This is a genomic window from Bacillus sp. P14.5 (assembly GCF_003316765.1).
Lineage (GTDB): Bacteria > Bacillota > Bacilli > Bacillales > Bacillaceae_B > Rossellomorea.
Genome location: NZ_NIJF01000095.1, coordinates 173,014 through 230,684, shown reverse-complemented (window position 1 = coordinate 230,684; position 57,671 = coordinate 173,014). Strand labels below are relative to the sequence as shown.

General features: G+C 41.8%; 44 protein-coding genes, 5 pseudogenes and 1 other annotated feature (2 of these 50 only partly in view). Of the genes and pseudogenes, 4 read left to right on the top strand and 45 right to left on the bottom strand.

Going from position 1 to position 57,671, the window contains the following annotated elements; all coding sequences use genetic code 11:
- From B9Z54_RS19150 to B9Z54_RS19130, 5 genes are all read right to left on the bottom strand, one after another.
- Positions 1 to 904 carry the 5' portion of a GNAT family N-acetyltransferase gene (locus tag B9Z54_RS19150; RefSeq protein ID WP_113929980.1) on the bottom strand. 11 nt of this gene lie to the left of the window's left edge, so only the first 904 of its 915 coding nucleotides appear in the window; it begins with the start codon at positions 902 to 904; its stop codon lies off the left edge, out of view.
- 307 nt (positions 905 to 1,211) lie between these two features.
- The gene (gene hfq / locus B9Z54_RS19145; RefSeq protein WP_113929979.1) at positions 1,212 to 1,445 is read right to left on the bottom strand and encodes an RNA chaperone Hfq; all 234 of its coding nucleotides are present in this window, start codon (positions 1,443 to 1,445) and stop codon (positions 1,212 to 1,214) included.
- Positions 1,446 to 1,484: 39 nt separating this feature from the next.
- Positions 1,485 to 2,426: a tRNA (adenosine(37)-N6)-dimethylallyltransferase MiaA gene (miaA, locus tag B9Z54_RS19140; protein ID WP_113929978.1), complete on the bottom strand. Its 942-nt coding sequence runs from the start codon at positions 2,424 to 2,426 to the stop codon at positions 1,485 to 1,487.
- 984 nt (positions 2,427 to 3,410) lie between these two features.
- On the bottom strand, positions 3,411 to 3,977 hold the full coding sequence (locus B9Z54_RS19135; RefSeq protein WP_113929977.1) for an MFS transporter: 567 nt from the start codon (positions 3,975 to 3,977) through the stop codon (positions 3,411 to 3,413).
- Positions 3,974 to 5,422: an FAD-binding oxidoreductase gene (locus B9Z54_RS19130; protein ID WP_240190022.1), complete on the bottom strand. Its 1,449-nt coding sequence runs from the start codon at positions 5,420 to 5,422 to the stop codon at positions 3,974 to 3,976. The genes B9Z54_RS19135 and B9Z54_RS19130 overlap by 4 nt, the downstream gene beginning before the upstream one ends.
- A 162-nt stretch (positions 5,423 to 5,584) precedes the next feature.
- Here B9Z54_RS19130 and B9Z54_RS19125 point away from each other — a divergent pair, with 162 nt between their 5' ends.
- A complete protein-coding gene (locus tag B9Z54_RS19125; RefSeq protein WP_113929976.1) occupies positions 5,585 to 5,839 on the top strand; it encodes an alpha/beta-type small acid-soluble spore protein in 255 nt (84 codons plus the stop codon).
- 15 nt (positions 5,840 to 5,854) lie between these two features.
- On the opposite strand, the gene B9Z54_RS25875 is transcribed toward B9Z54_RS19125, so the two are convergent.
- The 3 genes and pseudogenes from B9Z54_RS25875 to B9Z54_RS19115 form a co-directional block, all read right to left on the bottom strand.
- Positions 5,855 to 6,046 (bottom strand): hypothetical protein, encoded by a 192-nt coding sequence (locus B9Z54_RS25875; protein ID WP_345840750.1) that lies wholly within the window; start codon positions 6,044 to 6,046, stop codon positions 5,855 to 5,857.
- Between the two features lie 89 nt (positions 6,047 to 6,135).
- The gene (locus B9Z54_RS25870; protein ID WP_240190006.1) at positions 6,136 to 6,327 is read right to left on the bottom strand and encodes a hypothetical protein; all 192 of its coding nucleotides are present in this window, start codon (positions 6,325 to 6,327) and stop codon (positions 6,136 to 6,138) included.
- Positions 6,328 to 6,345: 18 nt separating this feature from the next.
- A pseudogene (locus B9Z54_RS19115) lies at positions 6,346 to 7,340 on the bottom strand (tryptophan--tRNA ligase).
- A 232-nt stretch (positions 7,341 to 7,572) separates the two neighbouring features.
- Positions 7,573 to 7,805, bottom strand: a binding site (T-box leader).
- Positions 7,806 to 7,971: 166 nt separating this feature from the next.
- Here B9Z54_RS19115 and B9Z54_RS19110 point away from each other — a divergent pair.
- On the top strand, positions 7,972 to 8,307 hold the full coding sequence (locus B9Z54_RS19110; protein WP_113929975.1) for a DUF948 domain-containing protein: 336 nt from the start codon (positions 7,972 to 7,974) through the stop codon (positions 8,305 to 8,307).
- Positions 8,308 to 8,791: 484 nt separating this feature from the next.
- Here the strand turns inward: B9Z54_RS19110 and B9Z54_RS19100 are convergent, their stop codons facing one another.
- From B9Z54_RS19100 to cotE, 9 genes and pseudogenes are all read right to left on the bottom strand, one after another.
- Positions 8,792 to 9,589 carry a class I SAM-dependent methyltransferase gene (locus tag B9Z54_RS19100; protein WP_113929973.1) on the bottom strand — a complete coding sequence of 266 codons (798 nt, stop codon included), beginning with the start codon at positions 9,587 to 9,589 and terminating at the stop codon, positions 8,792 to 8,794.
- 52 nt (positions 9,590 to 9,641) lie between these two features.
- Positions 9,642 to 10,076 (bottom strand): GNAT family N-acetyltransferase, encoded by a 435-nt coding sequence (locus B9Z54_RS19095; RefSeq protein ID WP_113929972.1) that lies wholly within the window; start codon positions 10,074 to 10,076, stop codon positions 9,642 to 9,644.
- A gap of 310 nt (positions 10,077 to 10,386) precedes the next feature.
- On the bottom strand, positions 10,387 to 12,048 hold the full coding sequence (locus B9Z54_RS19090) for a glycerol-3-phosphate dehydrogenase/oxidase (RefSeq protein ID WP_113929971.1): 1,662 nt from the start codon (positions 12,046 to 12,048) through the stop codon (positions 10,387 to 10,389).
- A gap of 326 nt (positions 12,049 to 12,374) precedes the next feature.
- Positions 12,375 to 13,865 (bottom strand): glycerol kinase GlpK, encoded by a 1,491-nt coding sequence (gene glpK / locus B9Z54_RS19085; RefSeq protein ID WP_113930130.1) that lies wholly within the window; start codon positions 13,863 to 13,865, stop codon positions 12,375 to 12,377.
- 155 nt (positions 13,866 to 14,020) lie between these two features.
- A complete protein-coding gene (locus tag B9Z54_RS19080) occupies positions 14,021 to 14,590 on the bottom strand; it encodes a glycerol-3-phosphate responsive antiterminator (RefSeq protein WP_113929970.1) in 570 nt (189 codons plus the stop codon).
- A gap of 644 nt (positions 14,591 to 15,234) precedes the next feature.
- Positions 15,235 to 17,090, bottom strand: a pseudogene (mutL, locus tag B9Z54_RS19075) (DNA mismatch repair endonuclease MutL).
- Positions 17,068 to 19,725, bottom strand: coding sequence for a DNA mismatch repair protein MutS (gene mutS, locus B9Z54_RS19070; RefSeq protein WP_113929969.1), 2,658 nt, complete (start codon positions 19,723 to 19,725; stop codon positions 17,068 to 17,070). The pseudogene mutL and the gene mutS overlap by 23 nt, the downstream one beginning before the upstream one ends.
- Before the next feature lie 621 nt (positions 19,726 to 20,346).
- A complete protein-coding gene (locus B9Z54_RS19065; protein WP_113929968.1) occupies positions 20,347 to 20,715 on the bottom strand; it encodes a VOC family protein in 369 nt (122 codons plus the stop codon).
- Between the two features lie 462 nt (positions 20,716 to 21,177).
- Positions 21,178 to 21,714: an outer spore coat protein CotE gene (gene cotE, locus B9Z54_RS19060; RefSeq protein WP_113929967.1), complete on the bottom strand. Its 537-nt coding sequence runs from the start codon at positions 21,712 to 21,714 to the stop codon at positions 21,178 to 21,180.
- A gap of 261 nt (positions 21,715 to 21,975) precedes the next feature.
- Here cotE and B9Z54_RS19055 point away from each other — a divergent pair, with 261 nt between their 5' ends.
- Together B9Z54_RS19055 and B9Z54_RS19050 are read left to right on the top strand one after the other, a co-directional pair.
- Positions 21,976 to 22,707, top strand: a complete 732-nt coding sequence (locus tag B9Z54_RS19055; RefSeq protein ID WP_240190005.1) for a class I SAM-dependent DNA methyltransferase — start codon at positions 21,976 to 21,978, stop codon at positions 22,705 to 22,707.
- A 136-nt stretch (positions 22,708 to 22,843) separates the two neighbouring features.
- On the top strand, positions 22,844 to 23,053 hold the full coding sequence (locus B9Z54_RS19050; RefSeq protein WP_113929966.1) for a hypothetical protein: 210 nt from the start codon (positions 22,844 to 22,846) through the stop codon (positions 23,051 to 23,053).
- Here the strand turns inward: B9Z54_RS19050 and B9Z54_RS19045 are convergent, their stop codons facing one another.
- The 28 genes and pseudogenes from B9Z54_RS19045 to dpaB all read right to left on the bottom strand — a co-directional run.
- Entirely contained in the window at positions 23,054 to 23,485 is a 432-nt protein-coding gene (locus tag B9Z54_RS19045) for a YlbF/YmcA family competence regulator (protein WP_113929965.1), read from the bottom strand.
- A 1-nt stretch (position 23,486) separates the two neighbouring features.
- Positions 23,487 to 25,048: pseudogene (gene miaB, locus B9Z54_RS19040) on the bottom strand (tRNA (N6-isopentenyl adenosine(37)-C2)-methylthiotransferase MiaB).
- A 685-nt stretch (positions 25,049 to 25,733) separates the two neighbouring features.
- A complete protein-coding gene (locus B9Z54_RS19035) occupies positions 25,734 to 26,654 on the bottom strand; it encodes a dipeptidase (RefSeq protein WP_113929964.1) in 921 nt (306 codons plus the stop codon).
- Positions 26,655 to 26,941: 287 nt separating this feature from the next.
- Complete coding sequence (spoVS, locus tag B9Z54_RS19030) at positions 26,942 to 27,202, bottom strand: stage V sporulation protein SpoVS (RefSeq protein WP_113929963.1); 261 nt, start codon at positions 27,200 to 27,202, stop codon at positions 26,942 to 26,944.
- A 373-nt stretch (positions 27,203 to 27,575) separates the two neighbouring features.
- Entirely contained in the window at positions 27,576 to 28,376 is an 801-nt protein-coding gene (locus tag B9Z54_RS19025; RefSeq protein WP_113929962.1) for a TIGR00282 family metallophosphoesterase, read from the bottom strand.
- 163 nt (positions 28,377 to 28,539) lie between these two features.
- Complete coding sequence (gene rny / locus B9Z54_RS19020) at positions 28,540 to 30,099, bottom strand: ribonuclease Y (protein ID WP_113929961.1); 1,560 nt, start codon at positions 30,097 to 30,099, stop codon at positions 28,540 to 28,542.
- A 489-nt stretch (positions 30,100 to 30,588) separates the two neighbouring features.
- Positions 30,589 to 31,626, bottom strand: a complete 1,038-nt coding sequence (gene recA / locus B9Z54_RS19015; RefSeq protein WP_113929960.1) for a recombinase RecA — start codon at positions 31,624 to 31,626, stop codon at positions 30,589 to 30,591.
- Positions 31,627 to 32,039: 413 nt separating this feature from the next.
- A pseudogene (locus tag B9Z54_RS19010) lies at positions 32,040 to 33,289 on the bottom strand (competence/damage-inducible protein A).
- Between the two features lie 124 nt (positions 33,290 to 33,413).
- A complete protein-coding gene (pgsA, locus tag B9Z54_RS19005; RefSeq protein ID WP_113929959.1) occupies positions 33,414 to 33,992 on the bottom strand; it encodes a CDP-diacylglycerol--glycerol-3-phosphate 3-phosphatidyltransferase in 579 nt (192 codons plus the stop codon).
- 49 nt (positions 33,993 to 34,041) lie between these two features.
- Complete coding sequence (locus B9Z54_RS19000; RefSeq protein WP_240190004.1) at positions 34,042 to 34,959, bottom strand: helix-turn-helix domain-containing protein; 918 nt, start codon at positions 34,957 to 34,959, stop codon at positions 34,042 to 34,044.
- A gap of 9 nt (positions 34,960 to 34,968) precedes the next feature.
- Positions 34,969 to 35,759: pseudogene (locus B9Z54_RS18995) on the bottom strand (DUF3388 domain-containing protein).
- A gap of 729 nt (positions 35,760 to 36,488) precedes the next feature.
- On the bottom strand, positions 36,489 to 36,746 hold the full coding sequence (locus tag B9Z54_RS18990) for a DUF3243 domain-containing protein (RefSeq protein WP_113929957.1): 258 nt from the start codon (positions 36,744 to 36,746) through the stop codon (positions 36,489 to 36,491).
- A gap of 150 nt (positions 36,747 to 36,896) precedes the next feature.
- Entirely contained in the window at positions 36,897 to 37,619 is a 723-nt protein-coding gene (gene ymfI / locus B9Z54_RS18985) for an elongation factor P 5-aminopentanone reductase (RefSeq protein ID WP_113929956.1), read from the bottom strand.
- A gap of 150 nt (positions 37,620 to 37,769) precedes the next feature.
- On the bottom strand, positions 37,770 to 39,062 hold the full coding sequence (gene yfmH, locus B9Z54_RS18980) for an EF-P 5-aminopentanol modification-associated protein YfmH (protein ID WP_113929955.1): 1,293 nt from the start codon (positions 39,060 to 39,062) through the stop codon (positions 37,770 to 37,772).
- 4 nt (positions 39,063 to 39,066) lie between these two features.
- Complete coding sequence (gene yfmF / locus B9Z54_RS18975) at positions 39,067 to 40,341, bottom strand: EF-P 5-aminopentanol modification-associated protein YfmF (protein ID WP_113929954.1); 1,275 nt, start codon at positions 40,339 to 40,341, stop codon at positions 39,067 to 39,069.
- Positions 40,342 to 40,787: 446 nt separating this feature from the next.
- Positions 40,788 to 41,753, bottom strand: coding sequence for an ABC transporter permease (locus B9Z54_RS18970; RefSeq protein ID WP_113929953.1), 966 nt, complete (start codon positions 41,751 to 41,753; stop codon positions 40,788 to 40,790).
- Positions 41,754 to 42,797: an ABC transporter permease gene (locus B9Z54_RS18965; protein WP_113929952.1), complete on the bottom strand. Its 1,044-nt coding sequence runs from the start codon at positions 42,795 to 42,797 to the stop codon at positions 41,754 to 41,756.
- On the bottom strand, positions 42,790 to 44,325 hold the full coding sequence (locus tag B9Z54_RS18960; RefSeq protein ID WP_113929951.1) for an ABC transporter ATP-binding protein: 1,536 nt from the start codon (positions 44,323 to 44,325) through the stop codon (positions 42,790 to 42,792). The genes B9Z54_RS18965 and B9Z54_RS18960 overlap by 8 nt, the downstream gene beginning before the upstream one ends.
- A 200-nt stretch (positions 44,326 to 44,525) precedes the next feature.
- Positions 44,526 to 45,608, bottom strand: coding sequence for a BMP family lipoprotein (locus B9Z54_RS18955; protein WP_113929950.1), 1,083 nt, complete (start codon positions 45,606 to 45,608; stop codon positions 44,526 to 44,528).
- 79 nt (positions 45,609 to 45,687) lie between these two features.
- The gene (locus B9Z54_RS18950) at positions 45,688 to 46,413 is read right to left on the bottom strand and encodes a GntR family transcriptional regulator (RefSeq protein WP_113929949.1); all 726 of its coding nucleotides are present in this window, start codon (positions 46,411 to 46,413) and stop codon (positions 45,688 to 45,690) included.
- A gap of 634 nt (positions 46,414 to 47,047) precedes the next feature.
- Positions 47,048 to 49,396, bottom strand: a complete 2,349-nt coding sequence (locus B9Z54_RS18945; protein ID WP_113929948.1) for an FtsK/SpoIIIE family DNA translocase — start codon at positions 49,394 to 49,396, stop codon at positions 47,048 to 47,050.
- 235 nt (positions 49,397 to 49,631) lie between these two features.
- Positions 49,632 to 49,838: a YlzJ-like family protein gene (locus tag B9Z54_RS18940; protein WP_113929947.1), complete on the bottom strand. Its 207-nt coding sequence runs from the start codon at positions 49,836 to 49,838 to the stop codon at positions 49,632 to 49,634.
- A complete protein-coding gene (locus tag B9Z54_RS18935; RefSeq protein WP_397541223.1) occupies positions 49,835 to 50,584 on the bottom strand; it encodes a ClpP family protease in 750 nt (249 codons plus the stop codon). The genes B9Z54_RS18940 and B9Z54_RS18935 overlap by 4 nt, the downstream gene beginning before the upstream one ends.
- A 246-nt stretch (positions 50,585 to 50,830) precedes the next feature.
- Positions 50,831 to 52,498: a ribonuclease J gene (locus B9Z54_RS18930; RefSeq protein ID WP_113929946.1), complete on the bottom strand. Its 1,668-nt coding sequence runs from the start codon at positions 52,496 to 52,498 to the stop codon at positions 50,831 to 50,833.
- Between the two features lie 1,085 nt (positions 52,499 to 53,583).
- Positions 53,584 to 54,453: a 4-hydroxy-tetrahydrodipicolinate synthase gene (gene dapA, locus B9Z54_RS18925; RefSeq protein WP_262370853.1), complete on the bottom strand. Its 870-nt coding sequence runs from the start codon at positions 54,451 to 54,453 to the stop codon at positions 53,584 to 53,586.
- 16 nt (positions 54,454 to 54,469) lie between these two features.
- Positions 54,470 to 55,708 carry an aspartate kinase gene (gene dapG, locus B9Z54_RS18920; RefSeq protein ID WP_113929945.1) on the bottom strand — a complete coding sequence of 413 codons (1,239 nt, stop codon included), beginning with the start codon at positions 55,706 to 55,708 and terminating at the stop codon, positions 54,470 to 54,472.
- A gap of 102 nt (positions 55,709 to 55,810) precedes the next feature.
- The gene (asd, locus tag B9Z54_RS18915; protein ID WP_113929944.1) at positions 55,811 to 56,863 is read right to left on the bottom strand and encodes an aspartate-semialdehyde dehydrogenase; all 1,053 of its coding nucleotides are present in this window, start codon (positions 56,861 to 56,863) and stop codon (positions 55,811 to 55,813) included.
- Between the two features lie 492 nt (positions 56,864 to 57,355).
- Positions 57,356 to 57,671 carry the 3' portion of a dipicolinate synthase subunit B gene (gene dpaB, locus B9Z54_RS18910; RefSeq protein ID WP_113929943.1) on the bottom strand. Its footprint extends 281 nt past the window's final position, so 316 of the gene's 597 nt are visible here — the last part of the coding sequence; the start codon falls outside the window, past its right edge; it ends in the stop codon at positions 57,356 to 57,358.

The following is a 57,671-nucleotide window of genomic DNA, read 5'->3' as shown; positions in this document are numbered from 1 at the left end:
ACATTTCCGCTATAAATTTATTTCTAATGAATCCCAGGTCTTCATATAGCTTAATCGCTGCATTATCTTTAATAACAGCTAAACGGGCAGCCTCATACTCTTTACTGGATATGTTTATAGAATGGGTCAGCAAAAACCGTCCAATACCTCTGTGTTGATGTTCAGGATCTACAGCTAAACTCATGATGAGAGGGTACTCTTCAAATTCCATATTCAGACAGACACCAGCAATTTTGTTAGTGTTCTGCTTAACAATAACTCTTGAGCACTCATCCATGATGTTATTCTTCTTATATTTTTCAATAAATTCATTTATATGTTGAATATAATCGTCTTTCGTTCCGATTTGTTTATAAGCCGGATTCTCTTTATAAGCTTTCATAATTAAATCTGCTATCTCATGCGTATCTTCGGATGTGACGGGTTTTGATATGTATCCTTCAGGAAGCCTTGCCTTTATCGATTCTGTCGGACGAATCATCCAATAATTAATTTCTTGTACCCGGCAGCCATTTTGCTCATAAGTTGGAACATGTTCTTCTACAATGTCTCTTAAAATGATTTTATCTTCAGTATTTGATATTTTTTTCAAATAAAGTAACAGCATCCGTGCCAATTTTTCATAGTCTTCAAAGGGGGGAACAACAAATAAATCTGCCATGAAATTAGGCTTTAGAAATACCCCTCCTATAATGCTTTCATCTTTCTTTATTAAATATCCACAGTCGTAAATGGCTGCGATTTCTTGTAACACAGCAGAAGATTTTCTGAAAAAGTAGTCTGCATATTTCTGTCCGTAATAAATCGAATAGTATCGTAAAAAATCTCCGGGTTCTTGGTAAACTAATTTTATATTATCTTCTAAATCTATAAGTTCTTTCAATGCCTGACCTTGCTCACTCATATTTTTTCTCCTTTTCTTTGCTAAATGTCCGTTTGTTAAGGGTCACTACCCTATGTTCATGACTATATTTTACCATAAATGGTTGGAATTTCTTGAAAAAATGGCAAGCAAATCAAAATAGCACCCCCAGCAACATGATGACTATACTAGTCAAAATGTGTTTGAGGGTGCAGCTTTGGATTGTTTTGTTATTAATCGTTGATATCTCAACGATTAACAGCTCTGAGATTCATCTTACGAAAAGGATGCGAAAACCCTTACTATTGAAAACGGAACTACTCAGAAATTCCGTTGTTTTTGATAAATATTATTGAGCTTCGTCGAAATTAATTTGTACATTGCGCTGAGGCGAGAAGGTAGAAATAGCATGCTTATAAACCAATTGCTGCTTACCTTCTGACTCGAAAAGAACGGTAAAGTTATCAAACCCTTTTACTTGTCCGCGGATTTGGAATCCGTTCAATAAAAATACAGTTACTTGAGTGCTGTCTTTACGTAATTGGTTAAGAAATTGATCTTGAATATTAATTGCTTGTTTCATGATAAGTCCTCCTCTTCTATCTCTACCTTAACTATTCGACTATAACCTTAGCTTTCCTGCAACAAAATCCGATATCTCTTCAATTTTTTTGTTATTTTCCCTGGGGTTGCTCACATCAAACCATTCTACATCCATTTTATTGCGAAACCATGTTAATTGGCGCTTGGCATATCTTCTGGAGTTTTGCTTCAGGTTTTCAACAGCATCCTCCAAGGAGACTTTTCCTTCCAGAAATTCATAGATTTCCTTGTAGCCGATTGCCTGGATGGATTGAGCATTTTTCAACCCTTCATCAAATAAAGACTTCACTTCCTGGATGAGCCCCTGCTCAATCATGCTATCAACCCTGCGGTCAATCCGGCTGTATAATAATTCACGGTCCATCGTCAAGCCAATTAAAGATACATCATAAAGGAGTTCTTTTTGCTGATTTTCCTGGTATTCAGACATCGTTTTTCCTGTACAGTGATATATCTCCAAGGCTCTTATCACCCTTCTGATGTTGTTGGGGTGAATATTGGCAGCCGCTCTTGGATCAACCAGTTCCAACCTGCGGTGTACTTCCTGATTGCCAAGCTCATTGGCTTCTCTTTCCAAGTTCACGCGGTACTCTTCATCACCAGGTGTATCCGTGAATTGGTAGTCATAGATAACAGACTGAATATACAAGCCTGTTCCCCCAACAATTAATGGCAGCTTTCCCCGGCTGTGAATCTCAGAAATCTTTTCTCTTACCAGCTCCTGAAATTCTGCTGCCGAGAAGCTCTCTTGAGGTTCTTTAATATCTATAAGATGGTGCGGAATTCCTTCCATTTCTTCTTCCGTTATCTTGGCAGTACCGATATCCATCGATTTGTAGATCTGCATGGAATCTCCACTGATGATTTCTCCATTAAACCTCTTAGCCAGATGTATACTGGAAGCTGTCTTTCCAACAGCAGTCGGCCCTATAAGTACAACAAGTTTTTCTTTCTTCTCCAAAACGATTCACTGCTTTCTATGTAAAAGGATAAGTTTACATATTATCGTACCATAAGGAATCCAGAGTTACATATCAGAAGAGTATATCCGTTTAAAATCTTTTTATACATTTTACTTTTTATTCTACTCTGCTTTCGCAAAGATTTTGTCTTGGTTAAGATATTTGGTTTTTCGCTGCAGTCACTCGCCTGCAGCGAAAATCCTTCTGCGTGAAATGAAGAGTATGGTAAGAAAACACCCAAACCAATTACTCTTTTAGAAAATTAATAGACTCTTTTTGTTCAGGTTTAAGCTAAAAAGAGCGGTTTTCCGCCAAGGTGCACGGCTTTTTGCGGCGGGCGGCAGACTAGACGACCGTTAGTTCCCCGGGAAAATGGATTTCACGGAACACACTTCTAATTGTACCTTTACCTTTCCCAGTTCCTGATTTAATGGTAGGTTTCCTGTCTAATCGTACCATTATCCTTTCCATCATCTGCTTTAATGGTACGTTTCCCGTCTAATCGTACCATTATCTTTTCCATCTCTCTTTTTAGTGGTACGTTTTACGTCTAATCGTACCATTATCTTTTCTAATCCTCTGCTTTAATGGTACGTTTTCTGTCTAATCGTACCATTATCTTTTCCATCTCTCTTTATAATGGTACGTTTTCTGTCTAATCGTACCATTATCTTTTCCATCTCTCTTTGCAATGGTACGTTTTCTGTCTAATCGTACCATTATCTTTTCCAATACCCTGCTTTAATGGTACGTTTCCCGTCTAATCGTACCATTATCTTTTCCAATACCCTGCTTTAATGGTACGTTTTACGTCTAATCGTACCATTATGTTTTCTAATCCTCTGCTTTAATGGTACGTTTCCCGTCTAATCGTACCATTATCTTTTCCAATACCCTGCTTTAATGGTACATTTCCCGTCTAATCGTACCATTATCTTTTTCAATCACCCGTTTAAACGGTACGTTTCCGCTTAATACCTCATCTACCCAGCTCGCTCTTCCATTTCTAAAGACTCTTCCCGCTTCTTATCATAAAACAGCAGCGCCAGCCCGCTTCCGGCAAACAAAAAAGAAGCTAAATAGAAAATAAAATCGATAGTGAAGAAGTCAATCAGGACACCGCTGGCAAATACAGCAAAGGATGCAAACAGTGAGGTCCAGAAATGATAGCCTCCAATTTTTTTCCCCGCTCCTTTACCATGAAAAACTTCTCCTGCCATAGTCTTTTCACATGTTTTTTGAACCGCTCCTAATAAACCCAATATGACCTGCAGTCCATAAACATCTGCAAGAGAATCTGCTTCAGGTATAAATAAAAAGATGAATGCCATCCCCCATGCATAACCAATCAGTAAGGTACGGCTGCCTACTTTATCTGCAACAGAGCCTATCCAGCGGTGAAACACTGCAGAGCTGAGCATGAACAAACCATATGCAAAGCCAAAGCTGGAAAAGTTGGAACCGATGTTTCTGATGAAGAGAAGGTAGAAAGGAAAGGATACTGAGCCGGCCATCATGGCAAAGCTTTGTGACAACACAAAATACTTCATTGGCCGTACTCCTCATAGAAATGATTCATGAATACTTCATCGGGGTCAAGCTTTCTTTTACTGTCAAAAAATTCTGCTGTCCTTGGATAAGCTTCTTTCATCTGCTCCTTTGAGGGATATTCGTAATAAGGCAGATAATAGCTTCCACCGTGTTTCAGTGTCACGTCCACCATCTTTCTGACAATCCTTTCTGTATCTTCTTTGCCTTCAGCCGATTTTTCCTGATTGATGAGCAGGACCAGCGCAAACATCTCCTCCTTGGAATACGACAAGACTGCATCCTCATTTTTATCAACATAACGAATGGTGATGTTCACCAGATTCAAGTCTTCCTCATCAAGCACCTCTCTTAAATCATCAATGTAGCTGGAGAATTGATCTACAGGCACAAAGTATTCCTGCAGAACATCTGTATTACTCTTGCTTTCATATTCCATGAATTTGGACTCTGACCTCATTGCATTATTCCTGGTGATGAAATCACCATCTTTGCCCTGAAAATAGGTTTTCTGGATATCCCAAAAGAGGCTCTTTCCCCAATCAAATTTCCTGGAGAGACCAAGCATGAATTTAGAAATGAAGGTTCCTTCTTCATCTTTTAATGACTTATGCTCCTTCAGCAGATTCTGGCTGTCTGAATGGATATAGTCCGTTATATACATGTCCTCCAAAAAAGTATCCGGAGCAGTCGAGATTCGGGCAAGATGCATCTTAACATCTTCTTCGCCTTTTACTTCTTCAAGAAAAAAATCACTGTATTCATCATATGGTAGTTCCGTTGTTTTCATTTCATACAGTTCATCATCGGTCAGTTGCAATTCTGCATCAAGAATAACTCCAAACAGCCCATACCCTCCGATAACCAATGGAAAGAATTCTTTATTTTCAGTCCGGGATACGTTGATATTCTCTCCATCATGCTTCAATAAACGAAAAGAATTGACCGTCTCAATTAATGCCCCATGCCTTATATCCCTGCCATGTACATTGACAGACAGCGACCCTCCGATAGTAAATATATTTTGGGACTGCATTACTTTCACTGATAACCCATGTGGATTGGCTGCCTCTTGTATGTCTGCCCAGGTCGCACCGCTCTGAACGCGAATAGTTTTTTCGGTCGTATCGAGATCAAGTATCTTATCAAAGCCCGTCATATCCAATACGACGCTTCCAGGATAATAAGTGTGCCCGCCTTGGCTGTGCATCTTTCCGGCAATTGACACTTTAAGATTTTCATCGGCTGCCTTCTTAACTGTTTTCACTATCTCCCGTTCTTCCTCACCCTTGGTCACCTGCTCTATTCTAGTCGGCATCAAGCCGCCTATATCACTGACGATTTCAGAACTAACAGGGTCATTATCCACAGTGAAAAAAACACACCCGTAAATTATGAAAAAAATCATTACTATTGCCGCTCTTTGTGATACTTTCTTTCTTCTTATCTCTTTTTTCAATTATCTCACCTCATATTTACCAAATTTAACTATTATTTCTTAGTGTAATTTTACACTATTTAAGTTAAATTACAATATTATTCTGATATATTTCTCTCTTTGCATCATAATAAAGATGTACATGAACCATAAGAAGAAAGGATGATCGCCGTGAGCAAAAGAAAGCCTCTCATCCCCGAATCTCAAAGGGCACTAAATATAATGAAAGCCGACTTATTTCACCAAGAGGATCCTTCTGCAGTGAAATATGAGGCAGCAAAAGAGCAGGGTATTTCCTTAACCAAAGGTTATAATGGTGAGCTAAGCGCTCGGGAAGCTGGAAAAGTCGGCGGGAAGATTGGCGGGAGTATGGTAAGAGAAATGATAAAGATGGCTGAAGCATCATTAAACGCAAAAAAGAGGTAGAAGCAAAATAAGCTTCTACCTTTTTTGATCTAATTTGTATGTCAATATGGACTGCAAGCCTTTCCTTCCCATAAGTTTCTTTCCATTATCTTTAAAGCCTGACTTCATGTATAGTGTTCTCGCTGCTGAATTTCTTTCATTCACAGCCAGGACGATTTCACTTGTTTCAGGAAAATGTTCCAGGACGAACGAAGGCAGCAATTTCATGGCAGCTTTGGCATATCCTTTTCCCTGCTGTATCTCATTAATGGAAAAAGCCCGTAATAATAAGGCATTGGTATCAAGTGAATAGTCTTTTACAACTGTTCCTTTATGAAGAACAAAAAACCAACTGCCCTGTCCCCATCCATTATGACGACTGGATGTCTATTTCGGTCTTCAATTTCTAATGCTTCTGAAGGCAAAGCCGTAAATTGATGCTGTTCTTCTGCAAGTGAGAACTTATATAGCTCGGCTTTCACTTTTTCACTGTAAAACTGCAGCTGCATATCGATTCCCCCCTATCATTAGCAGCCGATCATTTCTTTGATTTTTTTGAGTTGAACAGACGCAATGCTTCTTGCCCTTTCTGCCCCTCGTTCAAGAAACTTATCAATTTCCTGCTTATTGTCGAGATATTCATAATACTTCTGGCGAGGTTCGCTCAGTTCCCTGTTCATGACTTCGAACACTTCTTTTTTACTTGGCCCCAGCCGATTCCTTGTTTGTACTTCTCTTTCATGGAATCAGCTTCAGCAGCAGCCGCAAACTCTTTATAAAGAGTGAACAGCGAGGAACCCTTCACTTCCTTTGGCTCTTCCGGGGGAGTAGAATCCGTTACAATTTTATTAACGAGCTTTTTCAGAGCTTTTTCTTCTGCAAAAAGCGGGATGGTGTTTCCATAACTTTTACTCATCTTTCTTCCATCAAGCCCGGGTATGACAGCAGTCTCTTCTTCAATCACATATTGAGGCAGCTTAACGGCTTCTCCGAAAGTACGATTGAAGTTTTCCGCGATATCTCTTGCGATTTCCACATGCTGAACCTGATCTTTTCCAACAGGAACCTTATCTGAGTTAAAAAGCAAGATATCCGCAGCCATTAGAATTGGATAAGTAAACAGTCCCATGTTGACACCAGCATCAGAGTCGTTTCCTTCTGCCATGTTTTCTTCGACTTTGGCTTTATAAGCGTGTGCCCGGTTCATTAATCCTTTAGGTGTCATACAGGAGAGAATCCAGTGGAGTTCAAGAATTTCAGGAACATCTGATTGTCTGTAAAAAATCACCTTTTCCGGATCCAACCCTAATGAAAGCCAAGCCGCCGCGATTTCGTAGGTGTACTCTTTAAATTTTTTGCGGTCCTGCACAGAGTTTAAGGCATGGTAGTCCGCAATGAAGTAAATCCCTTGTGATGTGTTGTCTTTTGCCATTTCAAGTGCTGGCTTGATCGCGCCGATATAATTCCCCAGATGAGGGTGCCCTGTGGGTTTTATCCCTGTTAGTGCTGTTGGTCTTTCCATATAAATTCCTCCTAAATATAAAAGGCTGTTTTCGCATACATTGTTGCTCGGAAAAATCCTAAGAGCCGGATTTTTCCCTGGATACTAAGGGTTCTCTCTCAAAACGGCGAGAGTAGCTCTTTTCTTTTCATGATTACCAGGTTATTCCGGTCAATCATGGTTATTTTTTCAGAATTAGTATCGGATAGCAACAAATTTTACGAAAAGAGCCAAATAAAAAAGCCCCCATCCAAAAAAGGACGAGAAACCCGCGGTGCCACCTTCGTTTACCCAAATAAAAAAGGTAATCTTTAAAAGAGCTGATTATATGCTCTCTGTTCCTTTTAACGGTAGAACTCTCCGCCTGCCTATTTGTTCGGCATGGATGCTCCGAAGCCCATTCAACATGGTCCGACACTGATTCCCACCAGCCATCAGCTCTCTAAAGTCTTATCCATGCATACTCTTCTTCATCATTGCATAATATTAAAAAAATTTTGATTTTATTATAGCTTATTGTTTTAAGAAAGGCAATGTATATTTCCACTGTTTTCCTACTCGCAAAAGACCGTTTTATTCACAACATAAAGGGTAAACAAAAATACAAAGAATAACTTACCCTTGAAATCAGCAGAAATTTAGGAGGTATTCCATGATTATTGTTTACGCAAGCATAGCCCTATTTGTTCTCTCGATTGCATACCTGGGATATAAAGGCTTTAAGTTCATGAAGGAAACCAAACCGACCATCAACCACTTGAATAAAACGGTAGAGAGCCTGCAGCAAAGAGCGCAGACCCTGCAGGAGGAGACCAATGAACTTTCTACACACAGCCAGGAAATCAAAGAGGATATTGATACAAAGAAAGATAACATTCAATATACAGTTGGTGCCGTTAAACAGCTGCCAAAGCCTGTAAAGAGAATTTGGGAAAACAACTTCAAGAAGCCTGATGAAGGAAAAAATTATCGTACTTCCAATGGGTAATTTGAAGACTCGTCTATGGACGGGTCTTTTTTAGATTTATTAAGGCTTTTTCGTGAGCTTTGTTGCTATTTAATACTAAGCTCAAAAAAATAACCATATTAAGAGGGGTAAAAACTGGTAACACCGAAAAGAAAAAACTCTCCCTCGATAAAGATAAAACTCTTAGTATCCGGGGATATCCGAAAGCCATAATATTTGCGAAAACAGCCTTTATTAAAGCCTTTTGGAATAAAAAAAGAACTTTTCTTAGGTACCTACGAAACGTGTGATTCATTCAACCTGTTTTCCTCCCAGACTATGGAGTGTGGATTACCCCAGAGGCCTTAGATAAACAATGCATAACTTCAACATAAAAGCCGATAAAAACTTTGAAAGTAATAAGAAGAGTTAGTATAAATTTTCACCCTGCTTTTTTAACATACTGAAAGCACAATATTCATTATCATAGCCTTCCTGCGTTTGAGTTGTTCCTCTTTAAAGGCAACTATTTTGACGCTAGAATTGTAAAAAGACCCGGAATTCTATTCTCTATCCCTTCAGGAGAATTTTCAGGAAATGCCCACCGGATACCCTCTTCTTCTTCTAAGCATTCAATTGTCAAACCAGTTCCGGCCAGCTTCGTGACAATTTCGCCTAAAGACCATCTCCGTATTATATTTTTTACTAGTGATTCACGTTCCTTCTCTGATAACAGCTTGCTAAAAGCTGCTTCTACTTCTTGAAGCTCTTCATCAAAATAATTTCCGTTTGCAACTAAATTATTATTCTCTAGACGCATTAATTTAGTAACCAGAGGATGATAGTCTCTTAAAATTAATTTACCGCCTGGTTTTAACATACTTGATATCAATTCAAAAAGCGGGTCAAGTTCAACGAAATAATGCAAAACACCGACTTCCATAAGGACAATATCAAAATTCTGCAGCTTTTCTTGAGGTGGTATTTCTAAAACATCACATACTAAATAGTGAATGTGTATTCCGGCTGCTTCAGCCAATTCAGTTGCATACCGCTTATTTCCTTCAGAAATATCCACTACAGTTAATTCCGCTCCCAATAATGCAAGTGAAACAGCTTTGTTTCCTTTAGAACCTAAAAGGTTGGCAATTCTCTTCCCCTTTATATTACCCATATATTTAAGATAGTGGCTAACCTTCTTTTCCGGGTTTGCTTTTAACACTTGGGCATACTCCTGAGGCATACCGTGACGATTAACCCAAGCCTGATAAGTTGACTGGTTCCAGCCCAACTGGTTTTTTTCACTAAAGCTCTTTTGGTTCATTTACGCCCCTCCTTCAATGAATATGAATAATTTTAAAAGCTATACAATTTGTTTACTTAAGATTGCTGCCTTTTTTCAGTCTATAATAAATAATCTCCGGGTCTCCATCGTCCAGGTTTTCCACTAAACCACTCTTTACAAAGCCATTAGATTCAAACACCTGATGCATACTGTGGTTAGATTGATTGGCAGAGGAGAATATTTTTTGAGTAGGAGAATGATCTGCCATGTAATTCAGTAATTCACTGGCATATCCCTTTCGTCTTTTGCTTTTAGACACAATTATCAAAGCTATAAAAGCACAGTCAAAAAAATTACAATCGTAAACTAAAAATCCGGCAATCTCGTTATCTTCTTTTACAATAATACAGTTTTCAAGATTAATAGCTTTCTCAATGAAATCCCTTCTGCTCTTGTTACCGATAACTTCCCTGTCTATCTGTGCTAGTGCATCTAAGTCCGCTGTTCGTGCAGCCATTATATTCATATCTGTTTCTCCTTAGTAAAATCTATTAATATAGAAATTGATCTGTTCCAATTTGCCAAATATTAAACACTCTTTTCTATAACTCACTTGTAACCAGTTTATATTTACTAATTTTACCACAAAAAAAATCTTTACTTAGTATTCCATAGCATTCAGATTATTGATTCATCATTAAGAGAGTAAAGCTCCAGCCCTTCACTCTTTCCTTAAACACAAATAAACCGTCCTGTGCATGACACAGAACGGTTTTTATTAAGAAAAAGATCAGGCAGCTTCTCATTGGACTACTGGTTTTTATGTTAGTTCCTGGTTACATCACCGGCACTTGTGCATCTCTAATTGCATTGTCCAGGTCAATGAGATATTGCCTCTTTAATTCCGGTTTCCAGTCAAGCAGGATAGCCATCATGTCGACAACCTCTTTTTTCCACTGCTTCACCCATTCTATATTGAAAAACAGTTTACCTGTCCTTCTCATGAAGAAATCGATTGGCGTGACGGTCATTTCTTCATTGATGGAATAAAGGAGCATGGCATATATTTCGGCAGGCAGTTCATTATTAGCATACTTTGTTGTCTTTTTGTAAGAATGAGCCATTTTGAAAAGTTCGTCTGCGTTCGATCCATACTGTTCAACAAGTTTTCGTCCTTCATCAATGCTTAACCCGAATTGTTCCGCTTCCATTGCTTTCTTATCAATAAAGTTTTGGAATCCTGATGATCCCCCGAAATCTCCGCCGGATAACGGAAGATGTTTAGTGCTGGAGCCTGGAAAATCTCTCTTAGTTTGCTGCTTTAATCTCTTGGCAATGAGGTCAACCACATGCTCCGCCATTTTCCGGTACCCCGTCAACTTCCCGCCTGCTATAGTAACCAAGCCGCTGTCCCCTTCCCAGACTTCATCTTTGCGGGAAATTTCAGAAGGGTCTTTTCCTTCCTCATAAATTAACGGCCGTATGCCTGCCCAGCTCGACTCTACATCTTCTTTTGTGACTTTTACATAAGGAAACATATAGTGAATAGCATTGAGCAGGTATTCCCTGTCCCCCTCTGTCATTTTCGGGGAAGTGACATCTCCTTCAAAAAATGTATCGGTTGTGCCGACATATGCTTTTCCTTCTCTGGGTATAGCGAATACCATCCTGCCGTCCTGTGTATCAAAGTAAACGGCTTGCTTCAAAGGGAATTTTTCCTGGTCTATCACAATGTGTACCCCTTTTGTATGACGAAGCTTTTTATTATTGGTTGAGTAATCTTTTTTCCTTACTTCATCCACCCAGGGTCCAGAGGCATTGACAACTGTTTCAGAGTGAATCTCAAATGTTTCTCCTGAGAGCACATCCTTGGCTTGAATTCCCTTTACCTTTTTATCCTCGTAAATGAAATGCTCAGCTTTCACATAATTCAAAGCAGCTGCTCCATGCTCAACCGCCTTCTTCATCGTTTCGATTGTCAGCCTGGCATCATCCGTCCGGTATTCAACATAATAGCCTCCACCTTTAAGTCCTTCCCGCTTGACAAGAGGCTCCTTTTCCAGCGTTTCAGATGAAGAAAGCATTTTTCTTCGTTCAAGCTTCTTTACACCGGCAAGATAATCATATACCCGTAATCCTATGGAGGTGCTGAATCTTCCGAAGGTCCCGCCCTTATGGATCGGCAGCAGCATCCATTCGGGCGTTGTAACATGAGGAGCGTTTTCGTACACGATCTCTCTTTCCTTTCCAACCTCGGCAACCATTTTCACTTCATATTGCTTTAAATACCGTAAACCTCCGTGAACCAGCTTGGTCGAACGGCTGGAAGTTCCGGCAGCATAGTCCTGCATTTCCACGAGTGCGACCTTCATGCCGCGATTCGCTGCATCCAAAGCGATTCCGGCTCCTGTAATGCCTCCCCCAATGATCGTGATGTCAAAATGGTCGTTCTTTAACTTTTCTTTGATTTGGCTTCTTTGCAAGCTCGAAAAACTCATCTGTCATTCCTCCGCTTCTGTTGTATGCAATAAAAAAAGAGACCGTGAACAAACATTATGAAAGCAGCATAATGTTGTCAGGTCTCTCTAGATTCTCTAACCGTTTATTAACTTGTGTTTATAATACCATAACCTTCAGATTTTTAAAAATGTTATGTCTTGGTTTTATTTAAAGGCTGTTTTCGGATATCCCCGGGTACTAAGAGTTTTATCTCTTATCGGGAGGAGTAGCTCTTTTCTTTTCGATATTACCGTATTTTTTTCCTTCTTGAGATTGATATTTTTCGGTATTAATAACAAATAGCAACAAAGTTTACGGAAAGAACCTATTTAAAAGCCATTGCCGCCTTCACTGCCTTTTGCCAACCGCCGTAATGCTTTTCTATATCTTCCGCTTGCATGGCAGGATCAAATTTCCGGTCAAGGTTCCACTGCGCTGTAATCTCACTGGTATCATTCCAATACCCGACAGCAAGTCCTGCAAGGTAGGCTGCTCCTAACGCCGTCGTTTCATTTACCTCAGGCCGCTCTACAGCTGTATCGAGAATATCAGCTTGAAACTGCATTAAAAAGTCATTTTTAACCGCTCCTCCATCCACTCGCAGCGTTTTCAAGGACAGCCCTGAATCAGCTTCCATCGCGGTAAGTACATCTTTCGTTTGATAGGCGAGGGATTCTAATACGGCGCGGATAAAGTGTTCTTTAGAGGTTCCGCGTGTTAATCCAAAGACTGCTCCCCTGACGTCACTGTCCCAATAAGGAGTGCCCAGCCCCACAAACGCCGGCACTACATACACACCATCGTTGCCTTCAGTTCTCTCCGCATAGGCTTGTGTTTCACTTGCATCTTTGATCATCCTCAGTCCATCCCTGAGCCATTGGATGGCAGACCCCGCTACAAAAATGCTTCCCTCCAATGCATATTCCACCTTACCGTTATATCCCCAGGCAATCGTGGTCAGAAGCCCATGCTCAGACTTCACTGCTTTTTCACCTGTATTCATCAGCATAAAACAGCCCGTTCCGTATGTGTTTTTGGCCATCCCTTCCGTGAAGCACGCCTGGCCGAACAATGCCGCTTGCTGATCTCCCGCCACTCCGGCAATCGGTACTTCCTTTCCGAAGAAATGGTAAGGTACCGTTTTCCCATAAACCTCAGAAGAAGGCTTAACCTCCGGAAGCATGCTTGCCGGAATGCCCAGTATATCCAGGAGATTCTGGTCCCACTTCAAATCATAAATATTGTACATCAGAGTCCTTGAGGCATTGGAATAGTCGGTGACATGTGATTTTCCGCCGGTAAGCTTCCAGATCAGCCAAGTATCCATCGTGCCGAAGAGGAGATCCCCTTTTTCTGCTTTTTCCTTTGCTCCATCCACATTATCAAGGATCCACTTCACTTTCGTTCCTGAAAAATAAGCATCAATCAAGAGGCCGGTCTTGCTGAGGAAAGTATCTTGGTGACCGTTTTCCTTAAGTTCCTCACATATCCCCGAGGTCTGTCTGGACTGCCAGACAATCGCATTATAAACCGGTTCACCTGTATGCTTATCCCACACCACAGTAGTCTCCCTTTGATTAGTGATCCCGATGGCTGCAATTTCTTCAGGCTTTACAGAAGACTCTGAAAGCACCGAAGCAATTACAGCCAGAATCGATCCCCATATCTCATTTGGATTATGTTCCACCCAGCCTGGCTGAGGGAAATGCTGGGTGAATTCCTTTTGTGAGGTATGAACAATCTTGCCTTTCTTGTTAAAAAGGATCGCCCTCGAACTGGTCGTCCCCTGGTCTAATGATAATATGTATTCTGCCAATGCTCCCACTCCTTCTTCAAGTAATGTTCTCTTGTGATTCTGAAAAAAAGCAGAAAAACCCACACAACTATCGCTGGCGATAAACTGTGTGAGTCTCTTGTCTCATTTCACGAATCATTAACTTGTTTTAAGATTAATAGATTATGGAAACGTTGTCAAATCCCCTTATCCGGATTGAAGTGCTTCCATAGTTCTCTATTGGACGTCGTTATGGCTGACGCACCTGCTTCAATCGCTTCTTCGACTTCATTGACCGTATCGATCAAACCACCGGCAAACACAGGCTTACCTGTTTCCGTTTTGATGGTTTTGATCACTTTTGGAATAACACCTGGAAGAAGTTCAATATAATCAGGATTAGAATGCTTCACTAGTTCCATACTTCTCTCCATCGCGGAGCTGTCTAGAACAAACGCGCGCTGAATCGCAATGACGCCTTTCTTCTTCGCTTGCTGGATCGCATTTCCCTTCGTTGATATGATGCCGTATGGCTTGATTTCCTGGCAAACATACTGCGCTCCATATTCATCACCCTTCAAGCCCTGAATCAAATCCAAATGCAAGAACATCTTACGGTTATTTTCCTTCGCATACTGATAAACCGTTTTCAGCATTCCGATATGCAGATCAAGGAACACACCATATTCATAATTCGTTTTTAGCATTTTATCGAAATCTTTCATCGACCTGACTGCCGGTAGAATTTTTTGGCCATTGAATGTCATCGTGACACCTCTTTCCTGATGATAATTATATTACTTTTGTGATCTGCTGTCTTTTGAGATGGTTTTGTCTGTTTGGTTTTTTCCTGAGTTTATTTCTTACGGGCATTTAGAGTTATACCGGCGGAGTGTTGAATTCATAAGAAGAAAATTCTTACTTGATGTCCTTTGGAGCCAGGGCGAGGGACATTAAATTGAGAAATCTCTGAGATGATGCACTGCGCTGGCGGAGCGAGCTGAAACTTTATGGTTTCATGCTGTTTAAATCCCCTGTTTGCCACATCATTTCTCATACTCTATAATTTCATGCTGTTCAAACTCTCTGTTTACCACATCATTTCTCATACTTTATGGTTTCATGCTGTTTAAACTCTCTTTTTACTACATCATTTCTCCTACTCTATGTTTTCATGCTGTTTAGACTCTCTGTTTACCACATCATTTCTCATACTTCATGGTTTCATGCTGTTTAACCCCTCTGTTTACCACATCATTTCACGAACTCTCAGTTTTCATGCTGTATAAGCGTTCTTCTTGCTGTATAAAATTTCAGATACTGAAAAAATTCATGCTGTAACAGAAAAACCTCTTATTAGCGAGTTTCAAAAAAGAGGGCTTATACGCCAAAGCGTATAAGCCCTCTTTCCCTACATAATCCGCTTGAACATTTTCTCCATTTCATAGACTGAATAATGGATGATAATCGGGCGGCCGTGCGGACATGTGAATGGATCTTCAGAGCGTCTCAGTTCATCGAGCAGCGCTGATATTTCTTCGTTCCTCAAGTACTGGTTTGCCTTGATGGAGGCCTTGCAGCTCATCATGATGGCCGCTTCTTCACGAAGTTTTTTGATATCCACCTTTTTCATGTTAAGCAGCTGCTCAATCATTTCATCGATCAACTCACCTTCCTGGCCGGCGGGCAGCCATTGTGGATGTGAGCGGATGATGAAGCTGTTGTAGCCGAACTCCTCCAGGAAGACACCGACCTTTTCAAGCTCTTCTTTGTGTTCAACGATTTTCATATACTCATCCGCGGAATATTCAAGTGTGATCGGTACCAGCATTTCCTGAAGCTCATTCTCCACTTTTCCGACCTTTTCTCTAAAGTATTCATATTTGATCCGTTCCTGTGCGGCATGCTGGTCAATGATGTAGAGGCCGTTTTCGTTCTGTGCAAAGATATAAGTTCCGTGCATTTGGCCGACAGGATATAACGGCGGGACCCTTGTGGCCTTCGGTTCTTCCTCTTCCACATGCGGTATTTCAGAAGGGTTCTCTTCTACTTCCAGTTTCTCCTCATAAATCACAGAAGCTTCTTCTTTCTGGCGGGTATCTTCAACAGGATTTTTATAAAGCATTTCCATGACTTCTTTAGGAGGCAGTTTCTCTTGCTGGAAGCTTCTTTCCGGTACCTCTGCTTTAATTTTTCTTTCGTTAGGTGATCCAATGTCAAAGCTGTCTGTTCAGACTGGGGCTTTATCGGCTTTGGTTCCTTGTAACCGGACGGAATAAGTTCTTTGGTTTTAAAGGAATCCTTGATTGCACTGGAGACCAGTTCAAACAGCTCAGGTTCTTTGCTGATTCTCACTTCCATCTTAGAAGGATGCACGTTGACATCCACTAATAAGGGATCCATCTCGATCGACAGCAGAACAATTGGATATCTGCCTATGGGCAAGAGAGTGTGATATCCTTCTCCAATCGCTTTGGCTAAACCATAATTCTTGATGAACCTGCCATTGATCATCGTAGAAATATAGTTCCTTGAAGCCCTTGTGATTTCAGGAAGGGAGATATACCCTTTGACCGAGAAATCCAGTGATGAAGCTTCGACCTTCACCATTTTTCTGGCAATATTGGTGCCGTAGATAGCCGCCAGCACCTGCCGGACATCTCCATTTCCGTTGGTATGAAGCAAGGTTTTTCCATTGTGGACGAGCTTAATCGAAATATCAGGATGGGAAAGGGCTATTCGATTCGTCACATCCGTAATATTTCCAAGCTCTGTGTGAATGGTTTTCATATATTTCAAGCGGGCAGGGGTATTGAAAAAGAGATTCGATACCATTATATCCGTTCCCCGCCTGCTCGAAGACTTCTCCTGAGAAAGGACCTTTCCTCCCTGCAGCTTAATCTTCACTCCAGGTCCTTCCCCTGTGCTCGTATGCATATCGAGATGAGAAACGGATGCGATACTTGGAAGTGCCTCCCCTCTGAAACCAAGGGTCCGGATTCGGAACAAGTCGTTTTCATCCTTGATTTTGCTTGTGGCATGCCTGCTGAAGGCGGTCAGGACATCCTCCTCGAGGATTCCATCTCCATTGTCTATAATACGTATCGAAGCAAGGCCTGCTTCTTCCACATGGATCTCAATGACATTCCCATTGGCATCAATGGCATTCTCCAAGAGCTCTTTCACAACGGAAGCCGGTCTTTCTACAACCTCGCCTGCTGCTATCTTATTAGACAGGGCATCATCAAGCTGAAAAATCTTCCCCATGTTCCCACCTCCTTATTTTTTCAATTTTTTTTGTCAGGTCATAGAGCGCATTCATTGCCTGCAACGGATTCATTTCAAGAATGTCGAAGGATTTCAATTCCTCCAGCAGCTTTCTTTCTTTTCTGCTTAAACCACTGCCGCCTTGTGCTGCCGCTTTGTCTTCTTGGAAAAAAGATAGCTGTGCAGGCTGCTCTCCAGCTGCTTTTTCAGCGACTTGATTTTGCTGGAATGTCCCTTTGCTTTCAATCGTATGACCTGCCTTTTTTTCCAGCTTCTCTAAAATTTCATTTGCTCTGAAAATTAGTTTTTCTGGCAGCTCAGCCAACTGGGCAACGTGGATTCCGTAGCTCTTATCAGCTGCGCCTTCTTTGATTTTATGGAGAAATACAAGGTTTCCGTTATGTTCCATGGCACTGACATGGATATTCTTCACGTTTTCCAGCTCTTGCTCCAGTATCGTGAGTTCGTGATAATGAGTTGAAAATAACGTCTTGGCTTTGATTCCTTCATGAATGTATTCAATGATTGCCTGGGCGAGGGCCATGCCATCGTAAGTACTAGTTCCCCTTCCGATTTCATCAAAAAGAATCAAACTGTCCTGTGTAGCGTTAGTGATGGCATTTTTCGCCTCCAGCATTTCTACCATGAAGGTACTCTGTCCAGAAATCAGGTCATCAGCTGCGCCTATCCGGGTAAAGACCTGATCGAAAATCGGCAGGCTGGCTTCACTAGCCGGTACGTAACAACCGATTTGAGCGAGTATGGCGGTAAGGGCCAGCTGCCTCATATATGTGCTTTTACCGGACATATTGGGCCCCGTAACCAGCAGAATCTCCCTCTCTTGATCCATATAACAGTCATTCGGGACATATTCTTGTGCATCCATCACTTTTTCAACCACTGGATGGCGGCCATCTTTAATGACGATCCTTCTTTCACGGTTAAAGGAAGGCTTCACATAATGCCTCTTCTCACTCACCGTTGCAAAACACTGCAGCACATCGATTTCACTAACAATCCTCGCGAGTTTCTGTAAGCGCGGGATATATTCTTTGACCGTTTCCCTGAGTTCGAGGAACAAGTTATACTCGAGGTCGATACACTTTTCATCAGCTTGCAGAATCAGCGCTTCTTTCTCTTTCAATTCAGGAGTGATGAATCGTTCTGCATTGGTCAGTGTCTGCTTGCGCTCATATCGGCCCTCTTCCAAGGCGCCAAGATTAGCTCTGGTAACCTCAATGTAATAGCCGAACACCCGGTTATAACCAACCTTTAACGATCGGATTCCGGTTCTTTCCCGTTCTTCTCTTTCAAGCTGGGCAATCCAGTTCTTTCCGTTTCTGCTCGCATCACGGTACTGATCCAATTCTTCATGGAAGCCGTCCTTGATGATGTTTCCTTCTTTAATGGAGAGCGGCGGCTGTTCATGAAGAGAATCTTGAAGTGTAACCGTCAGCTCTTCACATGGGTCGATTGCTTTCAGCATTTCATCTGCTATTTCATGCCCCAGCTCGCTGAAAAGATTTTTAAGCAGCGGAATCTGGGAAAGTGATTTTCTTAGTTGGATAAGGTCTCTGGCATTTACATTTCCAAAAGCCACTCGTCCGGCCAGCCGCTCAAGGTCATAAACTTCCTTAAGCAGTTCCCTGATATCTTCTCTTTCAAAGAAACGCTCCTGCAAAAGCTCGACAAGGCTGTGCCTCTTCTCGATTTCTTCCTGATCGATCAGCGGGCGGTCGATCCAGCGTTTAAGCATTCTGGCTCCCATGGCTGTCATGGTTTCATCAAGCAGCCACAGTAAAGAACCTTTCTTTCCTTTAGAACGGATTGTTTCGGTCAGTTCCAGATTGCGCTTGGAATAATAATCGATTTTCATGAATTGGTGAATTTGATAGGTTTCCACCTTCTGAAGATGATCCAGGCTCCTCTTCTGTGTTTTGAATAAATAGTTTAAGAGTCTGCAAACAGCAACCTTCAGCTTGTCCTGTTTCAACTCATCGATAAGCATACTAAAGCTGTCAGTGATTTCCGTTTCATTACCATAGGAAATCGTGACTCCATTCCTGTCAATCATGCTTTTTTTCAATTCTTCATTAAACTGTGTGTCTACAACAACTTCCTTTGCACCGATCGTTGCCAGTTCATTAATCGCATCATCAAAACGGGAGGTTAACTGTGTCACCCTTGTTTCCCCAGTCGATAAGTCACTGTAGGCCAATACCGCCGTTTCATCATCAAAGATACTGATGGAAGCAATATAGTTATTCTCTTTATCCTGAAGCCCTTTCCCATCCATTACGGTACCTGGAGTGATAAGCTGCACTACTTCTCTTTTCACGACTCCTTTAGCCTGTTTGGGATCTTCAGTCTGTTCGCATATTGCCACTTTAAAGCCTTTTTCGATCAGCTGCTCTATGTAATTTGGCGCTGAATGGTAAGGCACTCCGCACATAGGGATTTTCTCTGTGCTTCCTCCGTCGCGGCTTGTCAATGTTATTTCAAGTTCCTGGGAAGCTTTGATGGCATCCTCAAAGAACATTTCATAAAAATCGCCTAATCGAAAAAACAAAAAGGCATCCTGATACTCTGCCTTCACTTTTAAGTATTGCATAATCATTGGAGTGTATGTCGCCATTGGCCAACCAAACCTTTCCGATCTTATCTAGTAATCTACAAACATTAATTATAGCACAGCCTGTCCTTTTTTTATATTGAAGGAAACAACAGGAAGAGAACAGAAAGAGGCTGTAATTCGTGGAAAAAGTGTGCGGGACTGAATAATTAGAGTGTATTCACCATAACTGCCTCTTTTAAAGGCTGTTTTCTTCTAAACTGTTGCTTGTGTATGAGACGACCCTTTCCCCTAGAAACTGAGATTTTTCGTTTTAAACGGAGGTCCTTGACACCTTTTACAGCTGAAATTTTTGTTCCTTGGGTCTCTAGAACGTCCCTTGAGACCCTTGGCTGTTGAATTTTCCGTTGCTTGGGTCTCTAGAGCAGTCCTTGACACCCGTCACTGCTGAATTTTCCGTTCCTTGGGTCTCTAGAACGTCCCTTGAGACCCTTGACTGTTGAATTTTCCGTTGCTTGGGTCTCTAGAGCGGTCCTTGACACCCATTACAGCTGAAATTTCCGTTCCTCGGGTCTCTAGAACGTCCCTTGACACCCGTCACTTCTGAAATTTTCCGTTCCTTGGGTCTCTAGAGCAACAGAGAAAAAATAAGCCGCCTCCCCCTCAAGGAAAACGGCTTGCTCTTTAATAGTATTCAAGAAATTCCACTCTGTTTCCAAAGGGGTCATTAACGAAGATTCTCTTCCTGTCTGCTATGCGGGTATCCTCTTTAACTTGATAACCGCTCTCTTCCAGGCGGCTTACCACCGCTTCAATATTTTTCACCACAATCCCGGGATGTGCTTTCACCGCGGGGGTAAATTCAGCTTCTACTCCGATATGTAATTCCTGGCTTCCGCATATGAACCAGCAGCCTCCGCTTGATTTCAGTTTTTCAGGCTTCACCATTTCCTTCAGGCCAAGAACCTCTCCATAAAACTTACGCGCTTTTTCCTCAGAGCCTTTAGGAGCCGTCAACTGGACATGGTCCAATCCGATCATTTCAAATTGCATTTTAACCCTCCTCATCAATGCCTTTTCTGTTTTCACGGCGATGAATGTACAAAACGGCTGAATCTAAAGTAAACCCTACCACCCATTATGTCATCAGAGACAGCCTATCCATCACTATAAAAAACAGATCTTCTTAAATCATACTACTCTTTTTTTCTAAGGAATCAAACTAAATATAGTCCAAGCCGCAAACTTCCGAAAAAGTGTTAAAACATAACTAAAAGACGCAGCTTCATCACTGCATCTTACAGAGAACAAAAGCCCAAGCACCTGGATCAGCCCAGACAGGTAAAAGTTCCTCAGAGAAAAAAGGCGGTCTTTCCTTTTATTCTCTGAGAGTTTTTTTACCTCAAGAGCTTAAGCTGTACGTGGATATCCTGGCTATAAGTAATCCACTGAATGTGATTTTATAATTTCTTAAGTAATAAAAAAACTAGGAAGAGGCCGTCTTCCTAGTCTCCGTTATTCTTCGTCAAGCCCTTCCAGGAAGTCCGGGTTGAGCTCTTCAAAATCGTCATCATCGAAGTCGCAATCCCAGTCATCATCGCAGCCATCCGGATTGACCAGTACACAGACCTTTGTTTCGCCGATGACTTCGACTTGGAATTCTCGCTCTACATGTACGATGATTTTATTGCCGTTTGGTGAAATAACCGCTTCCACACAGTTAGGCTGCTGCAGTACAATTGCTTTTACCTCTTTATCATCTAAGCAGTCAGGATCACGGTATTTCAATTTGATGACGTCACAATACTCCACTTTCTCTGTTACTACAGAAGTTTTTCGATTGTCATCATGTGAATACCAGACGTTAATCTCGTAGAAACCGGATATTTCGACTTTCTTGCCGACTTTGTGGGCTTCGTACGTGTGATTTATAATCCAGCAGCCTAAAATGCTCGATGGATGATGCGGCGGGCTAATCGTATGATGGGATTGAGTGAATTTACGTCCCTTCGCTACGACCGCTTTGGTAATAATCTCTCTGTATTCTGCCATTCGAGCGTACCTCCTCATTCATTTTCAATTCATCTTATGCGGGCGTCTAGACGTTTGTGCGAGTATTTTTTGATCGGTGACAAATTAGTTTCGAGATAGTTCATTGTATGCTTCAATATAGTGAATGTTCCCATTTTCCCATTTCAAGAATGCCATTCGGAATTTTCGCAGGAAGAAATTATTCAAAAAAGAAGGAATCTGTTTCCGTTATATAATATGATGGTTAGAGAAAAAAAGACTTCATTTATGGGAGGAATCGTTTTGTTACATAAAGGTGCAAGCGTATACGAGGAGAAAGAGTTCTATGAAAATTTCATGTCCCGCAGACAAAGTAAAGAAAGTCCTAACAATGCCATGGAGGCTCCCGTCATTTTAAAACTGATCGGGGATGTGCGTAATAAGGAGATTCTTGATCTCGGCTGTGGTGATGGAACATTCGGCAAGGAACTGCTTTCTAAAGGTGCAGGTCACTACACTGGAATTGACGGGTCAAAAAACATGGTGGAAACAGCTGTCTCCACAACCAGCTCCCCACAAGCTTCTATCCGTTTAGGTGATCTCGAGAACCTTGAATTAAACCAAAACGAGTATGATCTCATCATTTCCCGTATGGTTCTCCACTATATAGAGAACCTTGAGTCCCTGGTGAAGGAAGTCTATGCAGCAGTTAAGCCTGGAGGAAAGTTTGTGTTCTCAGTGATGCATCCTGTACTGACATCCACTTTCGATCATTTTTCCGGGAAAGAAAAACGTACCCACTGGATAGTCGATAACTATTTCGAATCAGGAAAAAGGGTAGAAGCCTGGATGGATCATTCAGTTGTTAAATACCACCGTACGATTGAAGAATATTTTTCTCTTATGCTGTCAGCAGGTTTCACCATAAAAAATGTAAAGGAAGCTGCTCCAAGGAGGGAATTTTTCAGTGATGAGGAGGAATATAAAAGAAGAACAAGGATTCCATTAATGCTCATCCTTGAACTGACAAAATAACTTTCTGACTGGATACCCACAGCAGACTTCAAGCAGGAAAAGGGCGGTTAAATTCAAAAAGGCTTCCTTCCCTCCTCTGTTCATGGTTAAATAGAAATACCTCCTGTGCGGGGAATTTCTATAAGAGGTGATTACTATGGCTAAAAGCATGGCCAGAAAGAAGCGCGAACATCTGCTCAGAACAGAAGGCAGGGACGTGACACGTCTAAGAGGGAATGCTTTGCAGTTCAGCACTCATGAAAGAAAAACAATGACAAAAGAAGAAAAGGCTAGAAAATCTCATACTAAACACAAGAAGCGCCATCTTCAGGAATCATACCATGAAGATAGCGCTTCTTTTTGTTGATTATGAACAGCTGCCGGGAGCCGAATTTTTCACTTGCGATCCTGTTTCTCCTCTTAAAAGGTCACCGCCTGTAGAAGTAAGGATCTGATCCGTTACTGTGTTGGAAATTGTTGATGCTACAATCTGAAGCAAGTCGTTCACATCTACTTGTGACTGCTTGAACTCTTGGACCACTGGAATCGCATCGATGTCATCTTCCAGTTTTTCAATTTTTGCTTCAACCATCTTTAACGCTTCTGCTTTACCATAGTGCTGGAAGTTGACTGCTTGTTTTTGCAAGCTTTTAATGCTGGCGATCATTTCCCGTACTTTTTGGTTTTCATGGATTTGCGCTTCTGCACGTTTGAAGAAATCCACTTCTTCCGTTTCAGCGATCATGTTTGCCAGATCAGCTGCTCTTTTCATAATATCGTCTTTTGTATATTTAGCCATATTATTTCACCTCTGCAACTTCTTGAAATTCTGAGCCAATCCGGCCTTCCTCAACCATTTCACCGCTGAGAGACCAAGATTTTGCATCAGTTATCTTTACTTTTACGATTTTGCCGATGGCCGTTTTAGGAGCTTTAAAGTTTACCAGCTTGCTTCGGCGTGTATACCCCGCAAGGACTTCTGGGTTCTTTTTGCTTTCTCCTTCTACCAGCACTTCCACAATTCTGCCTTCGTAGTCTTTAAGTGCTTCTTTAGAATATTCATTGACCATCTGATTAAGGCGCTGAAGACGTTCTTTCTTGACTTCCATCGGAACATTGTCATTCATCTTTGCCGCAGGCGTGCCTTCTCTTGGAGAGTAGATATATGTGAAGGCCGATTCAAAACCGACTTCCCGGTATAGAGAAAGTGTTTCTTCGAATTGTTCATCCGTTTCATTCGGATACCCGACGATGATGTCTGTGGTCAGCGCAACATCCGGCATAGCTGCTTTGATTTTTCCTACGAGTTCCAGGAATCTTTCTCGAGTATATTTTCGTGCCATGATTTTCAAGACATCAGATGAACCGGATTGTACCGGCAGATGAATATGCTCGACAAGGTTTCCTTTCTTTGCAAGAACTTCGATTAAATGATCGTCAAAGTCACGCGGATGGCTCGTCGTAAATCGGATCCTTGGGATATCGATTTTCCGCAGTTCGTCCATCAAATCTCCAAGGCCATAGTTCTCAAGGTCTTCAATGTCCTTGCCGTATGCATTAACATTCTGGCCAAGAAGTGTGATTTCCTGGTAGCCCTGAGCTGCCAGGTGGCGGACTTCCTGAATGATTTCCTCCGGCCTTCTGCTCCGCTCCTTTCCTCTGGTATAAGGAACGATGCAGTATGTACAGAACTTGTCACAGCCGTACATGATGTTTACCCATGCCTTGATGTTGCCGCGGCGGACTTTAGGAAGGTTTTCAATGACATCGCCTTCTTTTGACCATACTTCCACAACCATTGCTTTAGACATATAAGCATCGGATAAAATGTTTGGAATACGATGGATATTGTGGGTGCCAAAGATCATATCCACCTGATGATAGGTCTTCAGAATCTTGTTGACGACCGATTCCTCTTGGGACATACAGCCGCAGACCCCGATAAGAAGTTCAGGTTTTTCACGTTTCAAATGCTTTAAGTGCCCTAATTCGCCAAACACTTTGTTCTCAGCATTTTCACGGATGGCGCAGGTATTTAGAAGAATGACATCAGCATCTTCAGTAGTATTCGTCGCTTCATAGCCCAGTGCCATGAATATTCCTGCCATTACTTCTGTATCATGTTCATTCATTTGACAGCCGTACGTGCGGATATAGAATTTTTTATTGTCTCCCATTCCGCGGTACTTTTCGTCAATTTTAAAATCATTGTGATATTGAACAGACTCTTTACCCCGCTTTTTCGCATCTTTCAATGATGGGGGAATATATACGCTTTGAAAATACTTCGAATAGTCTTTTTCGGTTTTTTATCTTTAGGATCAGCCGCTTGCTGACCAAGCTTTCGCTGTTCTTCATTCATTGAAAATGACTCCTTTCCTGCTCGCCTGCGCCGCTTCAGTTTAATTCATAAACCAGCGGCACACCATAAGAACGACTCTATTATATAAATGCTGATAATTTCACAAAAGGATTGCACGTTAATCTAGTATAAAGCTTTTTCACCCCTGATACAATAGAAGCACACAGTTGTTGCAAAATGTTCACTTTAAGGCTTAAAGCCCCAAGCTTGAAAGTCCCTGGCTGTAAACAAGACTCTTTTCGCAAATATTGTTGCTATTGAGAAGTAATGGATTTCCGCTCCAGCTGTACGACTCCGCGGGGCGGGCGGTGAGCCTCCTGGGATGCGCCTGCGGGGTCTCACCTGTCCCGCAGGAGATCGTACGACTTCCGCTCCAATCCTCCTACGGGAAAGGGGAAGATCGAATCACTTTTCAAAGCAATACTTTTTAGAAAAAAGTCTTTAAAGAGTCTGTTTCACATTTCTTTGCTTTTCGGGAAATATTCAAGAGCAGAATTTTCATGCCAGATACTAAGGAAGGTATTTATCCGTAACCGGAGGAGCATCTCTTTTTCTTTTAGCTTGAAGAATGCGATTATCTTACGAAGTTACTCTTAAATAGCAACAAAGTTTACGAAAAGAGCCTTAAACAAAAAAAGGGTATCACCTCTGTCATTCGGTGATACCCTTTTACTGCTTAGAGTACTTATGGCAGTGCTTTATAAAAGTTTTCGAACAAGAATTTCTTCACTTGTGATTCAGTATAATGTTTTTGCAGTATCTCAGTTAGATTTTCGTACTCACGGTAGGATGACAGACCTTTTACTGTCTGGGAAATCCCATCAAAATCAGAACCGAAGCCAACATGATTTTCACCGCCCAGTGAACAAACATGGTCGAGATGAGAGAGAATATCGGAAACTTCCGCCTCCCCATTCTGCTTCAGGAATTGCGGAACAAATGTTAAGCCCATTACTCCATTCCTCTTCATCAACGCCTTAATCTGCTCATCTTTTAGATTCCTGGGGTGTGAACATAAGCTGAAAGTGTTGGAATGAGAGGCAATTGGATATTTTGCAATTTCTATAGTATCCCAGAATGAACATTCACATAAATGGGATACATCTGTCAAAATGTTGTGTTCATTCAAGAATTGAACTGTCTCTCTGCCAAATTTCGTCAGACCGGCTCCTCTAGGCTCCAACGCTCCATCCCCAACAGCATTGGCCCAGTTCCATGTTAAACCGACAGCACGGACTCCCAATTGATACAGGATGTATAGTTTCGTCAGATCATCCTCGATGGCCTCACAGCCTTCAAGAGTCAGCATTGCGCCTATTTCGTCCTCTTTCAACGCAGTTATGTCCTCTTTCGTACGAACCATAACCATCTTTGGATTAGGGTCGAGGATTTTTTTATGAAAAACTTCGACCATCTCCAATGCAGCCTGGAATCTTTCGCCGGGTTTCAGATAAGAAGGCAGATATATGGCAAAAAGCTGCACTTTGCTACCTGATTGTATCAGCTGAGGATAGGTTATATGTAAATCATTCTCACTTTGAAAGGATACATCCTCCCTGTAATGGTGAAGCTTAAGCAAAACATCGCAATGAGCATCAAGAATCATTGTACAACCCCTCTCTGGTTTAAACTGTCCTTGTTCCTAGTGGAAAAAGATTCAAGCAGTTTAATATATGAGCATTCTTTTCCTTTCGCGGACAAGTGACTTTGACATTCCTATTCTTTATATATACTTCTGGAAAATCATCTAAACTCCTCTTCCTGGTGACGATTTTTACTTCCGCTCAGACGGGACCTCTCTTCACGTACACGATAAAACAAAGAACTTATGAAAAAATCTCAATAAAAAAAGAGGCTGTCCCATTCAGGTTTATAGGGACAGCCTCGAAATAATTATCGAGGTTCAATAATCAACTTGATTGCTGTACGTTCTTCTCCATCAATCAGGATGTCAGTGAAAGCAGGAATGCATATTAGGTCCACCCCGCTGGGAGCGACAAAACCGCGGGCAATGGCAACTGCTTTGACGGCCTGATTCAGGGCCCCGGCCCCTATCGCTTGAATTTCTGCTGCTCCTCTTTCACGAAGAACTCCGGCAAGTGCACCAGCTACAGAATTAGGATTGGATTTTGATGAAACTTTTAATATTTCCATTTCTTTTCCTCCTTGTCATTTCCCCATACCGAATGTTCATTGCAAAGAACAACCTGGTATAAACGATTCCACTGCTACTATATTCATCAAATTGGGAAATCATTCCCGCTTGGCCCAAAAAAGCGGGATTACAGATGGATAGAATTCTTTTTATAAGAACATGTATGAAGCTGGGGAAGCTTTGGTCGGGAGATGTGGATTTCTGCTGAGATATGTATGAAGCCGGCACAGCTTCGGTGAGGACTTAGGTCTTCCCAGTTAATACGAACTAACGGCGCTGAAGCGGAAATGGGGTCCTCTCCCTGTATAAAGAAAAAACTTAGTAAACAGGCATAAAAAAAGCAAAAGAGCACCTTGGCCCTTTTGCTTCTGCTTATTCTGAAAGGAAAGGATGGTCATCATTGATTAAAATTCGATCGATGCTCTTTGCCTTCCCGGTTTTCTCATTGATTTCAATAATGACCCCGCTCAATAACTTTCTGCCTGTACTCGGTACCTCAAAACGAACAGGGAGGGAGGTCCTGAACTTTGTTATAACGGAATCTTTATTCATTCCTAGAACTTCATCATAAGGACCTGTCATACCTACATCCGCTATGAAGGCTGTTCCATTGGGCAGTACACGGTTATCTGCTGTCTGTATATGTGTATGAGTGCCAACAACAGCTGAAACCTTTCCATCAAGGAACCACCCCATTGCCTGCTTTTCACTGGTAGCTTCTGCATGGAAGTCTACGAAAACAAAAGGAGTTCTTTCTTTTGCCTGGGCGACAAGCTCTTCAGCAGCTTCAAAAGGACAATCCAAAGCAGGCATGAATGTTCTGCCCTGCAAATTGATGACCGCTGTCTCGAAGCCATTGATATTAATGAATGTCAATCCGCTGCCGGGAGTTCCTGCCGGATAGTTAGCCGGTCTCACCATTAACTTCGTATTATCTATAAAATCAAAAATTTCTTTATTGTCCCAAGTGTGATTGCCCATGGTGATGATGTTAGCACCATCATTCAAAAACCGTTTGTATATTTTTTCTGTAATCCCTCTTCCTCCTGCAGCATTTTCGCCATTCACAATCGTGACTGAAGGACGGTATTTCGCCTTTAGCTTAGGAAGATATTCTGAGACCATCTCGCGGCCCAAAGAACCGACTACATCTCCAATAAATAAGATATTCATTTGCAAATCCTTTCTGCTTAAACATTTCTACCATTTTATCATAGCATGCAACCAAAAACATACTTCACCACATTTACACTCTAAGGAACTCTCCCTTACAGCGCTTTAATGCAGTAAAGTACTTTGTCATCCATAGAAAAAGCGGTGTGAAAATCACACCGCTTTATTTTGCGTATTCTACAGCTCTTGTTTCCCGTATGACGGTAACCTTGATATGTCCTGGGTAATCCAGTTCCTCTTCAATCCGTTTCCGGATGTCACGCGCCAGACGATGAGCTTCCAAATCATCAATCGACTCTGGTTTAACCATGATCCGTACTTCCCTGCCCGCTTGTATCGCGAATGACTTCTCAACACCCTCATAGGATTCTGAGATGTCTTCCAGCTTCTCTAAGCGGCGGATGTAGTTCTCAAGCGTTTCACTTCTTGCACCCGGCCTTGCAGCTGAAAGTGCATCAGCAGCTGCCACAAGTACTGAAATGACAGACGTTGGTTCCGTATCACCATGATGGGATGCGATACTGTTAATGACGACTGGGTGTTCTTTATACTTCCCAGCCAGTTCAACACCGATTTCCACATGGCTTCCTTCTACTTCATGGTCAATCGCTTTACCGATATCATGCAGAAGACCTGCCCGGCGGGCAAGCGTAACATCCTCACCCAGTTCGGCTGCGAGCAGACCTGAAAGGTATGCCACTTCCGTTGAGTGCTTCAGAACATTTTGACCGTAGCTTGTACGGAATTTCAATCGACCTAGAATCTTGATTAAATCTGGATGGAGCCCATGAACACCAACATCGAATGTTGTTTGTTCACCTATTTCACGGATATGCTCATCCACTTCCCGTCTTGCCTTATCGACCATTTCCTCGATTCGGGCTGGATGGATCCGTCCGTCCTGTACCAATTTTTCAAGTGCAATTCTCGCAGTTTCACGGCGAATTGGATCAAAACCGGATAAGATAACCGCCTCTGGAGTATCATCAATAATTAAATCGATTCCAGTCAGCGTTTCTAATGTACGAATATTACGTCCTTCACGACCGATGATTCGACCTTTCATCTCATCATTCGGAAGGTTTACAACAGATACCGTTGTCTCTGCAACATGTTCTGCTGCACAACGCTGGATTGCAAGTGAAAGAATTTCTTTCGCTTTCTTATCAGAGTCTTCCTTTGCACGTGTTTCGTGCTCTCTAATCATCAGGGCAAGGTCATGAGAAAGTTCATTCTCAGTGCGGTCAAGGATGATCGCTTTTGCCTCATCACGCGTAAGTGCAGAGATGCGTTCCAGTTCGGTCTGCTGTAATCGTATCATCTCGTCCACTTTGCTTTCCATCTCTTCAATATGTTGTTGTCTTCCATTCAGAGTATCCTCTTTTCGCTCAAGCTGAGATTCCCGCTTATCGAGTGACTCATCTTTGCGATCAAGGTTTTCCTCTTTTTGCATTAAACGATTTTCCTGCTTTTGCAATTCATTTCTTCGTTCACGAAGGTCATTTTCCATATCAGTACGAAGCTTATGATTCTCATCCTTTGCTTCTAAGAGCTTTTCCTTCTTCAGAGCTTCTGCCTCGCGCTTAGCATCTTCAAGAATCTGCTCTGCCGAACCTTTAGCTCCAGCAATCTTTGCCTCAGCAATGGATTTACGAATAAAGTATCCAACAACTACACCGACGATTAGGCCAAGCAAAATGGAGATGATTGTAATGGGTTCCATCATTTCACCTCCCCTTGCTATGAACTTTAGTCATGTCTTTTTTACATGTCGGCTGGTACATTGTTCCAAAGGTTTCAATATACAGCGCTAGGCTTTCAAATATTAACATTCGAAAATTTGTAAAATATACATGTTAATTTTAAATCTCAGAATATTCATTGTCAAGGGGCTGAGACCTTTCCCCCTTGATTCTAATGATTATTTCGTTAAAAAGCAGCAAAAACACGGGATATTCATGAAAATTAAAAGGCTGATTTTTATAATGATGAGGATTTATAAAGAGAGTGGTTGATCACCACTTCAATCACGCTGAAAAATCAAGGAAGTAATCATATAAGAAACATCTTTTAAAACAGCGTAAATAAAAGCTCAAACCTCCCGGCTGTACCAGACTGGATCGAAGGATTTCCAAGGCCTCGAATTAGACCCTTATATTCTTCATTTTAAAAAAGGAAGCAGGGAGATCGGCTCCCTGCTTCCTTGAAAGTCTTATTGATCCAATAACAATTCATCCTGGGCATCTTCAGTTTCGGCTTTGCCTGTATCCAATCCATAATGATCGCGGATTTTCACCATGATTTCATTACGGATTTCCGGGTTTTCTTTTAAGAATATTTTCGCGTTTTCACGGCCCTGGCCAAGGCGCTCTTCATTATAAGAATACCACGCACCGCTCTTTTGAACGATGTCCAGTTCTGAACCCATGTCAATGATTTCCCCTTCTCTGGAAATCCCTTGTCCGTACATAATATCTACTTCAGCTACCCTGAAAGGAGGGGCCACTTTATTTTTGACAACTTTAACTTTCGTTTTGTTACCGACCATTTCGTTCCCTTGCTTCAATGCTTCCGCACGACGAACTTCAAGACGGACAGAGGAATAGAACTTTAACGCGCGTCCACCAGGTGTCGTTTCAGGGTTACCAAACATAACTCCGACTTTCTCACGGATCTGGTTAATGAAAATCGCAATGGTTTTCGATTTATTGATCGCTCCAGACAGCTTCCTCAAAGCTTGGGACATCAAACGGGCTTGAAGACCAACGTGAGAGTCTCCCATTTCGCCTTCAATCTCCGCTTTAGGAACAAGCGCTGCAACAGAGTCAATGACAAGGATATCCACAGCGCCGCTTCGTACAAGGGCTTCTGCGATTTCCAATGCCTGCTCGCCAGTATCAGGCTGTGAGAGCAGAAGTTCATCAATGTTAACACCAAGCTTTTGTGCATAGACAGGGTCAAGAGCATGCTCAGCATCTATGAATGCCGCCTGGCCCCCCTGTGCTTGAACTTCAGCGATTGCATGAAGGGCGACAGTTGTCTTACCTGAAGATTCCGGACCATATGTTTCAATGATTCTTCCGCGCGGATATCCTCCTACTCCAAGTGCAACATCCAGGGCAAGTGAACCACTTGGGATTGTTACTATGTTTCTATCTGTTTGTTCTCCCAGCTTCATAATTGAACCTTTACCGAATTGTTTCTCAATTTGTTTAAGTGCCATATCCAAGGCAGCTTGACGATCGCTCACAAATATTTCCTCCTTTTAATCTCTTACATATATAGAAAGACTAAATAGCAATTTATCAATTGCTTGTCTCATTTCAACAACCTATCTCTACTATAAACCTTTTTTATCAATTAAACAAGAGAAAAATCGAACATTCATTCGGTTTTTTCACTGCCTTAATTTATTCGACTTTACCGAATTCCCAGGAAGAAACAATCGTTTTCATAGCTTTCTAATTCAACAAAAAACAATTTCAGCTTAATATCTGATTAATATACTCTCCTTGCTGACACTCTGGGCATCCAAACTTACGTCGGGGTGCAGGGTGAATTCAGAGATCCAAAGGCTTTCGGAGCACCCAATCCTGATTGCGCTAAACTGATTCTCTCCGCCGCCAAACGAAAGGCCAACAGGTGAACCTGCTGGCCTGCCACTTATGACTTCTCCTCTCCTCTTAACTCTTTCAAGAGGAAGTAACATCCATATTTAACTGTCCGGGCACGGTTGCCATTTCGTGTGCCGGCAAGGTTTAGTAAAAAGGTTTTGGTTTTTCATCTTTTCGCGCGATACCTATCCAAATCGTGCCTTCATCTTTTCCTTCGTGAGGTCCAGGGCCTGCCGCACCGGTAAAACTGATTCCGATGTCAGAATCGAATTTCTCCCTTACATTCTCCGCAAGCTCTTTAGCACAAGGTTCACTTACAGTGCCATGTATACTGATCGTGTTAGGGGAAACATCAAGGATTTTCTTTTTTATCTCAGGAGAGTAGCAGACTATGCCGCCTTTCAACACAGCTCCCGCTCCTGAGATTGAAGTCATCTGCGACTGAAATAATCCTCCTGTTAAACTTTCGGCACAGGCAATCGTTAACTCTTTGTCCTTCAGTGCTTTTGACATCTCATCCATCAAGGTTGTATCATCATATCCATAAAAATATGGCTTTACCCTTTTCAGGATTTCCGCTTCCATTTCATCCAGCATTTTTTCTGCATTTTCAATCGAAGCATCTTTTGCTGTCATCCTTAATGTTACTTCCCCGTCAGACGCAAGGGGAGCAACGGTAGGATTCGTTTGCGAATCGATAAGGTCCATCAGCTCGGTTTCAAGCTCCGCTTCGCCTATACCAAAAAATCGTAAAACCCGGGAAGCAATTGTTTCTTTTCTTCCTAATGCTTCTTCTATTGCGGGTCTTCCGAATTTTTTAAACATAGGAACCATCTCAGAAGGCGGGCCGGGCAGAAGCATATATTGATGGTCTTCATGGACCAGGAACATTCCCGGTGCCATTCCTTGTTCATTCTTCAAGACTTCAGAGCCTTTTAAGACATGTGCCTGCTTCTCGTTATTAGGAGTCATTTTTCTTTGTGCCCTGACAAAATAATCCTTGATGAATTTTAAAGCATCTTCATCTTTTTCAAGAGAGCTATTCAAGTGTTCTGCTATTGTTTCTTTGGTCAAATCGTCCTTGGTCGGGCCGAGCCCTCCGGTAAAGATGATCAATTGAGCACGGGATTCTGCAGTCTTTATAGCGCTTTGAAGACGGTCGGGATTATCTCCCACGACAGTATGATAATAGACATTCACACCTATCTCAGCCAGCTGTTCTGAAAGGAATTTAGCATTGGAATTCACTATCTGCCCCAATAGCAATTCGGAGCCGACAGCAATGATTTCTGCGTTCATATTTTTATCCCCTTTACCTCAAGGTTAATTTTTTCACTATAAGAATTATAGGCTTTTTGAAATGATTCCACAAAAAAGAAGTCCTAAACCTTATTCAAAAAGGCAAGGACTTCCAAACACAGAGTTATTTAGAGTTGATAAATGCCTGGCGGTTCTTGTAAAAGTATTCCCAGCCGGACCAGATAGTGATAAGCATGGCGATCCATAACATTATCGTATCAAAAGGAATTGAAGCAGCTTCAAAAATAATATTATGAAGCAGCAAAGAAGAAATGGCGATGATCTGGGCCCACGTCTTGATTTTTCCAAGTGTGTTGGCCGCAACCACCTCACCGGTGCCAGCCAGCACCAGCCTCAATCCTGTAACTGCAAACTCCCTGCTTATGATGATGATAACAATCCAAGAAGGAGCAAATCCCATTTCCACCAATACAATCAATGCTGCAGAGACAAGCAGCTTATCTGCCAGCGGATCCAGGAATTTCCCTAAATTCGTTACTAAATCCAACTTCCTGGCATAGTAGCCGTCGATCCAGTCCGTTGTAGAGGCAATGATAAACAACAGTCCCCCCGCAAAGTGGTTCACAGGCATTTCAGTGCCCAATAAAGAGATGTTTCCCCAGTTAAAGGGGTATAGCATGATGATCAAAAATAGCGGGATTAAAATAATCCTCGATACCGTAATTTTATTTGGCAAGTTCACTCTTTCTACCTCCTTGAATCATAACAAAACAGAATAGCCACATAGGTGACTATTCTTGCGCAGAACGCCTGATAATGATGTCCTGCCTGACAACTTCAGTTGCTGAAACTTCATAGTTAATCTGTTCATCGTTCACTTTGATAGTCGCTGCAGGAGCATTACCAACGATGATGAAAGCTTCACCGTCCTCTGAAAGATCGAAGGTTTGCGTATCCCCTTCTTTCATCATCTGGGAAAAAAGCTGCTCATCCTTGGAATTATAAACGCCTATCCAAGTATCCCCGCTGGCAGAAATGTCTAAATTGAAGTCCTCTGTATTTTTTAAATCGTAAGTGGTTTCTTTCCCGCTTACATTCGCTACAGTGATTTCCTGTGAAGGCTCCTCGGCAGGTTCTTCTGCGTCTTCTGCGTCTTCCTCTGAATCCGCTGCTTCCTCAGAACTTTCTCCTGAATCAGTGGATTCATCCGTTTCTTCGTCCTCATCCTCAGGCTGCTGGACTTCATCAGACTCTGAGTAATCGACGGACTCTTCCTGATCATTTCCTGTACCGGCATTATTATTGCCGAATTGATTCGGAAGCAGATACCATACCACAAAGACAGCCCCGATCACAAATAGAGCCACAAGTATCTTTGGAATAATATTCAGCACTTTCGATGAACTTTCAGATACCGGTTTTCTCGATTGAACTCTTGAAAGTTCAGGTAGATCACTTGCATTAGTAACAGGTATATCATTTGGGTATTCTTCAAAAATCTGTTCAGGGTCCAACCCTACAGCCTCAGCATATTGCTTGATAAAAGCCCTGACATAAAACTTTCCGGGCATCATATCATAATTTCCTTCTTCAATTCCCATTAGATAGCGTTTCTGGATCTTCGTCATGTTCTGCAAATCGTCCAGGGAATATCCATTAGCTTCACGAGCTTCTCTGAGTCGTGTTCCTAGTTCAGTCAAAACAAACACCTGCCAATTTTAAAAATCGAATCCCCCAAAATCTGAGTCTTGGAAGAAATTGTTCTTCTCTACCAAATCATATGTAATCTCTTCGTCAGGGTCATTTCGAAGTTCAATGATATAGTCAAAATCATCCAGGGAATACTCTGAATTCTGAACGAATATATCTGGATGTTCAATTACTTTGACAGCGGAAAGCCGCATGATTTCCCTAACAAGCTGCCAATGCCGTTCATTCGCCCTTCTGGTCGACACAATTCCATCAATAAGAAAAATATTTTCAGATGAATATTCATCATCAATAAGCTGGCTTCGTATCGTTTGTTTCAATAACGTAGAAGAAACGAACAGCCACTTCTTATTCGCACACACAGAAGAAGCCACTACCGATTCAGTTTTCCCCACCCGGGGCATCCCTCTGATCCCAACAAGCTTATGGCCTTCCTGCTTAAAGAGTTCTGCCATGAAGTCCACCAGCAGACCCAATTCGTCCCGTATGAACCTGAATGTTTTTTATCATCTGCATCTCTTTGGATATACCGCCCATGCCTGACAGCGAGACGGTCCCTTAGCTTAGGTTCCCTCAACTTTGTTACATTTATCGTATCCATCGTCTGCAAAATCGATTCAAGCCTTGTAATCTGTTCATCACTGTTAGCCAGGAGCAGCATTCCTCTTCTGCCCTCGTCCACACCATTAATCGTTACAATATTGATCGAAAGCATACCAAGCAATGAAGAAATGTCACCAAGGAGTCCCGGACGGTTAATTTGTATTTCATATTCCAAATACCATTCTTTTCGTTCCATAAGATCCCTCCGAAATAAAAGTGACAATTGTTAAACAACATTTTTCTACATTTTTCCCGACAATTAGAGAATTTAAGTCATCTATCGTATAGCTTCTATAATATATGATTTTTGCTTTTTAGAAAAGGAAAACCTTACAATCAAGCCTAATATTTCATTGGTTCTTTCTAATCTTACCCCTAATCACTGCTAACGAATCATTTGAATGCACACCATCCATTTTTGAAAGGGGTTTCATTCCTGTTCATGTGTACCCGGCATTTTTAAAAAATTCGGTGTCCTTTATTGAAATTGCAGTTCCCAATGATTGGCTTTATTCTAAAGGTTGTATTCGTACAGATAGTTGCTTTAGAAACACCCAAAGATCCGTTTCTCCACTGGCTGCTAATGTTTTCCCAATTAACGGGAAGAGCAGCCACTTTCTTGCTCTCCGGATTTTTAAATTAAACTCAGCTTTATCTTAAGCAGCAAAATTTTTAAAAAGTGCTTTTTGTAAGGCTCTTTTCATAAACTGTGTTGCTATTTGATACTAATTCCGAAAAAGCAACCCTACTAAGAGGGTGAACATCTGTAAACACCGAAAAGAAAAGAGCTACTCTCCCACGATAAGAGATAACATGGGAAAAATTTGGCTCTTGTGATTTTTCCGTAAGCATCAATTTAGGCGAAAACAGCCTTTTGTAAAACCTTTAAAAATGAACATAAAAAAGAGAGGAATTGCTTCCTCTCTTAGCGAGTTCCATCGTTCTTAACAAGTTTGACCATCATATTGGCAATTGCATGCTGCTCTTCAGTAGATGCAACGGACCATAAATCAGCAAGTACACGTTCTTGTTCATTTTTAGGTTCAACCTGGTTAGCCAAATAGTCTCCCACCTGATAAGCAAGGTCCGAAACTACACCGCCTTGAACGCCTTCGTGCTGTGCTTGATTTAAACGGTCACCCAAAAAGTTTTTCCAATCTTGCCAGTTATCCAATACAGACATAATGGAGCCTCCTTAGAAGTCATGCTTTAATTCAGACCTTATTCTGCAAAGACAAGGCCATGCATTTCCTTAAGAAATACAAGCTTAGTTTGCATCTTCGAAAAGAAAATATTCATGACCTTAAAGAAATTCCTTTCCAAAGCACTAAAGTCATGTATACCAGCCTCCGTTTACTGAAAGGACCTGTCCCGTAATATAGGATGATCGTGGAGAAAGTAAAAATTCAATGGCATCGGCAACTTCGGAAGGTTCACCCATTCTCCCCATTGGAATTTCATCAGCTATTTCAGAAAGTTCATCTGTTGTAAAACTGTTCATCATTTCGGTCTTGACTGCTCCCGGGGCAACGGCATTCACTCTGATACTGCTTCTGCCCAGCTCTTTGCTCAGAGACTTCACAAACGCTAACTGAGCACCTTTCACAGAAGAATACATTACTTCACAAGCAGCTCCTGTTTGTCCCCATATGGAACTGACAACTACAGCACTTCCAATAGGGCTTTGCAATAATTTAGGCAGAAGCCCTTGCATGATCTTCATTAAGGATTTCACATTAAGATTCCACATTTCATTCATTTCGTCATTCGGGATATCCTGAAATAATCCATACAACGGCTTTCCGCTGGAATAAATCAGGGCATCAACATGGAAAATATGGGAAAGCAGCTTTTCAGGACCACTTTCCGTCGAGAGATCCGCTTTCACAGGTATGTATTCTCCATCAAATTTTTCTATTTCTCTTAGAAGTTCTTCAACTGCCCTTTGATTAGAATGATAATGCAGGTATAAATTCCATCCTTTTTCCGCTAATGTTAGGGCTGTTTGTCTGCCGATCCCCCCTGAGGAACCTGTTATCAAAGCAAATTTTGTCATATTTCTCCTGCACCCCTTTTTTAAAGCAGAGAAGGGCGCTTTCCATTGTTTTTAAACAAAAGGACCGCCAGGAATTGAGGCTGTCTTCCCTCAATTCCTGCCGGGCATTTGTTCCATGTGTGGCGCCTCTTATATAGTTGAAAAATCAATTTATTGTTCTTTAGGAACCACCTGACAGACAGTGAATCTGTTTTCATCAAAATACTCGGACACTACCGAGCGTATATCTTCGAAGGTGATCGTTTCAAGAGTTGGCACGACATCGAATAAGTCCATTTCATTAAAAGCATAGCGTGTGAATTGATTGGCGATATACTCAGGTGAATTGACCGCTCTCAGGAATGCCCCGATTTTTTTCTTCTTCGTCCTCTCCAAAGCTTCTTCTGTAAGAGTTTTACCTTCCTTTGCATTTAAGAGAATGTCAGTAATTCGATCTGCCATCTCATCCGGTTGCTCTGTATCACCGCCGAGAATCGCAAAACCAAAACCACTTTCCTGGGTAAAGTCATAATGGAATGTTTCGTCAATCAGTCCATCGTTATATAACGAAAAATAATTCTCTGAGCTTTTTCCGAACAGCATGTCTAGTGCTATATTCATGGACAACTCGTGTCTTAACATATCCTTCCCTTGCAGATCAGTATTGACCGCTTTTACACCCACCAGGCATTTCGGGGTTTGGACATTCATATGGAGGACCTGATTTTTCTCTGCTGCCTCTACTGGTTCTTCATCGAATCGACGCTTAATTTCAGACATTTCTTTGTAATCTTTTTTACGTTGATTATCCCTGACCTGGTTTATGATTTTTTCAGGTTCGACAGCACCTACTATGAACATAAGCATGTTGCTTGGATGGTAAAAAGTCTCATAGCATTGATAAAGCATATCCTTGGTAATATGAGAAATGGATTCAATGGTTCCCGCAATGTCAATTTTAACCGGATGATTATGATACATATTTTGGATGACTCCAAAGTACAAGCGCCAATCAGCGTTATCATCGTACATTGTGATTTCCTGTCCGATGATGCCTTTTTCTTTTTCCACTGTACTTTCAGTAAAGTATGGAGCCTGAACAAAATCAATCAACGTTTCCAGATTCTTCTCCACTTCGGATGTTGAGGAGAAAAGATAGGCAGTTCTAGTAAAGGATGTGAATGCATTGGCGGAAGCGCCCTGCTTACTGAACTTCTGAAATACGTCTTCATCTTCTTTTTCAAAGAGCTTATGCTCCAAGAAATGGGCGATTCCATCCGGAACCTTTGAAAATTCCGTACTGCCTTTTGGAACAAAATGATTATCTATAGAACCATACTTTGTGGTAAAAGTTGCGTATGTTTTATTGAATCCCTTTTTAGGGAGTACATATACCTGTAATCCGTTATCCATTTTTTCATAATATAATTCTTCCTGCAACTGATCGAATGAGATTTTTTCCATCCCTTTATCCCTCCATTCCTGTAAGAAAATAGATGGTATCCATATTTACTTTTTGAGCAACAGCGGTGATTTCTTCTTTTGTAACCTTTTCTATGCTTTCGAGCCAATGATCAAGCTCTATCCTCTGCCCTGAAATGACATTATGATAAAGGATTTCCACAATGCCTCTAGGGGTGTCGATGGTTTCAAGAAGCTGGTTCCTGATCACCGCTTTAGTCTGCTGAATGTCCCCTTCTGTAAAGTCTCCGTTTTTCATTGCCTGCATCTGTTCTTTAATAATGGTCACTGCCTGATCATAATTCTTGCCGTCGATTCCCGACATTACCATCATCAACCCTTTATGGCTTTCCAATCTACTGGCAGCATAATAGGCAAGACTCGCCTTCTCACGTACATTAATGAATAACTTGGAGTGAGAAAAGCCTCCGAATACTCCATTGAACACTTGCAGCGACCAATAATCGTCCGCGCCATAGGCTACATTTGTCCGATAGCCGATATTTAACTTGCCTTGCTTCACATCCAGCCTTTCGATGACCTCATTGACATCTTCAGCAGGAGCGGACGTGGTATCTTGGATTATTTCAGCATTCCTGTTCTGCAAAGAAAAAATTTCTTCACACATTTTTTCTGCTTCCTCTGTGTCGACGTCCCCTATTACATAGAGATCAATTTCATCGTTTTGAATAGCTTCTTGGTAATACTTATATAGGCTTTCCGCCGAAGTCTTCTCCACTTGTTCCAAGATTCCGTTTGGATGAAGTGAATAAGGTTCTCCCTTGCACATTTCCTCTACAAGACGAGAATTCGCATATCTCATCTTGTCATCAAATACAGACTGAATCCTGACCTTTTGGTTTTTCTTCTCTTTTTCCACTGTTTCTGCATGAAACGAATTCTGTTCCACATTTGGTGCCAGGACAACATCCGCAAGAAATTGCAGCCCTTTTCTCAATAGAGGCTCTGAATCCTTCAGGAATTTCTCATTAGCGACCTCGATGGAAAAGCTCATTACGTGATATTCACCTTTTTTAGCAAGGTCCACAAAAAAATTCGCACCGTACAATTCATCTAGGTAGGAACGGAGAGCGGTTGTACTCGGGTATTTCTTGGAACTGCTCTGAAGCACATGAGGAAGAAGCCCTCTCGGCGTCACTTCATCTGCTTTTAAAGGAGACTTCATTCTCCATACAAGGGTGTTTGTCTTATACTTATCCGTCTGGACAATATGTAACGAATAACCACTTTTCGTTTTGACCACTTCATTGACTTTAGACATTTAGCCATCCTCCTTTTGCTGACAAAAATCCTTATTGCAAACTTGTTTTACAAAGGTTTAGCTTATACATTGAAAGACCTGGATATTATATTTATTTTGATGTAAATTCTCTTTAACTATACATGCAAGACTTTAACTCTTTCAAGTTTTTACCTCCTTTGCCAACTGAGGTGCCATAGTTTCCTACCCGCATTTTATCTATTATATGCAGAAAAATCGATAGCATTTCTTTGTATCTTGTTTTCCGTAAAAAGATTCCACTCCAGGTGCAGGGCTCAGAAGTGCACAACGACTAGTGTGCTGTTTAAATGGAGAACTATGTAAGAATGAGCTTTGTATAACGATTTACTAAGATACAAGCTTGCATAGAGAACCACAGCCATATGTAAAACTAATAAAAAATGCGGAAAACATTTACGTTTTCCGCTTAAAGATACAAGGAAGGATTATCTGCTTCCTTTTATATATGGATTTCCAAGAGCTTTCGGTGCATCCGCACGTCCTATGAATCCTGCAAGAGCAAGGATGGTCAAGACGTAAGGTGCAATCTGCAAGTAAACACTTGGTACATTTTCAAATAATGGTATGCTTGATCCCACTATGCTTAAGCTCTGTGCAAATCCGAAGAAAAGTGCAGCGCCCATTGCACCGAGGGGATTCCATTTCCCAAAAATCATTGCAGCAAGTGCCATGAATCCTTGTCCGGTAATGGTGGAATGGCTGAAATCCAAAGAAATCGATTGAGCGTATACCGCTCCTCCAAGTCCTCCAAGAATCCCGGAGATAAAAACACCAATATAGCGCATCTTTGTAACATTGATTCCCATAGTATCCGCAGCCATAGGATGTTCTCCTACAGAGCGGAGCCTCAAGCCGAATGGTGTTTTATAAAGAATGTACCACACTACAAACGCAAGGATGATAGCGATATAAGCGGTATAGGTCATACGGCTGAAGAACAGGTTTCCAATGACAGGAATATCACTTAAAAATGGAATATCGATTTTCTTAAAGCTGTTCTCTGTACGGATGATATCTGTTTGTCCTTTATCATAAATGAGTTTTACAAGGAACAAACCAGCACCTAATGCAAGAAAGTTAATTGCAACACCGCTGACAACCTGATCCGCACGGAATGTGATGGAAGCAAGTGCGTGAAGCAGCGAAAGCAGTCCTCCGACAGCCATCGCAGCCAGCAGCGCTACCCAAGGAGTAGCTGCACCGAATGTTGATGCAAAGGTAAGGTTAAAAACGATGGCGGCGAAAGCACCGATGACCATCAGGCCTTCGAGACCGATATTGACTACTCCAGAGCGTTCAGAGAACACTCCACCCAATGCAGTGAAAATAAGCGGAGCTGCCACAACCAGAGTTGAAGAAATAATGATCTCCAAAATTGTCATAATACCCACTTATTTCACCCCCTTTTTCGAACGATTCAACAGCCATCTGATCATATAGCTGGAAGCCACAAAGAATATAATCAAGGCAATAACAATTTCAACAAGTTCATTTGGCACACCTGATTCAAGCGGCATATTCAAGGATCCTACCTTTAAACCACCGAAAAGTATAGCTGCCAATATAACACCCAAAGCTGCATTGCCTCCAAGCAAAGCAACCGCGATTCCATCAAAGCCAACGCCGGAAAAGCTGGAATGCAAGAATGCAAAACCGAAAGTTCCAAGCCCTTCCATGGCTCCTGCCAAACCAGCGAAAGCACCTGAGATGACCATAGAAAGAACGATGTTTTTGTTCACATTCATTCCGGCATACTGGGAAGCATGCTGGTTGAATCCAACTGAACGCAGCTCGTAGCCTGTTGTTGTTTTTTCCAGCAAGAACCACATCAGGATTGCAGCAGCAACAGCTAAATAGATTCCATTATGAAGAGTTGAATAGTCAGTCAGAGTTTCGAAAAAACCACTTTTTAATGAAGCTGACTCCGGAATGCTTCCGGTCGCATCTGATTCATCGGCAATGACATTTCTAATAAGATAATTAGTAGTATAAAGTGCAATGTAGTTCATCATAATCGTTACAATTACTTCATGAACGCGCCATTTAGCTTTCAGGATACCAGGAACAAGTCCCCATAAAGCCCCGGCTGCTGCAGCTGCAATTATAGATAAAGGGAGATGAATGATCTTAGGAAGATCGAAAGCAAGCCCTACCCATACGGAAGCTGTCCAGCCGACCAAAAGCTGTCCTTCCACTCCGATATTGAACAAACCTGTACGGAAAGCAAATGCTACCGCCAAGCCCGCGAGTATATAGGGAATAACCTGTCTCACCGTTTCCCCGACATAGAATCTGTCACCAAAAGCTCCGCTCCATAGTGCCGCATAGCCTTCTATAGGATTATATCCGGTGATAAGCATGATAATTGCACCAGCCAGCAGACCCAGAATGACAGAAATAACCGGGATTAATATATTTTGATACTTCCTAGACATTGACAGAGTCACCTTCTTTCTTGCGTTTGGAACCAGCCATCAACAGCCCCAACTCTTGTTCTGTTGTTTCTTTAGGGTCGACGATCGCCACGATCTCACCTTCATAAATTACAGCAATCCGGTCACTGACGTTTATAATTTCATCAAGTTCAAATGAAAGCAATAGAACTGCTTTATTGTTGTCGCGCTGTTCGATTAAGCGGCTGTGAATGAATTCGATTGCCCCAACATCCAGCCCGCGCGTAGGCTGTGCAGCAATTAAAAGATCAGGATCTCTGTCGATTTCACGCCCGATAATTGCCTTTTGCTGATTTCCGCCAGATAAAGATCTTGCAAGTGTATATTCACTAGGTGTGCGGACGTCATATTCACCAATTAATGAAGCAGCTTTTTTGTAAACCTGCTTAAAATTCATTACCCCTGATTTGGAGTAAGGTTTTTGGTAATAGGTTTGCAGCACCATGTTTTCACCAATTGGAAAATCAAGAACAAGACCATGTTTATGGCGGTCCTGTGGAATATGGGCAAGACCCGACTCCGTAATTTTACGGGGCTTATGATTTTGTATTTCTTTTCCGTTCAGTTTTATAGAGCCGCTTGCCGTTTTATGCAGTCCTGCAATTGCTTCAATAAGCTCTGTCTGGCCATTTCCGTCCACACCGGCAATCCCTACAATTTCCCCTGCTCTCACAGTAAGGTTCAGCCCTCTTACTGCCTCAACTCCCCGAGAATCTTTTACTCTGAGGTTTTCTATTTCTAAAACAGGCTCATTCGGAGCGGCAGGGCTTTTCTCGGTTTTAAAGGTAACTTCCCTGCCAACCATCAGGCTTGCAAGTTCATTTACATCTGTTTCTTCCACAGTCACTGTGCCGATTCCCTGACCTTTTCTGATGACGGTGCACCGATCACAAACTTCCATGATTTCTTTCAGTTTGTGAGTTATGAGGATGATGGATTTACCTTCTTTTATTAGTGTTTTCATTATTACTATAAGCTCTTTGATTTCCTGTGGCGTCAATACGGCTGTCGGTTCATCAAATATCAGGATTTCTGCTCCGCGGTATAATGTCTTCAGTATCTCGACGCGCTGCTGCATCCCAACGGAAATATCAGATATCTTAGCTTGAGGATCTACCGCAAGTCCGTAACGATCTGAAATCTCCCGCACTTCCTGTTCTGCCTTTTTAATATCGATTTTACCGCCTGATTTAGGTTCCTTGCCCAGGATTATATTTTCTGTAACCGTAAAGGTATCCACAAGCATAAAATGCTGATGGACCATACCGATCCCCAGATTATTGGCAATATTGGGATTGGTAATTTTGACACTTTTTCCATTGACTCTGATTTCACCCTTTTCAGGTTGATAGAGACCAAAAAGAACGTTCATTAGTGTAGATTTTCCGGCACCATTTTCCCCCAGGAGCGCATGGATTTCGCCCGGCTTTAATTGAAGGGTTATATCATCGTTAGCCACGATACCAGGAAATTCTTTGCGAATATTCAACATTTCAATAACATATTCCACCCAGATTCACTCCTTGCTATAAATAGAGTCTTTCATTAAAGTATGAAGTCAGACTTTTAAACAGTTTGAATTTAGGAATTAAGTCCCCTGAAAAACCCCTAAATAAAAAGCAGAATCAAAAATTCTACTTTTTATTTAAACTTTTTCATTAATTGGCGGGAAATGAGCCTTTGCTCTTTCCCCGCCAATATGGCAATCAATTATTCTGGTTTAGTTGGAACTTCAACTTCACCATTTACGATTTTTTCTTTCCACTCATCGACTGCAGTTAACACTTCTTCAGACAAGTTATCTTGTGTCGGAGCAATTCCTACACCATCGTCTTCCAAGCCGTACTCGACAGTTTCACCGCCAGGGAATTCTCCGTCCATAGCTCTTTCAGCAATATCAATAACCGCAGTATCTACACGCTTGACCATTGAAGTCAAAGTAATGTTCATTTCTTCACCATCAACAGTAACCGAACCTTCAGCAGCCTGGTCACGGTCTACTCCGATTACCCATAGCTCTGAATCAGGATCTTGTTGTTTACGGTTTTTCGCTTCTGTAAATACTCCATTACCAGTTCCGCCTGCAGCATGGTAAATGATGTCACTTCCAGATTGATACATTGAAGCTGCCATAGATTGACCTTTATCCGCTTTATCAAAAGCACCAGCAAATTGAATGTCAACTTCTGCTTCAGGGTTTACTGCTTTAACACCCGCTTGGAATCCGGCAGCAAACTTGTTGATCAAGTCAGAATCAGTTCCGCCGATGAAACCTACTTTGTTTGATTTAGTAGTAAGACCTGCTACCACTCCAACAAGGAAAGATCCTTCATGTTCCTTGAAAGTTACGCTGGCAACATTATCGACTCCTTCGATAACTTCATCAACAATAACAAAATTGCTCTCTTCACGTTGTTTAGCCACTTCTTCGATAGCAGGCTTTAATTTATAGCCGATACCGTAGATAAGGTCAAAGTTGTTTCGCACGGCTGTATTTAAGTTTGTTTTATAGTCAGCATCAGATTTTGATGAAATGTAATCATAACCATCTGTACCTTCTTCCAGTCCATTATCCTGGCCAAATGCCTCAAGGCCTTCCCAAGCAGATTGGTTGAAAGATTTATCATCCACGCCGCCCACGTCAGTAACCATTGCTGTCGTGAAAACATCTCCTTCACCATTATTTGCTGGTGCTACGTCTTCACCGTCATTACCATTATTTCCGCATGCCCCAAGAAATGTACCTGCTGCAAGAACCATGGAAAGCGCTATACCAAATTTACGTTTTTTCACCTTGGTTACCCCCTGTAATTATATTGATGTTGTTGATATTGCTGATGTAGTAAGAAGAATACTGGATTTACAGAATTGCTCATACCCGCTTTCTTAACACTTGGAAACTGAACTTGTCCGAACGGAAATAATTGACTGAATAAAGAATCGGATGATCATTCTCATCAAAATGCATTTGCTTAAGAACAAGCAAAGCAGATTCCGGTTCGCAATTGAGTATAGGGGAAATTCTTTCATGATATCCCACCGGTTCGATTTGCGTAACAGCATACGTGATCCTTTTGTTCTCTTCCTGTTCAAGAACTTGAAAGAGAGAGTTGACATCAGTTGTGAACTTGCGCGGATACACACTGGATGGCATTTTGTCCACACAGTATACAACCGGTTCCCCGTTTGCTGTCCGTACACGTTCGACCATGACGAGTTCCTCTTCTTCTTCCAGTGAAAATCGACGGATATCTTCATCTGTCGCGCCTTGGAAGCTTGAGCTTAAGAAAATGGTCCCAGGTTCCATACCTGCATGCTTTATCATGTTCGTGACACTATTCAACTGCTCTATCCCCGAAGTGAAGAGCGGCTTAGCGTTTACAAAAGTTCCAACCCCGTGCCTGCGGATAATGACATTTTCTTCTTCAAGAATGCGTAAAGCTTCTCTCAGAGTCGCCCTGCTGACCCCAAGCTGTTTCGCAAGATCGAATTCAGAAGGCAGCTTTTCTTTCTCTTTATACTGACCATCTTCGATGTCTTTTTTTAGACGATCGATCACCTGTAAGTACAAATGCCTATTATCTGCTTTTATTGTCATCCAAGAACCACCACCATTTCTTCCCAAGCACATACTTTGATGTATATCTTTCCTACTAATCCAAAATACTATATCATTTTTAAAAAATAAATAAATAGATTATTAGATTTTTGTCGAAAAAACCAGAAAATCAAAAAATTCAAAATTTTCACTTCCGGTGAAAGGGCTGTCTTTTGGCTGATAATTCCTTTTCTGTATACTTCTCTTAAGAAGAAAGCTTAATGTAAACGCTTTTAAAAGTATAACACATTTATACTAGAGAAGGCTAGAGGTCTGACCTTTTAAAGTAGTAATTATTTCTTTACAACTAATAAATCGCTTTCATTAATTCAAGAATTTGAATGAGTTACCCTATTTAATTAAGGTGATTCTCCTGGGTTTAACTACATAGTGACTTATTATATTGTTACTTTGGAAAAATCCCAAGAGACTTATTTTTCCTCGGAGACAAAGATTTTCTCTCTTAACGGAGGGAGAAGCTCTTTTCTTTCTTGCTTAACAGGGTGATTCCGGTGAATTATCGCCTTAGCTTACGAGAATTATATTTAATAGCAACAAAGTTAACGAAAAGAGCCTTTATTAAATATTACATACAAAAAAACTGCCCGGGATGACCCAGGCAGTCAGAGCTATATTATGACGTATGTTCCTCTGAAGGCTTGCCGATGAGTACCGTCCTAGGTTTGCTTCCCTCATAGGGACCGACCACCCCTCGCTCTTCCATTCCATCTATTAATCTGGCTGCACGGGTATAGCCAATCCTAAATCTCCTCTGAAGCATGGAAACAGAGGCTGTCTGCATTTCTGCTATCAACTGAACCGCTTCGTCATATAGATCATCCTCTATTGAAGCGGAGCTGCTTCCCTCCGGCACTTCATCAGGGATCATTTCCTCTTGATATTGAGCTCTCTGCTGGCCGATTACATAATCGACAATCTCTTCAACTTCTTCATCTGATAAAAATGCACCCTGCACCCTTGTTGGTTTAGATGCGCCAACTGGCGTGAACAGCATGTCACCGCGGCCAAGCAGTTTCTCTGCCCCTCCGGTATCCAGGATGGTACGTGAATCCGTCTGGGAAGAAACAGCAAATGCAATCCTCGATGGGATATTCGCTTTAATGACTCCCGTAATGACATCGACAGAAGGGCGTTGTGTGGCAATAATCAGATGGATCCCTGCGGCACGGGCCATTTGTGCAAGCCTCGTGATTGCATCCTCCACATCACTCGAAGCAACCATCATTAAGTCGGCCAGCTCATCGACAATGACCACAATGTAAGGGAGTTCAGGCTGTTTTTCTTCATTTTCTTTGTTATGTCTCTTGATATGCTCGTTGTACCCTTCAATATTTCTTGTACCAGTATGGGAGAATAGTTCATACCTTCTCTCCATTTCACTGACAACTTTCTTTAATGCCTGTGAAGCTTTCTTGGCATCAGTTACAACCGGTGCAAGCAAATGAGGAACACCGTTATATACATTGAGCTCGACCATTTTGGGATCGATCATCATCAATTTAACTTCATGGGGTTTCGCCCGCATCAGGATGCTCGTGATGATGCCATTGATACATACACTTTTTCCGCTTCCCGTTGCACCGGCAACAAGAAGATGGGGCATTTTGTTGAGCTCGGCCAATACAGCTTCACCTGTTATGTCTCTGCCAAGCCCTATCAACAATTTCGAATTAGGCTTATCATTGGATTTGGACTCCAGCACTTCTCTCAAGGACACCATTGCGACTTCAGAATTAGGCACTTCAATTCCGATTGCGGATTTTCCCGGGATTGGTGCTTCAATTCTGATATCCTTCGCTGCCAAAGCCAGAGCAAGGTCGTCACTTAGATTGACGATTTTACTCACCTTGACCCCTGTGTCAGGGTGCACCTCATACTTTGTGACAGCTGGTCCAAGATGAACCTGTGTTACCTTTGCTTTCACACCAAAGCTTTGGAACGTTCTTTCAAGCTTCGCTGCATTGGCATGGATCATCTGGTATTCATTGCTTTGGTCCGTCTGGATCGGTCTAGTTAAAAGGGAGATTGGCGGCAGTTTATAATCTTTATTTTCCACTTCTGTAAATGTAATCGGCGGGGCGTCATCAACAGCTGAAGAGGAAGAGTCATCCTGATTGGCCGGCTGCTGGGTTGGAACTGCCTGCTCATCCTCATCAGTTAAAGCAGAATTCGTTTCGGCTGGATAGGCCCTTTCGTTGAAACTTGATATAATTGGCTCTACCTTCAATTCATCTGAAACCTCTTCTGCAGGTTCAGCCTCTGATTTCGACTTCACCTTCTCCGTCTTCCTCTGCTGCTTCTCTTCCTTTTTCTCAATTCTTTCTACTTTCCAATCTCTTATATCTTCCCTGAAAGCCTGCCATTGGTTTCCAAAAAATTCAGTTGTCGTATCTCCCATTTTGCCCAGGGCGGATCCGAATGACTTTCCGGTGATCAAAACAATCCCGATTGCAATCAAAGCCATGCACAGGATTTTTGTACCAGCAGATTCAAAAAGGAAGAAAGACACAGCATATAAGACTGCTCCAATCATCCCGCCCCCTATATCAGAGGTGCTCGCTTCACCGCGCACTTCCATCCAGTACAGCTCCCACGTATTTGCAATCACACTCGGATTCTGAAAGGCACCATCATTTGAAAGCAGTTCAAAGAGCTTAACATGACTTAAAAGCAAGGTGCTTAATAAAATTATGTATATGCCGGCAAGTCTTCTAGTAAAAAAGGCTGGCATCTCCCTCTTCACCATCAAATATCCCGCCATGACCAATAGAGCGATGAAAGCAGCCATATACCACTCGCCCATAAAAAATCTAAAAAAATGGACAAGTGCTTTACCAACAGCACCTAATTGTATAATGGCAATTAAACTGAGGGCTATCATCAGCATGCCAATCAGTTCATATTTAATAGTCTGTTTAATGTTGGACGATTTCTTTCTGCTTCTTCTTTTTCTTTTCGCCAAAGTTCTTTCACCTAAATTCTTATTAGTATGCTTATAATCCGGGACATTCCAATTTCCAGGACGCTTGATGACAACATCTTATAGATGAAGAAAGGGCTGGCATTTCCAGCTTCAGCCGCAAGCAGGAAATACCAGTCCCGTATATTTGAGAAAGCCTGTTAGAAACATGTTATTTACTTCCGCTTTCTCCATTTATTATATCATATACTCCCCTTGGCGAAAAACAATGGTACGATTACATTTGCAGATACTGCCCAGGGCAGATTTGATCATTTAAATAGTGATCCGGATTGCTGCTCATGACCCTGACCACTCTGTATTGCTGCTCTGATTGCTCAACAAGCAGAGGAATACCCTGCCATTCAATCACCATCTGCTGTGAGTAGGCACTTTCTTCAGCCGGAAAGATCATTTCCTGAGGGACTGTCGTGTAAAGGATCATTGCAGCATCCCTTCTTCTTTACTTCCGACTTTAAGAGAAATGAGCTCGTTTAATTTCTTGATTGCTTCTCCTACTCCGCCTACACCGTCAATCAATCCATACTTCACTGCATCTTCACCCACCACATTCGTACCGATGTCCCTCGTCAGATTACCCTTTGCAAACATGAGCTCTTTGAAATCTTCTTCAGTAACTTTTGAATGTCTTGTAACAAAGTTGACGACACGATCCTGCATTTTATCCAGATATTCAAAAGTCTGTGGAACACCTATGACCAGGCCAGTCAGTCTGACAGGATGGATAGTCATTGTCGCTGTACCTGCGATGAAAGAGTAATCACATGATACTGCGATAGGTACACCTATGGAATGGCCGCCTCCCAATACGATTGAGACTGTTGGCTTAGATAAGGAGGCCAGCATTTCAGAAATAGCCAGGCCTGCCTCTACGTCTCCTCCTACTGTATTGAGTACGATCAAAAGCCCTTCAATTTTCGGGTTTTGTTCTATTGCCACCAGTTGAGGAATGACATGCTCATACTTGGTTGTTTTATTCTGCGGTGGAAGCTGCATATGCCCTTCAATCTGTCCAACAATCGTTAAGCAATGGATGTTTGAATCGCTCGAAAGCTGAGGGACATTGGTTTGCCCGAGCTGCTGAATTTTTTCCATTAAGCCAGTTGGTTTTCCCTCTTTTTCTTTTTCCTCATTCTTATCTGCCTGATTTTGATTCATATGAAAATTCATTCCTTAGACACTCCTTCTTCAGCCATAATAGGAATAGTATTTTCCTGTATTTGTGTTTCAATTCATAATCAGCTTGGAAGGTGACATTAATGGTTTTTAAAAATGTTGAAGTCTGCGGAATCTGAATGCGAGTCCGCTAAGAAAACGCTATGGGAGACTGGCTCTAATAATGCGTTAAAGCCATAAAATACTTATATCAACGGAAAGAGCCGTCCACTCTCGCGGCCGGCTCTTTCTGCTTCAATATTATACTTCCATGATGATGGGCAGGATCATTGGTCTTCTTCTTGTTTTGCCAAAAAGAAGATGATTCAGTTGATCGCGTATATCCTGCTTGATATTGGACCATTCAAATGTTCCTTTAGCAAGATAACCCTCAACGATTTTCTTTACAAGCTGTGTCGACTCTTCCATTAATTTTTCCGACTCGCGGACGTATACGAATCCACGCGAGATAATTTCAGGCCCGGTTACCAGGATTTTTCCTTTTCGGCTCAAGGTCACTACAACAATGAAGATACCATCCTGCGAAAGGAGTTTTCGGTCACGAAGAACAATATTACCGACATCTCCCACACCGATGCCGTCAATGAGGACATTTCCTGCCGGCACTCTTCCGCTCATTTTCATTTTTCCATCTTTGTATTGTGCTACATCCCCTTTATCAAGGATGAACACTCTATTATGGGAAATACCGACTGAATTGGCAACCTTGGCATGCGCTATCAGCATTCTGTATTCCCCTTGAATTGGGATGAAATATTTAGGTTTCATCAAATTCAGCATCATCTTTAAATCTTCCTGGCTTCCATGCCCTGAAACATGGACTTTTTTATTCGCTGTCAGGACATTGGCACCAGACCGGTAAAGCATGTCTACAGTTTTAGACATTGTCAGTTCCATTCCATGGGAAGGCGTCGCAGTAATTAAGACAGTATCGCCATCCTGGATGTTCAGAAGCTTATGCGTCTGCTTGGACATTTTCTGAAGTGCTTCAAATGGCTCTCCCTGATCTCCAGTAGCAATAATGATCACTTCATCATCATTGTATTTCGAAATATCCTGAATCGGTATGATAACATCTTCTTTGATTTGCAGATATCCCATATTCAATGCGATTTCATATACTCTTTCAAGACTTTTTCCAACTACCGCAACTTTTCGGTTGTTCTTATAAGCCGCATCAAAAACCTGCTGTATTCTGATCAAGTTTGATGCAAAGCAAGCGACGATAATTCTGTTTTTAGCCGAATGGAAAGCTGAATTCAGCTGATTGGCAATTACTTCTTCAGAAGTTGTATAGCCAGGTCTTTCTGCTTCAGTACTGTCAGAAAGCAGGCATAACACTCCATTATCACCGATTTTTGCCATTTTGCCCATGTCAGGGCGGTACAATCCTCTGGCTGCCTGGTCAAATTTGAATTCACCCGTATGTACTATAGAGCCTTCCGATGTGTTGATCGACACTCCTACAGAATCTGGAATGCTGTGTGTTGTCCTGAAGAACGTAACATCCACACCGTCAAAGAACAACTTGCTGTCTGAATGGACATTAAAGAATTTGATATCCGCATTAAATTCTTCATCTTTTAATCTCGCCTTTACAAGTGCATTAGTGAGTTTTGTTCCGTAAACAGGTGCTTTGATTTTTCTCAGAACATAGGTGATGGCGCCAATCGCGTCTTCATGCCCATGGGTAAGGAATATCCCTTTAACCCGCTCTTTATTCTCCACGAGATACTGAATATCCGGTATGACCATATCAATCCCGAACATTTCGTCTTCAGGGAACATCAACCCTGCATCGATGACAAAAATCTCTTCGTCCACTTCGATCACATACATGTTCTTTCCTATTTCCCCTACTCCACCAAGGGGAATGATCTTAATACTTTCATTCTTTTTCTTGCTCAATGTCGTTTTCCTCCTATGCTGTGATTCCCGATCATTAATCAGTTAGATACATTATACTTTATCCGAATTTATCTTTACAACGAAAATCAACTTAATCGGTCAATAAATTCAAAATATTATGGTATTCCGGCAGTTTTCTAACGTTTAATATTAATTCGCTGCCTCTCTGTATTTATCCTTCCTGCGTTATTTATACACTTTTCAGCAAAAAATGGCGCAGCTTTTAAAAATGAGTTGTTCCCGCGCTAATTTAATTAGCATATATTCAATTTAAATCTTGACTGCTTTCAAATACAAGGCAGCTAAGGAAGCACCACATACTTGAAGCACGGACTCTTCACTAAATCAAAGAGGCTGGGACAAAACCTTATTAAAAGCTCTTTTCAAAAGAATGTGTCTGAGTATAAAGAAAGGATTTCCGCTCCAGGTGCACGACTCCGCTCCAATCCGCCTACGATCAGGAACTGGCGGATAACCTAATCTAAAAAATAACAAGAGCCTAATAACAAAAATGAACCGCATGAGATCAAGTATATAACCTTGATCTCATGCGGTTTTATTTTCGATGATTTCTACTTGCATCAATTAGTTTTCTACTTTTGTCCCAGCCTCTTGCTCTGCGGTTTGAAGCCTCTCTTACCGGCCTCTGCCTAAAAGGCCCACTGAATGATCTTATCAGCAATTTATCCCAAATGAAAAATTTCAAGAAATAAGGGGAGAAATTCCGCTTATATTAAAAATTGCGCCAGAAACAGCTAAATTAAGCGGAGAAATTCCGTTTATTTGCTATAAAAATGTGATAACTGGTCCATTTAGCTGTGCTTAAGCGGAATAATTCCGCTTATTTACCCCATATCAAATGCAATTTCGCAGCATACCCGGAAAAATTCCGCTTATTTTAAATCATTCATGTCCTTCACAAGTAAACCTGCTTGAATGGAAAGAAGTGTTAGGAAAACCTGCATCTCCCCTCATGAAGGGAGATGCTCTATACCTCGCTGGAACCCCCGGCATATCCAGGGTTTTCAGGACCCTGAATTAAAAAAGCAGCCATAAATGTGCGGCTGCTTTCCTTGCATCTACTCTTATTTCATTTCAAGCAATCTGGAGAGACTTGTTCTTTCTTCTTCCGTTAAAGGGATGAGTGGAAGTCTTACGGAGCCGACATCCATTCCTTTTAATTGAAGTGCAGTCTTAACCGGTGTCGGGCTTGGAGCCGCAAATAACCCATTCATTACCGGCAGTAATCTGCCATGCAATTTAGAGGCTTCACGAATACTGCCTTCCAGAAAAGTCTTAATCATTTCCTGCATCTCATTTCCGAGCACATGGGAGGCTACGGAAACAATTCCAGTTCCACCTATAGACAGGATAGGAAGTGTCAATCCATCATCTCCACTGTATAAAAGAAACTCTTCAGGAGTATTGGCGATGATTTCGGTCATTGCATCCAGATCGCCGCTTGCATCTTTAACAGCGGTGATATTGCTTATTTCAGACAGCCTGATAACCGTCTCCGGTGAAATTTTAGCAACTGCCCGGCCTGGGACATTATACAGCATGACTGGAAGCTCAGTTGTCCCGGCTATTGTCTTGAAGTGCTGGTACATGCCTTCCTGGCTTGGTTTATTGTAATAAGGTGCTACTACCATGATGGCATCGATACCTGTCTCGACTGCTTTTTTTGTAAACTCTACAGAAGCATAAGTATTGTTGCTTCCTGTTCCTGCAATGACAGGGACCCTCCCATTCACTGCTTTCACCACATGGCGGAAAAGCGCAAGTTTCTCCTCTTGAGATAATGTAGGAGACTCTCCGGTGGTCCCTCCCACAACCAAAGAATCGCTTCCATTTTCAATCAGATAGTTTACAAGTAACGTTGTTTTTTGAAAATCAATGTTTCCCTTGTTGTCAAATGGTGTAACCATTGCTGTAGATACACGGCCAAAATGCACTGTTCTCAACTCCTTATCATTCTTCTATACTTAGTTTACCCTCTTCTGCCTCTAATTGAAAAGAGTCATGAAGAGCATTGACTGCTGTTATAAGATCTTTTTCTTTTATTAATACCCAGATGGTCGTATGGCTGTCTGCAGATTGAAGGATGCGGATGTTATTCTCCGAAAGAGCTGTAACAATAGCAGCGGTAACACCCGGAACCCCCTTCATCCCTGCTCCAACAACTGACACTTTTGCACATTCTGTTTCGATCAAGGGTTCATGCCCCAGGTTCTTTAAGACACGGTGTGCTCTGGAGGTCAGTTGGGATGGAACAGTGTAAACGACTCCTTGCGGCGATATGTTGATAAAGTCGACCGATATATCTTCGTTAGCCATCGCCTTGAATACCTCTGACTGGAGATTATATTGCTCTTTCTTTGCAAAAACTTTTATCTGCGAAAGCCCCCCGACGTGTGCTATCCCGGTAATCGTCCCGTTTTCAAGCCCTCTTTCTCTTTTCTTCTCCAACGAAGTCACCAATGTTCCAAGATTCTCTGAATAGGTGGAACGGATTCTGAGAGGAATTCTTGCATCCATGGCAATTTCCACTGCGCGGGGATGAATTACCTTTGCTCCTTGGTTTGCCAGGTTGCATACCTCGTTGTATGAAATAATGGAAAGCGGTCTGGCTTTATCTGTTACTCTTGGGTCAGCGGTCATAATTCCCTCAACATCTGTAAAAATATCCACCCATTCCGCCTTCAAGGCAGCGCCCAGAGCGGCAGCCGACGTATCGCTTCCGCCCCTCCCGATTGTCGTAACGTCCCCATTGGAGGAGACACCTTGAAAACCAGCCACTACCACTGCTTGGTTTTCTGTTAGTTCAGCGATCAGCCTGTCACATTTCATATCCGTGATTTTGGCATTGGTATGGTCACTGTTTGTGAGGAAGCCGGCTTGAGCCCCTGTTAAAGCAGAGGCTTTGATTCCCATCTCCAAAAGCAGGTTTGTAAATACGATTGTCGAGATTGTCTCTCCGCACGAAAGGAGGATATCTTGTTCGCGGTTACTGACTTTCGTTTCCTTGCCATTAATCAAAGAGAGCAATGTATCCGTGGAATAAGGCTCCCCTTTTCTTCCCATGGCAGAAACCACCACTACAACCTTAAATCCTTCTTCTATGGCTTTGGCTACATGACGGGCAGCCTTTGTGCGCCCTTTTTCATCACGGACAGATGTTCCTCCATATTTTTGTACAGTTATTTTCATCTCTACACCCCAATGTTTTCAAAATAAAAACAGGAGGCCATGCTGCGGCGATTTCATGGTAGAATACTGTATTCAATAATGGATGAACCTCATAAGATTTTGTTATTTCTTTTTAATTAAATCCAGTTTGATCAGGCTCTCGGCTATCTGAACTGAGTTCCAGGCTGCACCCTTCAGCAGGTTATCTGATACTACCCACATATGGAAGCCTCGGCTGTCATCCAGATCTCTCCTGATTCTTCCTACAAAAATATCATTGCTGCCGACCGCGTTTGCCGGCATTGGATAAAGCTGCTCTTCAGGTGAATCCTGCAGAACGAGACCGGGGGCGTTCTCCATAAGTGACTGAATATCTTGAACAGTGACATTTTCATCTTTGATTTCAAAGTATACACTTTCAGAATGTCCTGTGACTATCGGTAGTCTCACACATGTCGCTGCCACCTTCAACTCAGGCATTGACATGATTTTCTTAGTCTCATTAATCATTTTCATTTCTTCAAATGTATAGCCATTCTCTTCAAAATTATCAATCTGCGGAATGGCATTAAAAGCAATCTGGTGATGTTTCTTACCGCTTTTAACCGGAAGGACTTCCGCTTTAGGCTCTTCTTGATTTAAAATCGCTTGAGACTGCTCATGCAGTTCATCTATTGCAGCTGCTCCTGCTCCCGAAACAGCTTGATAAGTAGATACAATCACTTTTTCCAAGCCGAATTTTTTTCTTACAGGTTCTAACGCCGCAACCATTTGAATTGTAGAACAGTTGGGATTAGCTATAATTCCATTATGATTCCTGATTTCTTCTTCATTTACCTCAGGTACTACCAGTGGGACATCAGGGTCCATTCTGAACGCACTTGTATTATCGATACAAACAGCGCCTCGTTTTGCCGCTTCAGGAGCTAATTCCTTTGAAACGCTTCCTCCTGCGCTGAACAAAGCGATATCCACATCATCAAATATTTCCGGCCTTGCTTCTTGTACGATAAGTTCAGTTCCTTTATAAGTAACTTTCTTGCCCGCAGAACGAGCAGAAGATAGCAGAGTCAGCTTTTCAATTGGGAAATTCCTGCTCTCGAGTGTTTTAATCATTTGCTGTCCGACTGCACCTGTCGCACCGACAACCGCTACATGAAATCCATTTGAATTCATTCCTTATACTCCTCTCAGGCGATAACATCCTAAACTTTCACTTTTTTCATACACATTCTGTGTACATGAATGTGCATCGTCGAAAACATAATGGCCAGGGTTCTGAAATAAGGAAGTCAATCCTCCCAGTGAGATATTCCCTCTGCCCGACTTGCACTTCTATAAGGCAGCCCATTGCCAAATAACTGAACGATATTTATGAAAAAAACTTTAGAAAGCTATGTTTATTTTATATTCGGTAAAATTAACATTTTAATCGTTTACCGTGATAAAGAATATTTTAACATAAACAATAATCGGACAATATTATTTTTTATTGAATGGAGCTGGAAATATATCGGTTAAGCTTTATTTTTGAGATTATGCCTGCTTATGTTTTCTGGGCTCACCCTATCTCTATTCACCTATTTCTTGACAAGCCAAAACCGCCCCCTGATTGGAGCGGCATCAACTCACGTTTCAACAGAACTTTCTGTTATCTGAGAACAATGATTAGTTATCCTGGTATTTTTCTACCACAACCGGCTGAAGCTGTTTTCCTTCAAGAGCAGCTTCCACCGTTTCCACTAAATGGCTCATCCTGGCCACCATTGATTTAGGCTTCTTTTCCGGGTCATCCTGGCCGAATGGAATAAAGTAAATATCCTTGGCTGAAATCAGTCTCATCAAGTTGACACCATTCAGCCCCAGCGCATCATTAGTGGATATACCGACAACAACCGGACGGTGATTCCTTAATGTTGCTTTCGCAGCCATGAGAACCGGGGAGTCGGTCATGGCATTAGCAAACTTGCTCATTGAATTTCCG

Bases quoted from the DNA above. Each gene is read 5' to 3' on its own strand.
- hfq (WP_113929979.1), bottom strand. From the start codon at position 1,445: ATGAAACAAGCAATTAATATTCAAGATCAATTTCTTAACCAATTACGT.
- B9Z54_RS19135 (WP_113929977.1), bottom strand. From the start codon at position 3,977: ATGAAGTATTTTGTGTTGTCACAAAGCTTTGCCATGATGGCCGGCTCA.
- B9Z54_RS25875 (WP_345840750.1), bottom strand. From the start codon at position 6,046: ATGAAATTGCTGCCTTCGTTCGTCCTGGAACATTTTCCTGAAACAAGT.
- B9Z54_RS25870 (WP_240190006.1), bottom strand. From the start codon at position 6,327: ATGCAGCTGCAGTTTTACAGTGAAAAAGTGAAAGCCGAGCTATATAAG.
- B9Z54_RS19110 (WP_113929975.1), top strand. From the start codon at position 7,972: ATGATTATTGTTTACGCAAGCATAGCCCTATTTGTTCTCTCGATTGCA.
- B9Z54_RS19100 (WP_113929973.1), bottom strand. From the start codon at position 9,589: ATGAACCAAAAGAGCTTTAGTGAAAAAAACCAGTTGGGCTGGAACCAG.
- B9Z54_RS19095 (WP_113929972.1), bottom strand. From the start codon at position 10,076: ATGAATATAATGGCTGCACGAACAGCGGACTTAGATGCACTAGCACAG.
- B9Z54_RS19090 (WP_113929971.1), bottom strand. From the start codon at position 12,048: ATGAGTTTTTCGAGCTTGCAAAGAAGCCAAATCAAAGAAAAGTTAAAG.
- B9Z54_RS19080 (WP_113929970.1), bottom strand. From the start codon at position 14,590: ATGACATTCAATGGCCAAAAAATTCTACCGGCAGTCAGGTCGATGAAA.
- mutS (WP_113929969.1), bottom strand. From the start codon at position 19,725: ATGGCGACATACACTCCAATGATTATGCAATACTTAAAAGTGAAGGCA.
- B9Z54_RS19065 (WP_113929968.1), bottom strand. From the start codon at position 20,715: ATGCAATTTGAAATGATCGGATTGGACCATGTCCAGTTGACGGCTCCT.
- cotE (WP_113929967.1), bottom strand. From the start codon at position 21,714: ATGGCAGAATACAGAGAGATTATTACCAAAGCGGTCGTAGCGAAGGGA.
- B9Z54_RS19050 (WP_113929966.1), top strand. From the start codon at position 22,844: ATGGCTAAAAGCATGGCCAGAAAGAAGCGCGAACATCTGCTCAGAACA.
- B9Z54_RS19045 (WP_113929965.1), bottom strand. From the start codon at position 23,485: ATGGCTAAATATACAAAAGACGATATTATGAAAAGAGCAGCTGATCTG.
- B9Z54_RS19035 (WP_113929964.1), bottom strand. From the start codon at position 26,654: ATGATTCTTGATGCTCATTGCGATGTTTTGCTTAAGCTTCACCATTAC.
- spoVS (WP_113929963.1), bottom strand. From the start codon at position 27,202: ATGGAAATATTAAAAGTTTCATCAAAATCCAATCCTAATTCTGTAGCT.
- B9Z54_RS19025 (WP_113929962.1), bottom strand. From the start codon at position 28,376: ATGAATATCTTATTTATTGGAGATGTAGTCGGTTCTTTGGGCCGCGAG.
- rny (WP_113929961.1), bottom strand. From the start codon at position 30,099: ATGGAACCCATTACAATCATCTCCATTTTGCTTGGCCTAATCGTCGGT.
- B9Z54_RS18990 (WP_113929957.1), bottom strand. From the start codon at position 36,746: ATGTCTGTATTGGATAACTGGCAAGATTGGAAAAACTTTTTGGGTGAC.
- ymfI (WP_113929956.1), bottom strand. From the start codon at position 37,619: ATGACAAAATTTGCTTTGATAACAGGTTCCTCAGGGGGGATCGGCAGA.
- yfmH (WP_113929955.1), bottom strand. From the start codon at position 39,062: ATGGAAAAAATCTCATTCGATCAGTTGCAGGAAGAATTATATTATGAA.
- yfmF (WP_113929954.1), bottom strand. From the start codon at position 40,341: ATGTCTAAAGTCAATGAAGTGGTCAAAACGAAAAGTGGTTATTCGTTA.
- B9Z54_RS18965 (WP_113929952.1), bottom strand. From the start codon at position 42,797: ATGTCTAGGAAGTATCAAAATATATTAATCCCGGTTATTTCTGTCATT.
- B9Z54_RS18950 (WP_113929949.1), bottom strand. From the start codon at position 46,413: ATGACAATAAAAGCAGATAATAGGCATTTGTACTTACAGGTGATCGAT.
- B9Z54_RS18940 (WP_113929947.1), bottom strand. From the start codon at position 49,838: ATGATCCTTTACACGACAGTCCCTCAGGAAATGATCTTTCCGGCTGAA.
- B9Z54_RS18935 (WP_397541223.1), bottom strand. From the start codon at position 50,584: ATGAATTTTCATATGAATCAAAATCAGGCAGATAAGAATGAGGAAAAA.
- dapG (WP_113929945.1), bottom strand. From the start codon at position 55,708: ATGAAAATAACTGTACAAAAATATGGAGGAACATCTGTCCGTGATGAA.
- asd (WP_113929944.1), bottom strand. From the start codon at position 56,863: ATGAATTCAAATGGATTTCATGTAGCGGTTGTCGGTGCGACAGGTGCA.